General features: G+C 64.3%; 42 protein-coding genes and 5 pseudogenes (1 of these 47 running past the window's edge). 16 read left to right on the forward strand and 31 right to left on the reverse strand.

Features of this window, described 5'->3' with window-relative positions:
- A partial coding sequence (locus tag AC1DT6_RS23425) for a tyrosine-type recombinase/integrase (protein ID WP_477114939.1) occupies nucleotides 1-380 on the forward strand: 380 nt, incomplete at its 5' end.
- A gap of 215 nt (nucleotides 381-595) precedes the next feature.
- On the opposite strand, the gene AC1DT6_RS23430 is transcribed toward AC1DT6_RS23425, so the two are convergent.
- From AC1DT6_RS23430 to AC1DT6_RS23470, 9 genes are all read right to left on the reverse strand, one after another.
- Nucleotides 596-943 (reverse strand): hypothetical protein, encoded by a 348-nt coding sequence (locus AC1DT6_RS23430; RefSeq protein ID WP_441635781.1) that lies wholly within the window; start codon nucleotides 941-943, stop codon nucleotides 596-598.
- Nucleotides 940-1,101 (reverse strand): hypothetical protein, encoded by a 162-nt coding sequence (locus AC1DT6_RS23435; protein ID WP_441635783.1) that lies wholly within the window; start codon nucleotides 1,099-1,101, stop codon nucleotides 940-942. The genes AC1DT6_RS23430 and AC1DT6_RS23435 overlap by 4 nt, the downstream gene beginning before the upstream one ends.
- Before the next feature lie 162 nt (nucleotides 1,102-1,263).
- Entirely contained in the window at nucleotides 1,264-2,886 is a 1,623-nt protein-coding gene (locus tag AC1DT6_RS23440) for a putative bifunctional diguanylate cyclase/phosphodiesterase (RefSeq protein ID WP_441635763.1), read from the reverse strand.
- A gap of 418 nt (nucleotides 2,887-3,304) precedes the next feature.
- Nucleotides 3,305-4,654 carry an MFS transporter gene (locus tag AC1DT6_RS23445; RefSeq protein WP_441635764.1) on the reverse strand — a complete coding sequence of 450 codons (1,350 nt, stop codon included), beginning with the start codon at nucleotides 4,652-4,654 and terminating at the stop codon, nucleotides 3,305-3,307.
- A gap of 179 nt (nucleotides 4,655-4,833) precedes the next feature.
- Nucleotides 4,834-5,649, reverse strand: a complete 816-nt coding sequence (locus AC1DT6_RS23450) for an enoyl-CoA hydratase/isomerase family protein (protein ID WP_441635765.1) — start codon at nucleotides 5,647-5,649, stop codon at nucleotides 4,834-4,836.
- A gap of 3 nt (nucleotides 5,650-5,652) precedes the next feature.
- Nucleotides 5,653-7,251: an AMP-binding protein gene (locus AC1DT6_RS23455; RefSeq protein WP_477114940.1), complete on the reverse strand. Its 1,599-nt coding sequence runs from the start codon at nucleotides 7,249-7,251 to the stop codon at nucleotides 5,653-5,655.
- The gene (locus AC1DT6_RS23460; protein WP_441635769.1) at nucleotides 7,244-7,822 is read right to left on the reverse strand and encodes a (2Fe-2S)-binding protein; all 579 of its coding nucleotides are present in this window, start codon (nucleotides 7,820-7,822) and stop codon (nucleotides 7,244-7,246) included. The genes AC1DT6_RS23455 and AC1DT6_RS23460 overlap by 8 nt, the downstream gene beginning before the upstream one ends.
- Nucleotides 7,819-8,634, reverse strand: a complete 816-nt coding sequence (locus AC1DT6_RS23465; RefSeq protein ID WP_477114941.1) for an FAD binding domain-containing protein — start codon at nucleotides 8,632-8,634, stop codon at nucleotides 7,819-7,821. The genes AC1DT6_RS23460 and AC1DT6_RS23465 overlap by 4 nt, the downstream gene beginning before the upstream one ends.
- Nucleotides 8,631-11,678, reverse strand: coding sequence for a xanthine dehydrogenase family protein molybdopterin-binding subunit (locus tag AC1DT6_RS23470; protein WP_441635773.1), 3,048 nt, complete (start codon nucleotides 11,676-11,678; stop codon nucleotides 8,631-8,633). Before AC1DT6_RS23470 ends, AC1DT6_RS23465 begins: the two co-directional genes overlap by 4 nt.
- A 452-nt stretch (nucleotides 11,679-12,130) precedes the next feature.
- Between AC1DT6_RS23470 and AC1DT6_RS23475 the strand changes: the two genes are divergently transcribed.
- Nucleotides 12,131-13,036, forward strand: coding sequence for a LysR family transcriptional regulator (locus AC1DT6_RS23475; protein ID WP_441635775.1), 906 nt, complete (start codon nucleotides 12,131-12,133; stop codon nucleotides 13,034-13,036).
- Between the two features lie 367 nt (nucleotides 13,037-13,403).
- Here the strand turns inward: AC1DT6_RS23475 and AC1DT6_RS23480 are convergent.
- The 3 genes and pseudogenes from AC1DT6_RS23480 to AC1DT6_RS23490 all read right to left on the reverse strand — a co-directional run.
- A pseudogene (locus tag AC1DT6_RS23480) lies at nucleotides 13,404-13,799 on the reverse strand (aminotransferase class V-fold PLP-dependent enzyme); the annotation flags it as partial.
- 264 nt (nucleotides 13,800-14,063) lie between these two features.
- The gene (locus AC1DT6_RS23485) at nucleotides 14,064-15,920 is read right to left on the reverse strand and encodes a diguanylate cyclase domain-containing protein (protein WP_441635777.1); all 1,857 of its coding nucleotides are present in this window, start codon (nucleotides 15,918-15,920) and stop codon (nucleotides 14,064-14,066) included.
- Between the two features lie 393 nt (nucleotides 15,921-16,313).
- A complete protein-coding gene (locus tag AC1DT6_RS23490) occupies nucleotides 16,314-18,362 on the reverse strand; it encodes an ATP-binding protein (protein WP_477114942.1) in 2,049 nt (682 codons plus the stop codon).
- A gap of 680 nt (nucleotides 18,363-19,042) precedes the next feature.
- Between AC1DT6_RS23490 and AC1DT6_RS23495 the strand changes: the two are divergent.
- From AC1DT6_RS23495 to AC1DT6_RS23510, 4 genes and pseudogenes are all read left to right on the forward strand, one after another.
- Nucleotides 19,043-19,369, forward strand: a pseudogene (locus tag AC1DT6_RS23495) (LysR substrate-binding domain-containing protein); the annotation flags it as partial.
- Nucleotides 19,370-19,568: 199 nt separating this feature from the next.
- The gene (locus AC1DT6_RS23500; RefSeq protein ID WP_441631345.1) at nucleotides 19,569-22,271 is read left to right on the forward strand and encodes an excinuclease ABC subunit UvrA; all 2,703 of its coding nucleotides are present in this window, start codon (nucleotides 19,569-19,571) and stop codon (nucleotides 22,269-22,271) included.
- 185 nt (nucleotides 22,272-22,456) lie between these two features.
- Nucleotides 22,457-22,939 (forward strand): hypothetical protein, encoded by a 483-nt coding sequence (locus AC1DT6_RS23505; protein ID WP_441631343.1) that lies wholly within the window; start codon nucleotides 22,457-22,459, stop codon nucleotides 22,937-22,939.
- Nucleotides 22,940-23,145: 206 nt separating this feature from the next.
- Complete coding sequence (locus tag AC1DT6_RS23510; protein ID WP_441631341.1) at nucleotides 23,146-23,526, forward strand: hypothetical protein; 381 nt, start codon at nucleotides 23,146-23,148, stop codon at nucleotides 23,524-23,526.
- 5 nt (nucleotides 23,527-23,531) lie between these two features.
- Here AC1DT6_RS23510 and AC1DT6_RS23515 read toward each other — a convergent pair.
- The 3 genes and pseudogenes from AC1DT6_RS23515 to AC1DT6_RS23525 form a co-directional block, all read right to left on the reverse strand.
- Nucleotides 23,532-23,684, reverse strand: a pseudogene (locus AC1DT6_RS23515) (IS110 family transposase); the annotation flags it as partial.
- Nucleotides 23,685-24,178: 494 nt separating this feature from the next.
- Nucleotides 24,179-24,599, reverse strand: a pseudogene (locus AC1DT6_RS23520) (transposase); the annotation flags it as partial.
- 55 nt (nucleotides 24,600-24,654) lie between these two features.
- Nucleotides 24,655-25,221 carry a phosphate-starvation-inducible PsiE family protein gene (locus AC1DT6_RS23525; protein ID WP_267600556.1) on the reverse strand — a complete coding sequence of 189 codons (567 nt, stop codon included), beginning with the start codon at nucleotides 25,219-25,221 and terminating at the stop codon, nucleotides 24,655-24,657.
- A gap of 394 nt (nucleotides 25,222-25,615) precedes the next feature.
- On the opposite strand from AC1DT6_RS23525, the gene AC1DT6_RS23530 reads away from it, so the two are divergent.
- Complete coding sequence (locus tag AC1DT6_RS23530) at nucleotides 25,616-26,185, forward strand: hypothetical protein (RefSeq protein WP_441631339.1); 570 nt, start codon at nucleotides 25,616-25,618, stop codon at nucleotides 26,183-26,185.
- Nucleotides 26,186-26,288: 103 nt separating this feature from the next.
- On the opposite strand, the gene AC1DT6_RS23535 is transcribed toward AC1DT6_RS23530, so the two are convergent.
- Nucleotides 26,289-26,996, reverse strand: a complete 708-nt coding sequence (locus AC1DT6_RS23535; RefSeq protein WP_441631337.1) for a PAS domain-containing protein — start codon at nucleotides 26,994-26,996, stop codon at nucleotides 26,289-26,291.
- Between the two features lie 45 nt (nucleotides 26,997-27,041).
- Between AC1DT6_RS23535 and AC1DT6_RS23540 the strand changes: the two genes are divergently transcribed.
- Nucleotides 27,042-27,227: a helix-turn-helix domain-containing protein gene (locus AC1DT6_RS23540; protein WP_441631335.1), complete on the forward strand. Its 186-nt coding sequence runs from the start codon at nucleotides 27,042-27,044 to the stop codon at nucleotides 27,225-27,227.
- Here the strand turns inward: AC1DT6_RS23540 and AC1DT6_RS23545 are convergent.
- Nucleotides 27,147-27,374: a Clp protease/crotonase-like domain-containing protein gene (locus AC1DT6_RS23545; RefSeq protein WP_441631353.1), complete on the reverse strand. Its 228-nt coding sequence runs from the start codon at nucleotides 27,372-27,374 to the stop codon at nucleotides 27,147-27,149. The two genes, AC1DT6_RS23540 and AC1DT6_RS23545, sit on opposite strands and share 81 nt — an antisense overlap.
- Before the next feature lie 542 nt (nucleotides 27,375-27,916).
- Here AC1DT6_RS23545 and AC1DT6_RS23550 point away from each other — a divergent pair.
- A pseudogene (locus AC1DT6_RS23550) lies at nucleotides 27,917-28,633 on the forward strand (tyrosine-type recombinase/integrase); the annotation flags it as partial.
- Between the two features lie 243 nt (nucleotides 28,634-28,876).
- Here the strand turns inward: AC1DT6_RS23550 and AC1DT6_RS23555 are convergent.
- From AC1DT6_RS23555 to AC1DT6_RS23570, 4 genes are all read right to left on the reverse strand, one after another.
- Nucleotides 28,877-31,006 (reverse strand): TonB-dependent receptor family protein, encoded by a 2,130-nt coding sequence (locus AC1DT6_RS23555; protein WP_477114955.1) that lies wholly within the window; start codon nucleotides 31,004-31,006, stop codon nucleotides 28,877-28,879.
- A gap of 1,179 nt (nucleotides 31,007-32,185) precedes the next feature.
- Entirely contained in the window at nucleotides 32,186-33,013 is an 828-nt protein-coding gene (locus AC1DT6_RS23560) for a phosphate/phosphite/phosphonate ABC transporter substrate-binding protein (protein ID WP_441631333.1), read from the reverse strand.
- A gap of 17 nt (nucleotides 33,014-33,030) precedes the next feature.
- Nucleotides 33,031-34,053 (reverse strand): fatty acid desaturase, encoded by a 1,023-nt coding sequence (locus AC1DT6_RS23565; RefSeq protein ID WP_441631331.1) that lies wholly within the window; start codon nucleotides 34,051-34,053, stop codon nucleotides 33,031-33,033.
- 494 nt (nucleotides 34,054-34,547) lie between these two features.
- Complete coding sequence (locus tag AC1DT6_RS23570) at nucleotides 34,548-35,123, reverse strand: low affinity iron permease family protein (protein ID WP_441631329.1); 576 nt, start codon at nucleotides 35,121-35,123, stop codon at nucleotides 34,548-34,550.
- Nucleotides 35,124-35,462: 339 nt separating this feature from the next.
- On the opposite strand from AC1DT6_RS23570, the gene AC1DT6_RS23575 reads away from it, so the two are divergent.
- The 4 genes from AC1DT6_RS23575 to AC1DT6_RS23590 all read left to right on the forward strand — a co-directional run bounded on the left by AC1DT6_RS23575 (nucleotide 35,463) and on the right by AC1DT6_RS23590 (nucleotide 37,171).
- Nucleotides 35,463-35,915, forward strand: coding sequence for an Ohr family peroxiredoxin (locus tag AC1DT6_RS23575; RefSeq protein ID WP_441631327.1), 453 nt, complete (start codon nucleotides 35,463-35,465; stop codon nucleotides 35,913-35,915).
- Between the two features lie 86 nt (nucleotides 35,916-36,001).
- Entirely contained in the window at nucleotides 36,002-36,238 is a 237-nt protein-coding gene (locus AC1DT6_RS23580; RefSeq protein WP_441631325.1) for a hypothetical protein, read from the forward strand.
- A gap of 173 nt (nucleotides 36,239-36,411) precedes the next feature.
- The gene (locus AC1DT6_RS23585) at nucleotides 36,412-36,870 is read left to right on the forward strand and encodes a MarR family winged helix-turn-helix transcriptional regulator (protein ID WP_441631323.1); all 459 of its coding nucleotides are present in this window, start codon (nucleotides 36,412-36,414) and stop codon (nucleotides 36,868-36,870) included.
- 22 nt (nucleotides 36,871-36,892) lie between these two features.
- On the forward strand, nucleotides 36,893-37,171 hold the full coding sequence (locus tag AC1DT6_RS23590) for a hypothetical protein (protein ID WP_441631322.1): 279 nt from the start codon (nucleotides 36,893-36,895) through the stop codon (nucleotides 37,169-37,171).
- A 106-nt stretch (nucleotides 37,172-37,277) separates the two neighbouring features.
- Here the strand turns inward: AC1DT6_RS23590 and AC1DT6_RS23595 are convergent, their stop codons facing one another.
- The 4 genes from AC1DT6_RS23595 to AC1DT6_RS23610 form a co-directional block, all read right to left on the reverse strand.
- Nucleotides 37,278-38,300: a Bug family tripartite tricarboxylate transporter substrate binding protein gene (locus AC1DT6_RS23595; RefSeq protein ID WP_441631320.1), complete on the reverse strand. Its 1,023-nt coding sequence runs from the start codon at nucleotides 38,298-38,300 to the stop codon at nucleotides 37,278-37,280.
- Between the two features lie 47 nt (nucleotides 38,301-38,347).
- Complete coding sequence (locus AC1DT6_RS23600) at nucleotides 38,348-40,819, reverse strand: CaiB/BaiF CoA-transferase family protein (RefSeq protein WP_441631349.1); 2,472 nt, start codon at nucleotides 40,817-40,819, stop codon at nucleotides 38,348-38,350.
- Between the two features lie 26 nt (nucleotides 40,820-40,845).
- Nucleotides 40,846-44,163, reverse strand: coding sequence for an acetyl-CoA carboxylase family protein (locus AC1DT6_RS23605; RefSeq protein ID WP_477114943.1), 3,318 nt, complete (start codon nucleotides 44,161-44,163; stop codon nucleotides 40,846-40,848).
- A 233-nt stretch (nucleotides 44,164-44,396) separates the two neighbouring features.
- Nucleotides 44,397-45,944, reverse strand: coding sequence for an acyl-CoA carboxylase subunit beta (locus AC1DT6_RS23610; protein ID WP_441631316.1), 1,548 nt, complete (start codon nucleotides 45,942-45,944; stop codon nucleotides 44,397-44,399).
- A 178-nt stretch (nucleotides 45,945-46,122) separates the two neighbouring features.
- Between AC1DT6_RS23610 and AC1DT6_RS23615 the strand changes: the two genes are divergently transcribed.
- Entirely contained in the window at nucleotides 46,123-47,868 is a 1,746-nt protein-coding gene (locus AC1DT6_RS23615; protein ID WP_441631314.1) for a sigma-54 interaction domain-containing protein, read from the forward strand.
- 155 nt (nucleotides 47,869-48,023) lie between these two features.
- A complete protein-coding gene (locus AC1DT6_RS23620; protein WP_441631312.1) occupies nucleotides 48,024-49,442 on the forward strand; it encodes a pyridoxal phosphate-dependent decarboxylase family protein in 1,419 nt (472 codons plus the stop codon).
- A gap of 174 nt (nucleotides 49,443-49,616) precedes the next feature.
- Here AC1DT6_RS23620 and AC1DT6_RS23625 read toward each other — a convergent pair whose 3' ends face one another.
- The 4 genes from AC1DT6_RS23625 to AC1DT6_RS23640 all read right to left on the reverse strand — a co-directional run bounded on the left by AC1DT6_RS23625 (nucleotide 49,617) and on the right by AC1DT6_RS23640 (nucleotide 53,692).
- Nucleotides 49,617-49,892, reverse strand: a complete 276-nt coding sequence (locus AC1DT6_RS23625; RefSeq protein WP_441631310.1) for a hypothetical protein — start codon at nucleotides 49,890-49,892, stop codon at nucleotides 49,617-49,619.
- Between the two features lie 35 nt (nucleotides 49,893-49,927).
- Complete coding sequence (locus AC1DT6_RS23630; protein ID WP_441631308.1) at nucleotides 49,928-50,971, reverse strand: EamA family transporter; 1,044 nt, start codon at nucleotides 50,969-50,971, stop codon at nucleotides 49,928-49,930.
- Between the two features lie 349 nt (nucleotides 50,972-51,320).
- Nucleotides 51,321-51,965: a two-component system response regulator NarL gene (gene narL, locus AC1DT6_RS23635; protein ID WP_441631306.1), complete on the reverse strand. Its 645-nt coding sequence runs from the start codon at nucleotides 51,963-51,965 to the stop codon at nucleotides 51,321-51,323.
- A 179-nt stretch (nucleotides 51,966-52,144) separates the two neighbouring features.
- Nucleotides 52,145-53,692, reverse strand: a complete 1,548-nt coding sequence (locus tag AC1DT6_RS23640) for a histidine kinase (protein WP_441631304.1) — start codon at nucleotides 53,690-53,692, stop codon at nucleotides 52,145-52,147.
- A 214-nt stretch (nucleotides 53,693-53,906) separates the two neighbouring features.
- On the opposite strand from AC1DT6_RS23640, the gene AC1DT6_RS23645 reads away from it, so the two are divergent.
- Nucleotides 53,907-56,177, forward strand: a complete 2,271-nt coding sequence (locus AC1DT6_RS23645) for a PAS domain S-box protein (RefSeq protein WP_477114944.1) — start codon at nucleotides 53,907-53,909, stop codon at nucleotides 56,175-56,177.
- A gap of 31 nt (nucleotides 56,178-56,208) precedes the next feature.
- Here AC1DT6_RS23645 and AC1DT6_RS23650 read toward each other — a convergent pair whose 3' ends face one another.
- Entirely contained in the window at nucleotides 56,209-57,003 is a 795-nt protein-coding gene (locus tag AC1DT6_RS23650) for a TorF family putative porin (RefSeq protein ID WP_441631300.1), read from the reverse strand.
- A gap of 57 nt (nucleotides 57,004-57,060) precedes the next feature.
- Nucleotides 57,061-57,671 carry the 3' portion of an electron transfer flavoprotein subunit alpha/FixB family protein gene (locus AC1DT6_RS23655; RefSeq protein ID WP_441631298.1) on the reverse strand. Its footprint extends 352 nt past the window's final position, so only the last 611 of its 963 coding nucleotides appear in the window; its start codon lies beyond the right edge, outside the window; the stop codon is at nucleotides 57,061-57,063.

The following is a 57,671-nucleotide window of genomic DNA, read 5'->3' on the forward strand; positions in this document are numbered from 1 at the left end:
GCGAGGCGTACGGCCTGCCGCCGGCACCGCATCCTGGTGAGGCGCGCCCCATCGTGCTGCCGATCATCGGCAAGGAAAAACCCTTGTCACGCGGCGCGCTGCATCTGGTGCTGAAGGAGGTGTTCGGGATGGCCGCCGCGCGCCTGCGCGCGCGCGGCCCCGAGTGGGAAAGCCGGGCCGCGGTGCTCGCCAGCGCCTCGGCGCACTGGCTGCGCCATACCGCGGGGTCGCACATGACCGACCAGCAGGTGGACCTGCGTTTCGTGCGGGACAATTTCGGGCACGCTTCCATATCGACCACCAGCGCCTACCTGCACACCGAAGACGATGCGCGGCATGAGGCCACGCAGGAACGTCACCGGATTGGGTGGACGCGTTAGGGCTAGCTCCCCTGCTGGCCTTCCTCTTATTTCCGCCGGGGGCAAGAGCTTACGGAAAACACCCCGTTTCATGACGCGGAATTTCCAACGAGATTGTGAATTTTCCAACGGCGTACCGCTCAGGTGCGCCGTTTTGCCATGGGCGGCAGGAATGCGTTGAGGCAAGCGGAGACGGATTCCGAACACCTTCGCGCCGTTTCACATCCTGGCTCAATCTAGCGATGAGCGGCGCGCAATGCGCGAATGAGCTTCTGCACTAGCTGTTCATGTTGCTCCAGCGCCTCTTCAAGCGTGCAGGCTCCGTAGCTCTCGTTTTCTTCCGCCACCTTCCCAACAACACGAGTCACGAACAGCGGTGTGTCCTTAGGTGCTGGCTCTGACACCCCGCGGAAACGGGTAGTGACCACGACGCCGCAGTCTTCCATCAGCGTGCGGCGGAAGATCAGTTCGTTTTCAGCCATCCAGCGCGACCACTCGTCCTGGTCCAACACCTGGACAGGCCGGTTCTCCGCATCCAGGATATAGAAACGACTCCATCTGGGTAATACTGATCGGGATTTCATAGGAGGATGATCGGAGTGGGTTGCAGCCATTCAATGAAGCCCTCCGGCAGTTCGCCGAACGGTGCGCCATTGCGCAGCGCCCTTGGCTTGCGCTGCAGCACCGCCAGATAGTAGCGCTTCGTGCCTGCCGCGATCCTGGGCATGCAAAGGAAAGGCATGTTTTCCGAGATCCATGCCAATCAAGGTGACCTCGCACATGGCAGGCCCCTCCAAGAAGTGACGCCTCCAGCCAAGGTGAAGCGTCAGGGATCGGGCTGATCAATTCACGCTGGCGACTCTCACCGCGCCAACGGCCCGCAAACAATGTCCGTTTGGCGCTATCACACACGCAGCATGAATTCCGCAAAGGCCTCCGAGTCAAGCGGGCGGCTGACTAGATAGCCCTGAATGGCATCGCATCCGGCATCCTTCAACTCCGCCGCCTGGCGTTGGCACTCGACGCCTTCCGCGATTGTTTTCATTCCCAGCGAACGAGCGAGACCGACAATGCTTCGGATGATCGCCGACGCCTTCTCCGAATCGACCAGCGCTCGAACAAACGACTTGTCGATCTTCAGAGTATCGATGGGCAGTCGGACCAGATAGCCGAGACTGGAGTATCCAGAGCCGAAGTCGTCCAGCGATGTGGATATGCCGGCTAGCTTCAGCGCGGCAAGAACGGACGTTGCCTTTTCGATATCGCTCACCAGACTGTCCTCCGTGACTTCAATGTCGAGCATTGCGGGGGAGACGTCGTATGCCCTCGCGATACGGAGAATCATGTCTGTCAGTCCCCCACAGAGAAGTTGCCGAGCCGACAGATTGAGGCCGATCCGCGGTATGGACACACCCAGCCGTCGCCAGGTACCGATATGCCGGCAAACTGCATTGAGCAGCCATTCGACGAGGGCGCCTTCATATGGGGACTCAAGTAGCACATCCAGGAATGCGTATGGCATCAGCAATCCTCGTTCAGGATGACGCCAGCGAAGAAGCGCCTCAGCACCGATTGGGGAAGCATCCGCGAGTGCTATCTGAGGTTGGAAATGAAGCTCGAACTGGTTCGCGGCAAACGCCTCACGAAGATCCATGCGCAAGGCAAGGCGGTCACGCATGCCCCGGTCGAGTGCGCCATCGTACGCGCGCACCTGAAATCGGCCAGATGACTTCGCTGCGTACATGGCCGTGTCGGCACGACTCAGCAATGCCTCGGCTGATTCCGGCGCTTCTCTCAGTAGCGCGATGCCAATGCTAGCCGACAGGGAGACTGACCTTCCGCATGCCTCGAATGGCATTGCGAGCTCACTGAGCACCGCATGCGCGAACGCTTCTGCCGCCTTTTCGGTAGTATCGCGTAACAGCAGAACAAACTCGTCGCCCCCTACGCGCGCGGCGAAAAATTCAGGTGCGAGAATTGCGAGTAGCCTTTTCGCAAAGCCGCGCAGCAGATCATCGCCGACAGCATGACCGAACGCATCGTTGACTTCCTTGAAATGGTCCAGGTCAATAAACAGCACCGCCAGGGAAGCAGCATGCGTAAAATCTGATGAAGCAGCCTCGGCGACCGCGCCTGATAGCGCTTCCATGCACTTGCGCCGGTTGGGCAAACCAGTCAGATAGTCGTGACTAGCTTCAAACTCCAACAGCGCCGCGTGCTCGTGTTCGCGCGTGACGTCGCGGAAGAGTACCGTGATGCCATCGTCGTGGGCAAATGAGCGAGCCTCAAACCAGGTGCCGAGCGGTGCGTAATAGTCAGTATGCCGACCGGGGAGTCCAGTTGCCGCCGTCTGCTGATAGACGCGGTAGTAGCCGGAGTCCACCAAGTCCGGGTAACACTGCCATATGTCGCGTCCCAGCAGGTTTTGCCGCTCCTGCTGCAAGTATCGTTCAGCTGTATGGTTGAGATAGGTGAAGCGCCACGATCTGTCTATCGACATGAATCCGTCGCTCAGGCTATCAAGCATGTCACCAAGGTGAGGCGGTGCGGGCCGTCGGGCGCCGGCATCTTTCGGGCGGGGAGGACAAGAGTCAGTCTGTCGTTCCATTTTGTTTGGGGCCATCTGTTCGCTTCGGACCCAAAGGCATCGCACGTGCGCAAACCATGGGCTCATTGCATTCTAGCCGCGTTTGCCACCGCTACGAACATTGGGATGCGCTCGCGCCCCCCCTGGCTTTCATGGGGATGATGCTGCCCCCGCATGCAAGTCGGTCATTCATCGTGTGTTGCGCTTGTTATCAAGCGGACGACAAAACGCGACCACCTGCCCCCCAGAGTTAGTCCATACACAACATCGTCCGAGGCCTCCCCCAGCAAGCTCATCATTTTCGCCGTCCCCTTCAAGCACCTGTCGGAGATTTTATGCGACGGCCCGGGCTGGATCTCTACGCTCCATTGTCGCCAAGGCGCCCTGCCGTCTCCGGAACGATGAACGCACCCACCAGGTAGATGATGGTGACAACCGCCAGGAAGATGCCCAGCACCATGGGCAGTTCGGCCGGGGTGCTGGCGCACAGCGAAGCAAACGTCGGCATCATGCCACCGACGGCAAATCCGATATTCCATGACAGCCCGGTCCCCGTGGCACGGATGCTGGTGGGGAACCGTTCGTTCAGGAAAATGAGGATCGGGGCAAAGCCGCTGCAGCCCAGCATGGCCAGCACCACGGCATACAGGCCGAGCGTGGTGGTGTCCGGCGCCGCCGGCATCCACTGGTAGAGCAGCGGCAGCACCATCACGTTCAGCGCGCCGATCAACAGGAAGGCTCGCTTGCGGCCGATCATCGTACTGAGGTGGCCGGCAAGAATCGATGCCACGATCACACCCAAACTGCTAGCCATCAGGATGGCGGCAGCCTCGCCAGCCGGTGCCTTCACCACCACCTTGAGGAAGGTCGGCAGATAGCCGGAGGTCAGGTAGTAGGCGCTGCCACCGCCCACGGTGAGCAGGATGTTGACGAAGAGGACGCCACGGTACTGGCGGGAGAAGATCACGCGCAGCGGGTTCTCAACCGGCGCGGCATGCCCCTTGGCCGCCTGCAACTGCTTCCACAGCGGAGACTCCTCCAGCGAGTTGAAGATGAACAGGCCGAGCAACGAGCTGATGATGCCGGAGAAGAACATGCAGCGCCAACCCCAGGCATCGAACGCTTCCCCCGGAAACAGCGCGGTCATCGCCATGTAGGTAATGGAAGCCAGCAATGCCCCGATGCCCGCGCCACCGCCACCGACCAGCCCGGAGACGGCGCCGCGCCAGGATGGGGGCACCGATTCGGTACCGATGGTGTGGGTGGATGCCACCACGCCACCAACGAAGATACCCTGCACCAGCCGGAGCAGGATAAACAAGGCTGGCGCAAGCAGCCCAACCTGACCCACCGTGGGCAGCAGGCCGAACGCCGCCGTGGACAAGCCAACGCCAGTGACGGCAACTACCATCGCCCCCTTGCGGCCGTGGCGGTCGGCATAAGAGCCGAAGATCGCCGAGCCGAGCGGCCGCATCAGCAGCGTCACGGCAAACGACGCATACACCGCCGCCAGCGACAGCATGGCGTGCTCCGACGGAAAAAACAGCCTGCCGATCACGGGCGCCACGAACAGCAGGATGAACAGGTCGAACAGGTCCAGCGCCCATCCCATGCACGACGCCGCCACGGCACCAAACACCTGGCGATTGCTCGCCGCTGGCAGCGCCTCGCTGATCGTCGCTGCACTCTTCTTTGCTACGGCTTCCATTGTTGTCTCCTTTGATTTGGATCTCTGCTTGGATCATTACGGCAGGGTTGGCGCGCGGGCGGTGCCTTGCCGCCAGGCAAGCGCTCCCCCCGCGATGCTTGCCCCGTGGCAGCGGGCATCGTTATCCGGTCAGTTCGTCCGGGATGCGAGCGGCCTTGCCGGCGCGCCCGCGATTGCCATCAGCTGCCGCGGAACGCCGGCTTGCGCTTGCCGTGGAACGCTTCCACGCCTTCGCGGAAATCGTCCGAGCTGCGCAGGCGGCTATAGCAATGCCCTTCCAGCTCGATGGCGATCGACAGCGGCGCGTCCTCGGTGTCGTTGAGCAGCTTCTTGGCGGTGCGCTGCGCCAGCGGCGAGAAGCCGCGCAGTTCGTCGACCAGCGCATCGGTGGCGGCTTCCAGCTCGGCGTCTGCCACGCATTCCACGGCGATGCCCCACTCATAAGCCTGCTTGCCCGAGATGCGGCGCGAGCGCATCACGATGTCCTTGGTGCGGCCGATGCCCACCATCTTCTGCAGGCGCGCCGAGCCGCCCGAGCCGGGGATCTGGCCGAGCTTCTGCTCCGGCAGCGCGTACTGCGTGGTCTCGGTGGCGATGCGGAAGTCGCACGCCAGGGACAGCTCGAAGCCCACGCCAAAGCAGTAGCCGCGGTTGGCGGCAATCACCGGCTTGCTGCAGCGCGCCGGTGCCGCCACGTTCCAGGCCAGTTGCGAGACATGCTCGGGCGATGCCTCCAGGAAGCCCTTGATATCGCCGCCGCTGGAAAAATGCTCGCCTTGCGAACGCAGCACGATCACGCGCACGCGATGGTCGGCATCAAGCGCCTCAATGACGGCGCGCAACTGGTCGCGCGCTGCCATGGCGATCACGTTGTAGGGTGGACGGTGCAGGATGATGTCCGCACGCTCGCGCCCGGCATCGATCTCCACGGAGAAGCCGTCGAGTTGCTGGAGCCGCTGCTGGTCGGGATGGATCATCTCGGTTGCCTGGGTCATGTCTTACTCCTTGATGGTATCGACAGGCGCGGCGTCCGCTGCCTGGTTGGGGTTGGGATTAGGGTCGGGGCTCACGGAATGCGGGGCCAGCGCGTAGTCGCCGGCGGACAGCTTGCGGCGCAGGATCTTGCCAACCGGCGACTTGGGAATCTCCGCCACGAAGACGTAGTCGCGCGGGCGCTTGAAATTGACCAGGTCAGAGCCGCGGCAGTAGGTATCCAGGGCTTGCGCGTCGATGTTGCCGCGCGGCTTGACGAAAGCCACCACCTTCTGGCCCCAGCGCGGATCCGGCACTCCGGCCACCGCCACCTCATCTACCGCCGGATGCAGCGACAGCACCGACTCGATATCGACCGGGGAGATGTTCTCGCCGCCGCTGATGATCATGTCGTCCACCCGGCCGCTGACGAAGAGGTCGCCCTCGGCATCGAAGTAGCCGGTGTCGCCGGTGAAGTACCAGCCATCGCGCAGCGATTTTGCATTGGCGTCGGCGCGGTTCCAGTAGCCCTCGAAGGCCTCGTCGCCGCGCAGGTCGGCGATGATCTGGCCTTCCTCGCCGGTAGCCGCCAGATCGTCGGGTGAGCGGGCATCCAGGCGCACCACGCGCAGGCGCGTGTTGATACCGGCGCGCCCGGCGCTGCCGGGCTTGCGGGTGGCGCGCTGGTCCACGCTGAAGGTGTACACCTCCGACGAGCCGTAGTGGTTCACGAACAGCTCCGGCTCGAAGGCCTGCGCGAGGCGGCGCAGCAGGCCGTCGCTCATCGAGGCGCCGGCAAAGCCGAGCTTGGTCGCGCTGCGCACGACGGAGGCATCGAACCCCGGATCGGCCAGCAGGTCGTGGTATAGCGTCGGCACCAGGTACAGGCAGCTGATTCTGTGGGTGGCGATCTCCTTGAGCGCCTGCCCGGCGTTCCAGCGCCGCACGCAGACGAACAGGCCGTCCACCAGCGCCATTGCCAGCAGCGAGCGTACGCCCATGGTGTGGTAGAGCGGCATCACGCCAAGGGTGCGCTCACCATGGCGATACAGGTTCTGCGCCACGTGCGCCAGCGCCGCGGCACGCTCCTGCTGGTGGCGGCGCGGCACGCCCTTGGGCTTGCCGGTGGTGCCCGAGGTGTAGAGCATCAGCGAGACATCGCCCGCTTCTGCCACCGGGCCGCCATGCAGCGCAACGCTGTCCAGCAGCGAAGCGAAGGACATCGAGCCGCCAGCCGCGCAGTCCAGCGCTATGCAGGGCACGGCCTGCGCCGCCGGGCTGCCCAGCACCGCATCGGCGCTGACCGGCTCGAACACCAGCGCCTTGACGCCGGCATCCTGCACGCAGTAATCGRGCTCCTCCGGCTTGGCACGCCAGTTCAGCGGCACCATCACGATGCCGGCGAACTGGCAGGCCCAGTGCAGCGTCGCCATTTCCCAGCGGTTTTGCAGAACGGCCAGCAGGCGATCGCCCGGCGCCAGGCCGATCTCGCGCAGGCCGGACGCCACGCACCGGATGCGCTCGTACCATTGCGCATAGGTAAGCATCAGGTCGCCGTCGACAATGGCGGGCGCGTGCGGGCTGCGCTCCACGCTTTGCAGGAAGGTGCGGCCTAGATCAAGCATCGCAGGCCTCCTGGGTATCTACGCCGGCAGCAGCATAACGAGCCCGTGCACGGATCGCGGCTACGTCGAGCACGGCGGCCACGATGGGGGTGTAGCCCGTACAGCGGCACAGGTGGCCGGACAGCATGTCGCGCACCTGCGCTTCGCTGGGTTCCGGCACGCGCTCCAGGTAGTCCGCGCACGACATCAGAATGCCGGCCGTGCAGAAGCCGCACTGCAGCGCGTGGTGGCGGCGGAAGGCTTCTTGCAGATCGCCCAGTCCCTCGGCCGGCGCCAGCCCTTCGACGGTATCGATGGCCCGGTGCTCGGCCTGCACCGCCAGCATCAGGCACGAGCGCGCGGCAACGCCGTCGACGCGTACCGTGCATGCGCCGCAGACGCCGTGCTCGCAACCCACATGGGTGCCGGTGGCACCGAGCTCGTGGCGCAGGAAGTCCGACAACAGCTCGCGCGGCTCGCAATAGCCGCTGCGCTCGCGGCCGTTCAGGGTCAGGGTGATGCGGCGTTGCTCCTGGCGCTGCATCACCTCGGCGGGCTTGCCGGATACGGCGCCCTTGGTGGTCTTGCTCATTTTGCCTCCTCGATCACACGCATGCCCAGTTGCCGCACAAGGTGCCGGCGGTACTGCGCGCTGATATGGGCGTCGTCCTGCGCGCCCAGTTTCCAACTGAAATCGTTGATGGCCTCCTCCAGGTCCTTGCCCTGCAGGCGCGGCCAGGTTTCCAGCGCCGGCCGGTCCGCCACGCCGCCAACCGCCAGCGCGATGGCGTCATCGGTCACGGTGGCCGCGCAGGCCACCAGCGCAAAATCGCCATGGCGTGCGGAGAACTCGGCAAAGCCGTAGCGCGCGCCGGGGCGCCGCAGCGGAAAGCGCACCGCCTCCACCAGCTCGTCGGGCTCGCGCGCCGTCATCAACATGCCCTGGAAGAAACTGGCCGCAGGCAGCACGCGGCGGCGGCGGGCTGAACGCAACACCACCTCGCCGCCCAGCGCGGTCAGCACCAGGGGCAATTCCGCGCTCGGGTCGGCATGGGCGACCGAGCCGCACACGGTGCCGCGATTCCGGATCTGGAAATGCGAGATATGCGGAAAGGCCATGGCCAGCAGCGGCACCTCGTCGGCCAGCGTGGTGCGCCATTCGACGCTGCCCTGCGTGGCCGCGGCACCCACCACCAGGTGAGCGTCTTCCACCCGCACCGTGTTCAGCTCGGCGGTGCGCGAGATATCGATCAGCAGTTGCGGCGCCGCCAGGCGCATGTTGAGCACCGCCATCAGCGACTGGCCACCGGCCAGCACGCGCGCGCCCTCGGCGCCGCGGGCCAGCGCATCGAGCGCTTGCTGCGTGGTTTCGGCGCGCAGGTAATCGAAAGCGGATGGTTTCATCGACGGACTCCCAAACGGGCCAGCAGGCGGGCAAGCCAGCCTTGCGGCCGTACCGGCTTGCCGGCGGCCTGGCGGCCGAGCGATTCAAACAACTGGCGCAGCACCACCTTGGCGGCGCCTTCCAGCATGCGTCCGCCCACGGCAGCGACCTTGCCGGATACCTCGGCCTCGTAGTCGTAACTCAGGCGCGTGCCGCTGCCATGCGGGACCAGCTCCACCAGGCCGGCGCCGCGCGCACTGCCCAGCGAGGACATGCCTGCGCCTGCCAGCCGCAGCCGGCGCGGGGGATCGAGGTCCGACAGTGCGATCTCCGCCTCGAAGCGGGCCTTGATCATGCCAACCCCCACCGTCACGTCGGCGCGGTAGTGATTCTCGGCGGTGCGCTCCAGCGCGTGGCAGCCTGGCACCACCTTGGCCAGTGCCTGCGGGTCCACCAGCACGGCGAAGATGGCTTCGGGCGTGGCATCCAGATCCACTGAGCCGCGCGCGGTGAGCGCCTTGCCGCTGCCCTTGCGGGCCGCGGGCACGGCGGCCTCGCGCATCGCTTCGAGCAGCTCGGGGCGCGACGGCGGCGGATCGTCGAAGCCCACCATGGCCATCACCTTGGCCGGGGTCAGCGGCAGGCGGATGTCCTGCTCGCCGAGCGCGTCGGCCACCGCGTTGGCGATGCAGGGCGGCGTGCTCATGTTGTTGCCCTCGCCCAGGCCCTTGGCGCCGAGCGGCGTGAAGGGGCTTGGCGTTTCCAAGTGCACAATCACCGGGTCCGGCACCTCGCAGGTGGTCGGCATCAGGTAGTCGGCCAGCGTGCCGGACTGGAAGCTGCCGTCGGCGCCGTAGCGGAACTCTTCCATCAGCGCCGCGCCCAGCCCTTGGGCGAAGGCACCGCGGATCTGGCCATCGGCCAGCGCCGGGTTGAGCAGCGTGCCGGCGTCGTGCGCGGTCACGTAGCGGTCGATGCGCACGCGCCCCGTGGCGCGGTCGATCTCTACGCCGCACATGTCGAAGGCAAAGCCGTAGGCGGCCGAGGTGTTGATGCGGTCGTTCTCATCCGGCGCTTCCAGGTTGGGCGGCGACCAGAACACCGTCTCGCGCAGGCCCGGCTCCTCTCCGGCCGGCAACTGCTGCGGTGACCAGTGCGGCGCATTGCTGGCCACGCGCGTGAAGGGCAGGCCAGATTCGGGCGCGCCTTTGCGGGCAATGCGGCCGTCTTCGAACACCACCTCGGCGGGCGTGCAGCCGAACTGCGGTGCCACGATGCGCGCCAACTTGTCGCGCACCCGCTCGGCGGCCAGGTGCACTGTGCCGGCCACGGCGCCAGCGAAACGGCTGGAGTAGTTGCCGGCGGCGACCGACCATGCATCCTTGTGCGTATCGAACTCGACGTTCACGACCACGTCGGCCGGATTCACGCCGAGCACATCGGCCACCACCTGCGCGCACACTGTCATATGGCCCTGCCCGGCCGGCGTCGAGGCAATGGTGACCACCACGCCGCCGAGCAGGTCGACGCTGACCGTGGCGCTGGCGATGGCGCCGTTCTTCGGCCCCGCTTTCTTGCGCGCCTCGGCGGGCATGGCGGTGGTGATATAGCCCATGTTCGACACCGAGGGCTCGACGATGGCGGCAAAGCCAATGCCATAGAGCCGGCCCTCGGCGCGTGCGACATCGCGGCGGCACGTCAGCTCGTGGTAGCCGCCTTCTTCCAGCGCGCGCGCCAGCGCCAGCTGGTAGTTGCCGGAGTCCAGCAACGCGCCCGCCGCGGCGCGATAGGGAAAGGCATCGGCGGCGACAAAGTTGCGGCGATACACATCGAGTGGATCGAGCCCGAGTTGTGTCGCGATGCGATGCACCAGCCGCTCCAGCGCAAAATACACCTGCGGGCCGCCAAAGCCCCGCACCAGGCCGGTGGGCGTCTTGTTGGTCATCACCACGCGGTTGCGCACCAGCAGGTTGGGAATGTCATAGGCGCCAGTCAGGCAGCCATGCATGCGGTAGAAGGTAGCGGGCTCCGGCGCGCGCAGATAGCCTCCGCAGTCTTCGATCTGGTCATAGGCCAGTGCTTTGATGCGGCCGTCTGACTCCACCGCGGCTTCCAGCGTGGACAGCCGCGCGGTGGCGGAGGTGGCGGCGCTGAGATGCTCGAGCCGGTCCTCCACCCACTTCACCGGTGCGCCGGCCTTGCGGGACGCCAGGCACATCAGCACCGCGTAAGGAAACACCGCCTGCTTCACGCCAAAGCTGCCGCCGGAATCGCGCGGGGCCTTGTGGCGCAGCCGGTTGGCCGGCACCTTGAGCGCCATCGCCATCACCGCATGCAGCGAGAACGGCCCCATGAAATTGGAGGTGACGTCGTAGCCTTCGTCACCGGGCAGGAACTCGGCAATCACCACGCCGCATTCGATCGGCGTGCAGGTGTTGCGCGGATAGTGCGCGGTCAGCGTGACCCGGTGCGGAGCCGCGGCAAAGGCGGCTTCAGGCTCGCCGTAGCGGAAGTGGCGGTCGCTCACCACATTGGCGCCTACGCCGGGATGCAGGATGGGCGCATCGTCGGCCAGCGCGGCCTCGATCGATACCACCGGCGGCAACACGCGGTAATTCACCCGCACCAGGTCGAGCGCGTCTTCGGCCAGGGCACGGCTCTCGGCCATTACCACGGCCACCGGCTCGCCCACATAGCGCACGCGGTCCGTGGCCAGCGCCCATTGCTCCATCGGCGCCTTCACCCCCACCACGAAGGGGCGCGACCAGGCTGCCAGGTCGGCGCCGGTCAGCACCCCATGCACGCCCGGCGCGGCAAGTGCCGCGCTGGCATCGATGGTGCCAAGTTCGGCATGCGCATGCGGGGACCGCACGATAGCGGCGTGCAGGGTGCCCGGCTTCACGCCCAGGTCGTCGCCATAGCGGCCACGGCCGGTGAGGATCGCGGCGTCCTCGAGCCGCTCCATCGAGCGGCCGACGTGACGCTGGCGCGAGGCCGCGCCGGCCGCTGCGGATTCAAGGTGGATAGCCGCCGCTGCGGCGGGCAGGCTGCGCTTGTCGCTCATGACCGGCCCTCCCGCGTGGCGGAACTGGCACGGTCCATCTGGTTAGCGGGGATTGCGGGCCGGCACGGGGAGATGCCACGCGGCACGGGGCGAACGCCCGCTACCGCTGTCTCCAGTGTCGTGCCGGTCATGCCGCCAGCATCGTTCTGTCTCATTCCTGACTCCGTTCTGCGCGCCGGACCCGGTGGGCGAATCCGCCGGTTCATGCAACGTTGAACAGGAGCTTAGTGAGAATATGGTATTAGTTCTAATATTGTTTTTTGATTGTGCTAATCATTTTTAATGATGCCATGCAGGGCGGTCCTTAGTAGGCACATGTTGCCTCACAGCACGTCAAAGATAAGGGTTTCCCCCATATATCGACCAGGCTTTCCGAGACCTGCCGCAGCAAAAAAGCTGATACGCTCAGTCCCGTTACACAAATTCGTTGATACCGAATCGACCCACTTAGCATGGACCTCAGACAGATCCAGTACTTCATTGCGCTGTTCGAAGACGGCTCCGTCACGCGCGCGGCCAAGCGGCTGAATATCGTGCAACCGGCGCTCAGCATGCAGATCGCCAAGCTGGAAGAAGAGTTCGGACAGAAGCTGTTCGATCGCATCCCGCACGGGATGGTGCCGACAGCGGCCGGCCGCATGATGTACCGCCTGTGCCTGCCGATCACGCGGGACCTCGCCAACGCCCGGCAGCAACTGATGCAACGCGAGGAGCAGGTGGCCGGYAGCATCTCCATCGGTATGGTGGCTTCCGAAACGGAAAGCGTGCTGGTGGGGTCGCTGGTGCGCTTCAATGCGCGCTACCCGAATGTGGAGGTATCGGTGGCGGACGGATTCAGCGCCACGCTGATCGACCTGGTCTCCGCCGGCCAGCTCGACGCGGCCGTGGTGCATAAGCCCCGTGGCAAGCTCTCGCTCCATGTGCAATCCCTTCATGACGAGGAAATGGTGCTGGTTACCAGCGCCGAGCATGGCCCGGAACTGCCGGCAGCGGTGGAACTCACCAAGCTGCCCGGGCTGGAACTGGTGCTGCCCACCAAACGCCACGGCTTGCGCGGCGTGCTGGATGCGGCCACGCAACTGGAAGACGTGACCCTGCAGCCGAAGTTCGAGATCGACATCCTTGGCACCATCGTCCAGTTCGTCGAGGCCACGCGCTTTGCCACGGTGCTGCCGCGCATCGTGGTGCAACGCGCGGTGGACGAGGGCCGGCTGCGCATGTACCCCATCCTGGCGCCGCGCATCGTGCGCCACCTGGTGTGCGTGAGCCATCCGCAGCGCCCGCTCAGCACAGCAGCCGATGCGCTGATCGCGATCGTGGCCGAGGAGATCCGGAGGGTGTCAGGCACCGCCGCCTGATGCGGGTGCGGCGGCCCTGGCTACCCCTGCCCTTGCATCGGGCTGCGCACCGCGCGCGGCGCATCGCTGCCAGCCGGTCCATGTTGCCGAGGTGGCGCAGCCAGCTGCGCAGGGTCAGCGCCCCTTCGGGCAATGGCGCGGCTTACGGCGCGCTGTTCGTCGTTTCGGCGGGTTGCCTGGGCATGGCGTGACTCCTGGGTCGTCGGTGTGCGGCTCAGGCCAAACTGGTCCAGACTGGCCCCGTCGCACTCAATGTGAGGCAAGCCTAGTCAGGAAGGTGCATCAGGTCTAATACTGTTTATTGATCCGAAATATCATAGTTTCTGATAAACGTGTTTGACCCGATGACAGGCGAGAGGCGCTGAACGCTAATGCCGCGCTCGAACAGTGTCCTGCGGGCAGCGCCCTCGCCATCTGCCACCGTGCCAGATAGGCCGCCGAGCCAGCAAACGTAATCGACGATTTCAGAGACCACGGCGAACTGCCAGGGCGCGGAACTGCCCAGGTTCCAGAACCCAGGCGCCTTGCCGTTCAGTTTGTGGTGCGGCAGCAGCGAGGCGCGATCCGATAGCCAGGCAATGCCGGATCCCCGGCAGCCGAAGAACTTGTACGGCGCGATGTTGATCCCGTCGACGGGCGTCTTCTGCAGGTCGATCAGGCCGTGCGGCGCGTGCTGTACCGCGTCCACGATGATGTAGAGGCCGGGCTTGACCAGCCGCGCCCGCCGCACGATTTCCTCAATGTCCAGCTTCGCGCCGGAGATGTACCGTGGGGGCTTTGTCATGGCAGCAGGGATAGGCGCGAGGGTGACGGTCTTGAACGTGGTCGCAAGCGGCGCGCCGCTGGATCCCACCGTACGAGGCGAGCTTGCGATCAGACTCCTTACTCTACTGGATTTTCATGCGTAGGCGCTTGGGTCAGCGAAATGGCTCGCTGGTTATTTCGACCACGCTACCGTGAAGTTACTTAATCCTGCATCGCCTACGCGACGAGCATCATTTTCCGGAATCAGCGACGTTCCTCGTTCTCAACCGCGCATCCCGACCGGTGAATCGTTAAGCTCGTGCACGACAATACGCGCCTTGCCTGCGACTTTCGCACGATACATTGCGGCATCCGCGGCGCGTAACAGGGCTTCGCCACTCAATGAGGCTGCCTGGTCGTGCGGTAGCACGCCGATACTCGCCGATAATTGGACGACGTTCGCCCCGAACCTTATGGGCTGGCTCAGTGTCCGCAGGATTGCGCGTGCAATCTTCTCCAGTGCAGCACGATCGAACGCAGGGCCGGTCAGCAGCAACGTGAACTCATCCCCTGCATGCCGCGCAACCAGATCCCCGCCACGTACGCAGCGGCTGATCCGGCGCGCGGCTTCAACAAGTACTTCGTCGCCGCACTGATGCCCGTATGTATCGTTGACAGCCTTGAAGCCATCCAGGTCGATAAACATGATGGCAGCCACACCGTCGCCGCTTGCTGCGCATGCCGCATCCAGCCTCTCGAGGAACGAGCGTCTGTTAGGCAGGCCGGTCAGCGCGTCGTGGAACGCCTGATGCCGCAGGCGATCAAGCAATGCCGTTCGCTCAGTCACATCCTGCACCAGCAGGTAGTACCCATCAGCCGCCTGATCGTGGACCCGACGCGGCACCAGCACACCGCGCAGGACACGTCGACTCCCGTTAAGCGTCGCTCCAACCTCGTACTCGACCCTTTCGCCGTTGAGCACGCGTTGGACGTACGGCTCGATGGCAGCAGCATAGTCAGCGTCGAGAACTTCATGGGTGAGTCGTCCCACGATCTCCTCCGGGTCCAACCCCAGCCACTCGCGATAGGTTGAGTTGGCGAACCGAAAACGTCGCTCACTGTCGACGTAAGCGACCAGCACCGGCAAATTGTCAGCAATGGCGCGCAAATCTACCCGCGTGTCTCCCAATTGCCGCTCGGCGGTCGTCAGTTGCTCGCGCGCCCTGCGCAGAACCTCCGAGGCCTCATGCGCTCCCCGATGCAACGCAGCCTCCCGCGCATCGCGCGCGGCTTTTTCCCGTTGCTCCGCCTGGGTATCGTGAATGACAAACAGCCAGCCTCCGTCGCGGGTCGACGTCGTCTGCTTCGGTGCCACCTGCACTCGCGCTGGCCTACTTTGCTTGTTGCGCAACCGGAACGTTACGTCGAGCGTCCGGACCTCGACCCCGCGGCCACGATTAAGTGCCTGCACGGCCTGTTCAAGGTTGGTCCGGTCGCTCGCATCCAGCAGATCGAGGATGTTCGTTTTCGGCAGCGGAGCGCGCGAGTGCGCGAAGAATTTCACGCAGGCATCATTCATGTGCCGCCACTCCCAGTCCCTTCCGATATGCGCGATAGCGACCGGCGTTCGATGGAACGTCTCGACGTAAAGCGCATGCTGGGCTTGAAGTCGGTCGATCGCGTGAAGCACCTCCAAACGATCAGAGCTGTCCAGCTTGCGCAGGCCAACTTCGTGCTCGATCATTTGTCCCAAGTCTACTAGCATCTGACGTTGTTGGCGCCTGAAGCGCCGCGGCAACGCGTGCATCACACATAGCATACCGATGGGTCGGCCGCACGGTAGACGCAGCGCAATGCCTGCGAAAAAGCGGAACAGCAATTCGCTGGTTGCCAGTGGCCCTTGCGCAAGCTCCGCATCGGACAGCGCATCCCTGACGACGAACGGTTCCTCGCATTGGAGCGTCCGGCTATAGTACGTCTCCACATGGAATACGACGTCCCGTTCGCACCCGCTTGCGCCTATGACTTCTGGCTGGCCCAGTCTGTCGAGACATACGACGGATATTGGTAAATTCAGCGCGCGCGCGGCGACCCGGGTCACGCGCTCAAAGTACTGATCGTAGTCGCTTTCTGGTGGCATGGTGGCGCTGGCTGGTTATCGTTGTTGCTGCTGCGCATCCATGATGCATTCGTCTTTCACGCTCCATGCTCCGTTCCGGTCAGATTGTGAAACGCACTTATTGACGTCCTCGCCGATCACGTCACACGCAGGGAAGTCGGCGCGGCAATTCGCTGAGGCAGGCTCGTCTCTTTACTCGGCGGCTCACGCGCTCGCCTTGACCGTTAAGACGATATGCAAGGCACGGCGTAAGAATGATCCCGGCGACTTTGCGTGGGCTCACCTGATTGGCACGCCGCAATGGAGGATTTTGGCAGGCCGTTATAACGGCGCTTGACAACGGTGCCACGACCATGATTGTCGTCGGTGACGTGGCATCGCAGATCGCGCCGCGCGGCGTATGACACATTAAGGCTATTCCACCGCCGGAAGGTGCAGCGTAACGGTCGTGCCCTTGCCTACTTCGCTCTCAAGAGAAATATGGCCGCGATGTAGCAGCACAATCTCACGCACGAGGGCAAGGCCCAGACCATCGCCGGCCGACCCATGCTGCAGCTTGCCTCGGAAAAATTTGTCGAACACCAGCCCGAGTTCGTCAACTTTGATCCCCATGCCTCGATCGGTCACTTTCAGCATGGCGTTGCGGCGTTCGTCCGACGCGCTAGCGACCGAGATGTTGACCTCTCTCCCAAGCCCGTACTTCACGGCATTCTCCAGCAAATGGCGTATCACGCTGGCGAGGGAGGCGGAGTCACCCATCACACAGACAGGCTCTCTCGCGGACTCCAGCGTCACCCGGCTATCGTCCGTGAACCCTGCCTCAACAACGTCTCGCACGAGCCTTGCGAGATCCACCCGATGAAACGTCATCTCGGATGCTCCTAGTGTTTCCAGGCGCGTCAGTTGAAGATGATTCGAAACGAACTGGCTGATGCGCTGGGCTTGCGAACGAATCGTGCGATAGATGCCAAGGCGTTTTTCCGGGGGGATCAGATCGGCGGCGAGGAGGTCGGCATATCCGACGACGTTTGCGATGGGTATCTTGATTTCAGCTTCTGCGGTAGCAATGAAATGCGATTTGGCCCGTTCCTCGCGCCGCATTGCGCTTACGTCCCAGACAGCCACCACACAGCCAGCGCCGTCGCTGGTATGCACAACACGAATGGCGTAGCTGGATGAATCCGCTATATCGAACTCGATAACGCCGCTAAATTCGTGCGAGACTGCGGCACAGTCGATCTTCGCAAGTAGTTCGGACGGGGTGACTGAGTCCCGCGTGGGACGTCGGCCTCGATACAGAAGGTCAACGAACCGTTGTGGCGTGGCGCCGCGCAAGTCCCCGGGCGAAACGTCCAGGGCGTCGCACAGCCCGCCGTTGGCGTCTTCCACGTGGCGATCCTTATCGAAAATGGCAACGCCGTCCGGCAACGCAAAGAACAGCGCATGCAGGTGCTGGTTCCTTTCTCGTAGCCGGCGGCTGACCACTGCCTCGCGATCCGCTAGCTTCGCCATCCTCTTGATTGACTTGGCCTGGCGCATCTGGACGAGGATGATCAGCGCGGATACGAAGCTTGCGATGCAAGCGACGAGGAGCAGCCTGCTGCGGTACGTTGATAGTGCTTCATGGAGGTCGTAGCCGATCACGACCGCCAGGTTTCCTCTCGACAGCCGATGTACGCCATAAATGCGCTCGACGTCGTCCAGTGGGCTCTTCTCCACCACTTCGGCGTGGGCCGCGGCAGCTACGGCTCGCCGGGCCGCAGAGCTCGCCGGCAGCGGTTGCCCAGGGTCGGAAGCCGCCCCGCTCCAACGCACCCGGTAGATGAGATCATTGGTACCCAGCAGACCGATTGCACCCCGGCTGCCCAAATAGATGCTTTTGTAGATGCTCGTCAGGGAGAGTGGGTCAAGCGACACCACTACGACCCCCATGAAACGGCCGGTCGGCCCAACGATTCCCTTGGAAAGCAGAACTACCCAGCGACCTGAACTGCGCCCCCGCAGCGGCTTGCTGACAAACAATGTCGGCCTGGGATTGTCGGCGTGTATGCGCAAATGCTCGCTATCGCCTAGGTCAAGCACTTCGAATGTCGGATTGGTCGATGCCCTGAGGACGCCACTTTCGTCCAGAATCGCGGTTTGAAGGAAGGGTTCGACACCGAGATGACCGTTGCGGGTCCATTCGGCAAGCGGCAAATCCAGCCCCCGTTCGATGACGGCGCCGCCTAGCAGGGAGGTCAGTTGGTCCGCCTCCATCAATGTGCGCTCGACGTGCTGGCCGAGGGTATAGGCAAGCCGGTCGGCATCAGCCTGGATCCTGCGTAATTCGCTGCCTCTGTCCCATCCGGCCCAGAGCGCGAACCCCAGCCAGACCGACAATACGAGCATGAATGCCGAAATGCCCGGGGTGATGGTGCGCGCCGTGCCTTCGGCCGCTAGCGGCCTATATATCTCCAGACCCATGAATCCTAGCCACCCCAAAAAGATGAAATGAACGCGCTAGGAAACGGCGAGCGCCGTCCCCCGCCTCCGAACCCGGTGTGCGGTTTTCCCGCGACGGGCTCTCGAGTCAGTTGTTAGATCGCGGCGTCCTCGAGCCGCTCCATCGCGCGGCCCACGTGACGCTGGCGCCCGGCCGCAGTGGATTCAAGGTGGACGGCCGCTGCTGCTGCCGGCAGGCTGCGCATGTCGCTCATGACCGGTCCTCCCGCGTGGCGGGACCGGGGCGGTCGATCTGGCTAGCGGGGATTGCGGGCCGGCACGGGAAAGCGTGTCGCGGCGCGGGGCAAACGCCCGCTGCCGCTGTTTCCTGTGTCGTGCCGGTCATGCCGCCAGCATCGTTTGTTCTCATTCCTGACTCCGTTCTGCGCGCCGGACCCGGTGGGCGAATCCGCTGGTTCATGCAACATCGAGCAGGAGCTTAGTGAGAATATGGTATTAGTTATAATATTATTTTTTGATCGCATTCATCACTTCTAATGATGTCGAGCAGGGCGGTGCTTAGTGGGCACATACGGCCTCACCGCGCGCCACAGATAAGGGTTTTCCCCAGTTATCGGCCAGGCTTTCCGAGGCCTGCCGCAGCAAAAAAAATGATACGCTAAGTCACGTTACACAGATTCATTGATACCTAATCGACCCACTTAGCAGACGAGGAAATTGTGCTGGTCACCAGCGCCGAGCATGGCCCGGAACTGCCGGCGGCGGTGGAACTCACCAAGCTGCCCGGGCTGGAACTGGTGCTGCCCACCAAACGCCATGGCTTGCGCGGCGTGCTGGACGCCGCGACGCAGATCGAAGACCTCACGCTGCAGCCAAAATTCGAGATCGGCATCCTCGGCACCATCATGCAGTTCGTCGAGGCCACGCGTTTTGCCACGGTGCTGCCACGCATCGTGGTGCAGCGCGCGGTGGATGAGGGCCGGCGAATCTGGGCGCTTCCTGGCAAGCCACCTCAGGACGAAGACTGACATTCACAATCGCAGGAAGTAACTTCACGGTAGCGTGGTCGAAATAACCAGCGAACCATTTCGTGGCCCAAGAGCCTACGCATGAAAATCCAGTAGAGTAAGGAGTCTGATCGCAAGCTCGCCTCGTACGGTGGGACCCAGCGGCACGCCGCTTGCGACCACGTTTAAGGCCGTCACCCCCGCACCTATCCCTGCTGCCATGACCAAGCCCTCACGGTCCTCGACTGTCAAGCATTCTGTTGATCACCCTGAGTCGCCCACGCTCGCGCCACGCGGCTTCGTCCAGGTTCGCGGCGCACGGGAGCACAACCTGAAGAATGTCGACGTCGACATTCCCCGCGATGCGTTGGTGGTGTTTACCGGCGTGTCCGGTTCCGGCAAGTCGTCGCTCGCATTCGGCACGCTGTACGCGGAAGCGCAGCGGCGTTACTTCGAGTCGGTCGCGCCCTACGCGCGGCGGCTGATCGAGCAGGTCGGTGCGCCCGACGTCGATGCGATCGAAGGCCTGCCGCCGGCGGTCGCCTTGCAGCAGCAGCGTGGCACGCCGAGCGCGCGTTCGTCAGTGGGCAGCGTGACGACGCTGTCGAGCCTCGTCCGGATGATGTACTCGCGAACCGGCAGCTACCCGCCGAAGCAGCCAATGCTGTATGCGGAGGACTTCTCGCCGAATACGGTACAGGGCGCCTGCCCGACCTGCCATGGGCTCGGCCGCGTATATAGCGTGACCGAACGCTCGCTGGTGCCCGACGACTCGCTCACGATTCGCGAGCGCGCGATCGCGGCATGGCCGCCCGCTTGGCACGGTCAGAATCTGCGCGACATACTCGTCACGCTCGGTTACGACGTCGACACGCCGTGGCGCGATCTGCCGAAGAAAGACCGCGACTGGATTCTGTTCACCGACGAACAGCCAACGGTGCCGGTCTATGCCGGCTTCACGCCGAAGGAGACGCGCGCCGCCCTCAGGCGCAAGGCACAGCCCAGCTACCAGGGCACGTTCACCGGCGCGCGCCGGTACGTGTTACATACCTTCGCAAATACGCAGAGCGCGTTGATGAAGAAACGCGTGTCGCAGTTCATGATCGGCGGCGAATGTCCGTCGTGTCACGGTAAGCGTCTGAAGGCGGAAGCACTCTCGGTGACATTCGCCGGTATGGATATCGGCGAGCTGTCACAACTCCCCATCGCTCGGCTCGCTGCGTTGCTCGAACCCGTCTCGCGCGGCCAGTGGCCGTCTTCCAGCACATCTCCCGACGGCGCGATTCTCGACAGGAACAGCCGGCGCAAGGCGACCGCCAGACGTGTCGCGGCCGGCGGACAGGCTCACCAGGGGGCGCCTGACGTGCGCCGTACGCCTAACCTGTCCGACGAGAAGCGTGTGGCAGCGCAGCGGCTCGCGATCGAACTGCTCGAACGTCTGAAAACCTTGATCGACCTCGGTCTCGGCTATCTTGCGCTGGACCGTGCGACGCCAACGCTGTCCTCCGGAGAACTGCAACGGCTGCGGCTCGCGACGCAGTTGTCGTCACAACTATTCGGCGTTGTTTACGTGCTCGACGAGCCGTCTGCCGGACTGCATCCTGCGGACGGCGATGCGTTGCTCGAAGCGTTGCAGCGCCTGAAGGCTGCGGGCAATTCCCTGTTCGTGGTCGAGCACGACATTGGCGTGATGCGGCGCGCCGACTGGCTCGTCGACGTGGGCCCGGATGCCGGCGAGGCGGGCGGACGTGTGATCTACAGCGGACCACCCGCCGGCCTTGCAGATGTCGAAAACTCGCGCACACGCCGCTACCTGTTTGCGCAAGGCGAGTTAGAGGCGCAGGCGAGCGAGGCTGCGACCCGTCCGCGCCGCGAGTCCCGCGGCTGGCTGCGGCTCGAAGACGTGACGCGCAACAATCTGCACAATCTTGCTGCGGATTTTCCACTGGGTTGCCTGACCACGGTAACGGGCATCTCGGGCTCCGGCAAGTCCAGCCTCGTGAGCCAGGCGCTGACGGAGCTTGTGGCGGAACATCTCGGGCGCGCAGCCGATCTTGCCGAAGACGACGAAGTCGACCCGCTCTTTGCCACCCCGCCCGTCACGACCGACGGGCGGATCACAGCCGGCATGGACAAGATCAAACGTCTCGTGCGCGTCGACCAGAAGCCGATTGGCCGTACGCCGCGCTCGAATCTCGCGACCTATTGCGGGTTGTTCGACGCTGTGCGCAAGCTGTTCGCCGCGACTCCCGCTGCACGCAAGCATCGCTACAGCGCCGGCCGGTTCTCGTTCAACGTCGCGCAGGGGCGATGTCCGACGTGCGAGGGCGAAGGCTTCGTGATGGTCGAGCTGCTGTTTTTGCCCAGCGTCTACGCGCCCTGCTCGACCTGTCAGGGCAGCCGCTACAACCCGCAGACGCTCGAGATTCGCTGGCGCGAGCGCAATATTGCCGAGGTGCTGGCGATGACCGTGGACACGGCATGCGACTTCTTCGTCGACGAGGCGCAGGTGATGCGCTCACTGACTGTGCTCCGTGATATCGGCCTCGGCTATCTACGGCTTGGTCAGCCGGCCACCGAGCTCTCCGGAGGCGAAGCGCAACGCATCAAACTTGCGACCGAGTTGCAGCGTGCGCAACGCGGGGATACGCTCTACATCCTCGACGAGCCGACGACCGGTCTGCATCCAGCCGACACCGATCGCCTGATGGTGCATCTGCATGGGCTCATCGATGCCGGCAATACTGTGGTGCTGGTCGAGCACGACATGCGTGTCGCGGCGCAAAGCGACTGGATCCTCGACATCGGCCCGGGTGCGGGAGAAAGCGGCGGGAGGATCGTTGTGAGTGGCGTGCCGGAGACGGTGGCGCTCGCCGTGGACAGTCGTACCGCGAGCTATCTGCGGGCCGTGATATTTCGTTGATTTCGTTGATCTGGTGGGTCGGCGGGGCACGCCGAAAACCCTTTGATAGGACCGCGTTCGGCCACGAGCCGTCATTGGCTCACATCAACTATTCGACATCCGGGAGGCAGTTCGACTCCTGAAAGCGGTCGCCCAAGGGCGAACTTGGACGATTGCTCATTTTTGATGCGGAGAAGCTACTGCCCTTGACGCAGCGCATTAGCACCATCGCCGCGATCGGCGCCGCCCTCACCTTTTCCGCCTCGCCCGCGTCAGCGCTCGGCGTCCTCGCCTACGGCGACGAGCCGGTGGGTGATCCCGGCGGCGTCGTGCAGGATCTGATTTCGACTGAGTTCGAGCGCTTTTTTAGTGCTGCCGGGACGGTCCTGGTGATTCACTACGATACGGTACAGCTGGGAATGGACCGCGTGTGGCACGCCACCGTCGGCATCAGCGCGGCACCCGAGGCCGGAGCCACCGCACGGCTTCCCGCTTGGCGTTTCAACGCGACCCGCTTGATCCGGAACCATGGGAATGTTGACGTGGCTGGCAGACGTGAGTGCCTCACCAGCGCGATACACGAGGCCGCACGAAACATGATGCAGGTGCCAATCCCCGAGTTGGCAACGCGCAGCAAGGCCTCGCTTGTCGGGGCGCGCAACGCCAAGCGCGCCGGACGGGACATTTGACGGCTCCCGGCTGCCCGGCCTTGACTTCGAGCCTGCCCCTGTAGATTGGATGTATATCCCATCACCCCCGTGCTTCCGATGCAGGCCCACCCCACGCAACTCAGCCTCTTCGATGAAATCGCTCGCGCAACCGTCGCGCGGTCGCCGGCTCGCCCATTGGTGCTGATGGCCTGCTCGGCCACGAAGCTCAACCGCCCTGCCCCGCCATGGATCTGTATCGCGGCGTCATGTATGAAACGTTTCGCGCGCATGTGCGAGCTGATGCGCAGCCCCAGGTCATCATCCTATCCGCGCAGCATGGCTTTATCCGCCCACCGCTCCTCGGCCGCGCGTATCACCCGACGGTAGTGCATGCCACCGGCGAGGAAGACCGGGCCGACCCGGTCGGGCCACGCCGCACCGGCCATCGCCGTCGACAGGCCCGAGAGCATGATCTCCGCGCGATCCGCGGTCATACGGGCATCGTAGGGGGCAATCTCCGCATCCGGCTGGCGCATAAGGTTGGTGCTGGCAGTGCGCCGACGATCATGGAAACCAGCGGTGGCACCGGGATGCAGCGCTCCCACCTCGGCCAGTATCTGGCCTAACCAATGATGCCAACCAGACACGGCGGCATGTTGGCAAAAGAAGCGGCGACCCGGTCGCCCTTGAGTTGCTTCCTCAACACGGTCTTACCATGCTCGTTAACACCATGCACCTGAAATACAGTTTTCGCCAAGTCGATACCAACGGTCGCGATCTTCATGTCGAACGCTCCTCCTTCTTACAGTAGGTTACGCAACCCTTCCACTATCGCATCTCTGACGCGATTGGGTTGTGAGTTGGGGGCGTCCATACCAATGGATCCCGGCGTGCCCAATTCAGGCACCAAATGTGGTCCACCACATTTAGCAGAGGTTCCTTGGTTAGCGGTCGCGGCCGCTGCGTATGAACAGCCCCTGCGGAGAGCACGCGACCAGTAGCCAAAAAACCGTTTGTGCTAAACCGCTCCACGGGCGGTAGCGTCTATGGGCATTGAAAGGTCGCCGCGATGATCCGGCGCGATCCACACGCGTAAGCCGCCCACGGGACTGCGGTGAAGTGACGATGGCGATCGTGCGATGCCAGTGTAAGGGTGGACATCGCGAGATGAATCGGGCAGCTTTCAGACATTTCCATGCAGAAAGACCTGGATGGAGCAAGCCCGGGCGCGTTGCCCGCAGGAATAATGGACACGTGGTCGAGGGCAATGCCAACAGATCAGTGAACATGGTGAGGGGGCGGCGCACGCGGAAGTGCACCCGGCAGGAACGTTTCGATGCATACCATGTGACCCTTGGCGCAGATGGGGCAATCGTGTAGCGACCTGCCGGTGAGTCGCTGGTAACGTTCACGGTAGTCGTCCATGAGGCTGGAGGTGTCGTCCGCTGGGGCCACCCGGCGGCAGGCGGCAAGCTTGGCTGCTCGGTGGCGATTGGCCAGCAGGCCGTAACTGCGGATGTGCTTGAAGCCGTCGGGCAGGACGTGCAGCAGGAAGCGGCGGATGAAATTCGTCGGCCGCGAGCGACATGGTCCGGCTTGCGGGCCCATGTTTGTAGTCCTTCCACTGGAAGGTGACCGCCTCGTCGCCGTCGAAGCGCTGCAGCCGGTGGTTGCAGATGGCGACCGCGGATCGCTGGCGAAGGCTGACCAGAACCATGACGCGGGTGTCCGCTTTCGAGAAGGCCACGAGTCGCTCAGGCATTCGCATCCTGATCGTTGCCGTCCCGTTCGATGCCTCGTTGATGCGCCGCCTTCATGGGCGCAGATTTGCCTTGTTCAGCCATCGCGGCATCAACCGGGTCGTCGCGCTGGCGCATCAGCCAGTAAACGATGCCAAGCGCAACCAATGCAGCCGCAAGAGCGGCGATATGCGCGGGCGGCGTGGCCGGGTCGAGAATGATGAATTTGCGCGCTATCGCCAACAGGGCAATGAGGATGACGGTCTTGACTTGGACAATGTGGTCGCGCCGCACCATAACCCTGGTGATTGAATGCTTGAATTCCATTGCGATCAGCAGTGTCATGACCATGCCGAACACCGATTGAAACGTCCCATGATCCAGCGGGTTCAGTGCGCCCGACATAAGCAACATGGCGACCGCGCGTATCAGTTGCCAAAGCGATACGACAATGATCACTGAAACCACTGCGCTCAGGATGTGGGCAACGATCTGCTCGAAGCGCTCATAGAAGCTCAGAACGCGCCACTGCAGCCGATATGCATCGAGATCCTTGCGCAGGCCGCCTCTTTCATTCCTCATGGTTCACCCTTCCAGATAGTTAGACATCGACGGAGCGGATTGAGAGGGAAGCCGGGGGCATGAGCCTCTCCGGGCTGGGATGAGGGCTTCCTTAACATATTAGGGTGCGGAATCCGCAAAGTCATTTAAAATTCCATATCCGGCTTTTGATATCGGCACGCCGTGCACACGCTCGCCCATCCAGCGGCGCAAGGACGAATGCGCCATCGGCCGGCCGAAGAGAAGGCCCTGCGCAAGGCGTACTCCCCTGGCAATAAGCCTAGCCCGCTGGTCCTCGGTTTCCACGCTCTCGGCTATGTCTTGACCTTTTCGATGCGACTCGGCACTGCAACGCCGGGCTCCGCAACGCGCGAGGTCGTTGTAGACATCGATCCGCTAGCAGAGCATCCGCCGCATGACATTGAGAGGTACCACGTGCTCTCCGCGCCGAGTCGCGCTTGTTCCTCAGCGCACCACCGAAGGACTGGCGGAGGCGCTCGCCAATGGCACACAAACGCGTGCATTCGAGAAGCTTCTGGAACGCTTGGCGGAACATCAACTCGTCAAGCTCGCACATGCCATGAGCATTACCCTTGCGCCGTGCTCGACCATGTCGCCACTTGAGGCGCGAGCATCGATCGACAAGGTGCTCGACGGGCAGCCGCAGCAAATTTGGCGCATGGTCACGTTCGTGGTTCAGGGCTTGAAGGAAGCAATGATCAAGGGAAACTTGGAGGCCATTGTCCCGGTGCTTGACGGTCTGATTGCCCATGATGCTCAATCGGCGAGCGGCTTGTCGCGGCAGGCCGACGCGACTTTGGTCTTGGCCAAAGCCGCATTGGGCGCGCAGATAGAAGAAGACTGCGCGGCAGGATTGCTCACAGAGGTGCGGATCGCAGAACTCATGGGTAGAGGTCCGGGCCTCCACATCGTGGGCCATGCTGTGCTGGCTCCAGTGCTTGAAGGTCTTGGTGTGGCCGCGTAGGTGATTACAAGCCGTCAACACAACGCCCACATTACCGACTCACGGGAAGTTCTGTATCGCTGGCACCCCTGGTATGGTCGCAGGGCATGGATTTTCAACACGGTCACGAAGAATGGGGAGATCGTTCTGCGCTGTGCGCTGGACTCGCGCGAGCGGTCGCATCGGGGGAGGGACGGCGGCCCTGATACAGGTGGTTGATAAATTGCTGCGGTGTAGCGCCGCGCAATTCCCCGAGCGAGACGCCGAGCAAGCTGCAGAGCGCCGGATTGGCGTCATCGATCACGAGATTCCTGTCGAAGACACCAATGCCTTCGTCAACGGCAAGAAAGAGCGCATGGAGATGCTGCTTTCTCTCATTCAGGCTGCGGGTCACCACTGCTTCCCGGTCTGCCAGCAAGGCCAGATTTTTGATGGCCTTTGCCTGGCGGAACTGGAAGTAGACAATCAGAGCGGAAATGGCGCTCGCGAGCATGACAATCACCATCAGTCTGCTCCGATACGCCGCCAAGGCCTCATGCACGTTGTAGCCCACCACCACGGCGAGATCGCCCCGTGACAGCCGTTGGATGCCGAATATGCGCTCGATGCCGTCGATGGGGCTCTCATCAATGACTTGCGCGTCTCCGGGCCCGGAGAGGGCTTTTCGGACTTCGGAGCTTGCCGGCACGAACTGCCCAGGCATGGCGCTCGACCCGCTCAAGCGCGCCCGGAATATAAAGTCTTCAGTGCCGAGCACCCCGATCACGCCTTTGTTACCGAGGTAAATACTCTTGTAGACATTGGTTAGCGAGAGCGGATCGAGCGATACCACCACGACTCCGCGGAAAACGGACAGCCGCGCGAGCGGGCACTGACGGTGCTGGCACTATGCGGCGGCAATCGCCAGGAGGCGGCCCGTCGCCTCGGCGTCAGCCCGCCACGCTATGGCGCTGGCTGGGGGAAGCTGGCACAACGGCTGCGGCTATTCCCCCGTGAACGCTGCCGGCCGCCGCTGCTGAAAGTGTGCCACGCCTTCCTTGAAATCCGCGCTCTGGATGCTTAGGAACATTTCCTGGTTGGCATCCATAATCGCCTCGCCGAGGCTTTGATATGGGGTCTCCCACAGTTGCCGCTTCATCACGCGAATCGAGCGCATAGCTGTGCGCCTGGGCCAGGAGCGCATCGGGCGGTTCCGGTTGACCAGTCCCATGCGCAGCGCCTCTTCAGCCGTGACCTTGCGCGACGACAGCAGCAGATCCGCAGCATGTGTTGCAGATCGCTATTTCGGCTAATGGCGACCTCAAATTCCGCAAATGTGGGTGCCAGCCAGGATAGATGAAGGAAAAACGCTCTTCTCCTGCCGATGCTCGCGAGTGCTTTCAATGGAGATCTCCCCGGCGCGCAGGTCGTGGCGTGAACGCCGATCGCCAGAATACCCCTATTTTTCCGATCTTTCGCGAGGTCATACGCATGGCTCTACCGAACTATCACCCTCCCCGTCCGCCCTGCCCGGCCAGCAATAGAATTTCGCCGACACCGGCTCGGCGTAGCCCGTGTTAGCCGAATTAATGATCCGCCGCGCCGTATTAGCGGAATCGTTGGACATGGACGGAAAATGGCGTTGCTCTTGCACAACGGCAAAAATCGCCACTGAACGGCCGTTTCGCAATATAGATCAATGGTTTACAGCCATGCGATTGCTATCGGATATAGCGGTCACCGCTAGCGGGATTAACGATCCTCAACAGCAGCCGACGCGGCCAGTCCAAGCCCCGCATCACGCGCTACCTCAGCCACGCCATGTGGCAGACGGTCAAGGACACCATCGAGGCGATGCCGGGTACGAGCGACAGTGCGACCGAGCGCGAGCGCCTGCATGCGGCGCGCTGCCGCTGGCTCTTCGCGGTGCTGTATCTCGGCGGCCTGCGCGCGGCCAAAGTGGCCGAGACCCGGATGGGCGCGTTCTTTTGCCGGCGCGACCGGGAGGGCCTGGAGCGCTGGTGGCTGGAGGTGACCGGCAAAGGCAACAAGACGCGGCTGGTGCCGGCGACGGACGAACTGATCGTGGAACTGGCGCGCTATCGCGAGGCGTACGGCCTGCCACCGGCACCGCATCCCGGCGAGGCACGCCCCATCGTGCTGCCGATCATCGGCAAGGAAAAGCTCTTGTCACGCGGTGCCCTGCACCTGGTGTTGAAGGAAGTCTTCGGGATGGCCGCCCAGCGCCTGCGCTCACGCGGCCCCGAGTGGGAAAGCCGTGCCGCGGTGCTGGCCAGCGCGTCAGCGCACTGGCTGCGCCATACCGCGGGGTCGCACATGACCAACCAGCAGGTGGACCTGCGTTTCGTGCGGGACAATTTCGGGAACGCATCGATTTCTACCACCAGCGCCTACCTGCACACGGAGGACGATGCCCGCCATGCGGCCACGCAGGAACGCCACCGGATCGGCTGGACGCGCGAAGGGTGACAGGTGCTCGCCTTGGCCAGACGCGCAGTTGTATCACGCAAGGACAATGTCCGGAATCGCATTTCCTCCGTCGATCGCGCGGGTATGCTGGGGGAGTCCCAAGGCGACGGCTGCGAGGCCTACCCTACTGGCGAGGCAGCCGGCCTCCGGGCCGCAGCGCTCAATGCGCAGCTCAAGACTGGTGCCTGGTCGGGCCGGCCAAAAGCGGTCTGCCGATACCGCCTGGCCGCTCCTGAATCGGCCTCAGAAGCCGGCGCGTGCCTGGATGTAAACCATGCGCGGCGCACCGACCAGACGACCGGCATTGCTATCGGTGGTACGTGTGTAATAACGCTTGTCGAACACGTTGTTCAAGCCGATGGTGATGTCGGTACGCTTCCACTGCGGCACCTTGAACATGGCCTGAAGGTTCCAGGTACGGAAGCCCGGTATGCGCCCCACGCTACCATCCGCCGACTCGGCAACCGTATTGGCCAAGTCGGAGTACTGCGAGCTCTGATGCGTCGTGGAGACATTGAAGGTCCAGTTGCGCCAGTCGTAGCGAGCACCGATCGTATCCGTATTGCGCGAGTAGAACGGTACGTCCTGGCCGGCCGTAGCGCCCGACTTCTGAATCGCTCGCGTGTACGTGTAGTTGGCGTAAACATTCAGGCCCGCCAGCAGACCGGCGCGATCGAACGTGTAATCGATCGCGCTTTCCACGCCATCGTGATCGGTAGCGCCGATATTCTGGAACGTGGCGGGAAACAGGCCCGGCACCTGCAGGATCTGGTTGTCGAACTTGATCTTGAACGCGGTCAATTCGGCCTTGATCCGGTTGTCGGTCCAACGGGTACCCAGTTCGAACGTACGGGCCACTTCCGGCTGCAGCGGATTGTTCGGTGTCTRCGAATTGAGCTGGGTGTTTTGCACCGGTCCGAACGACGTGCTGTAGTCAGCGAACATGATCCATGCGTTGTTCACCAGATACGAAACGTTGATCGATGGCAGTGCCTTGTTATTCATGCTTTCGAACTGTGATGTCGCCCCCCGTTGTTGGCGCGTGGTGTCGATATGTTCAAAACGCACGCCCGGCACGATGCGCCAACTCCCGATGGCGATACGGTCGTCGATATAGACGGCGTGGGCATCGGTTGCGTTATCGAACGTGGTGGTCGGGCCTGCCACGCCGGTCACCAGGCTCTGGTTGTACGCGTTGTCATCGCCACGCTCGCGGATATAGCGGTATCCGACGGTGATGTCATGCAGGGTCGGGCCCAGCGCCACGCGCTGTGTGTAGCGTGGTTCAATACCGAACGTCGAGTAGTTGCGAGGCTGGTGCGCGATCTGGGTGGCGCTCTGCTGCAGCGTGCTCTGGCGATAGCTGTCGTTGAAGAAAGTGCGGATTTCGAACTCCTGGCTAGCGGAGATCGTGTTCACGTATCCCAGGTCGAAGCCCGTGCGATTGCCGCTCCAGTAGTCGTTCGGCCGCGTATTCTGAAACGGGTCCGCGTTGTACTGTGCCACCGTCAGCCCGCCGGGCGTGCGCGAGCGCACATCGTAGTAGGACATCTTGCCGTAGACCCGCGACCTGCCGGTGATGTCATACGAAAACTTCAAGGCGACGTCGTTAACATCGTCATCGCTGCCCTTGCGCCATTCGCGGCCTGCCATGCCCGAATACAGGAGGGCCAGTCCCAGACCGTTCTCGAGCGTGGTGCCGACAAATGCGCTGTATTGCGTATTGCTGCCGCCGCCTTCGGTGTAGATGTTCTCGCGAATCGAGGCATCGCCGGTGATTTCCGGCCCGTCGGGAATCGGCTTGGTATTGAAGTTGATAACGCCGCCAACGTTCTGCGGCCCATACCGCACCGCGCCACCGCTGCGCACCACATCAATCGACTCGATATTGCCTAGGCTGACCGGCGCGAAGGACAGCTGGGGCTGCCCGTAGGGCGCCACCGCCATCGGAATGCCGTCGAGCAGGACCGTAGAGCGCGGCGTGTACCGGCCGGTCAGGCCACGCACGCCGATATTGAGCGAGATAGCGCTGCCGGCGGTGCCGGAGTTATCGGTTGACTGCACCCCTGGAATCCGTCGCATGACGTCCCCGATGCTCGCTGCCCCACTTTGCTCGATCTGCTGTTCGTTGACGACGGTGCGCGCGCCCGCGAACGTCTTCACACTGTTCTCCAGTCCGGTGCCCAGCCAGTTACCGGTTACCTGTACGGTATCGAGCACATGTTCGGCATTGCTCTTTTGCGTCGACTGCTCATTGGTCTGTTGCGCGGACGTCAGTTGCGGCGCCAAGCACAGAATGGAGACGGCGAGCGCTGTCGCGCACAGCGAGGTCTGGGGTGCGGCGGGCAGCTTGCCGCAACGACTGGTGTTCATGGCTCTACTTCCTTGCAACAAGAAATTAACGAAAGCGCATGAATATAAATGATAATGATTATCAATTGAGATCCAGTCGACAAAAGAGCTGCCGGATGCGCACACCTCCAAGCAAATTGTTGCTGTGGCACGACGAATATCTACAACTTGCTGGTGCAACAATGCACAACGACCGTCCTGGCGCACATGCGGATCGCCCGTTGCGGGTGAGAGATCGTCAAATGCTGCCCTCTTGTTTGCGCCCTTTAATCCACTTTAATGCCGCGCGGTATCTTTGGATGCGACGGGCAGGCAGCGAGGATTACCAATCCGTGTCCCGTGAGGTGAGTTGAATAAACAGCCTAATGAGGCACTTCACGGATGAAGGTGCGGAAAGTGACGGATGGTGGTGGAGTCAAGGCGAGGGTGCGTGCGAGTGGCCTGTCGATGGCGCGGCACGTGATGCGAATGATGGCGACAATCAGCAGCAATTAGGGCGCATGCGATGCCTGCCGAGCAGCCGCGAGTTGGGGAGAATGACGATGCCCGCCATCGCCATCCACGCTTCCGTTTTTTGCCTGCCCCTAAGGACGCGTGCGCAGTGCAGCGCTTTTGTCGTTTGTCCTGCCCCCCCTGCTTCACTCGCGCCCAGGCACTGGCGAACGATCTTGGCATCTGCAGCAGTTGCGGATTTGGCGACTTTGCCAGGACATTCGTGACACGCGGCTTCCCGCGCCGGCGATGACGCGGGACATACCGGGTCTTTGGCATCGCACCGCGTCAATTGGTGGCGGTGGAATCTATGGACCGAGGGGTATTCAACGAGGCCAGCGCTTTTCTGAACGGTGTATCACCTAAGGGCACCGGCATTGCAGGTCGGATCGCCTGCGACCAAAGTGCGCCACGGCTGGCACCAGTCACGCAAATCGCGCAGTACTCAACGGCGATACTCCGATCCGTAGCAGCAGTCCTGCAAATACAAACCGGCCTGCGTCCCACGGCGCTCACCGGAAGCCATTACGATGGCTGGCAAGCACCCCCGCGCTGCCGGGCAAGTCATGGGAGGCACGGCGCGATCCCGCCGCGCGCGCACGCGCCGCGTTTGCGGGTATCCCGCTGTGCGAGTACAGCTTCCCGGTGCCCTTCACCCGCGACTGACGCCCTGCGCGCGCTGGCAGACGCGGCTGCGTTGCGCCACGATCAGACCAGCCGCGCGTAGCCGGCCGCCACCGCGGCGCGGGCCATCAGCGCTACCGGCTCGTAGTGGGCCAGTCCGGTCCGCGCAATGCCGCGCAAGCGCAAGCGGCGCGCCAGTGCCGGCTCGCCGGAAAGCACTTGCGCCAGCGCCGCGCCAACACGCGCGCTAAGCGCCGGAGCGGCGTGGCGCGAAGACACCAGCGGCAGTCCGGGAGCGGCCTCGGTGCTGCCAATCTGGCGCAGCGCAACAAGACGCTCGGGCAGGTGATCGCGCGCGAACGCCAGCGTGACGCAATCGATGGCGGCGACATCCGCCGCGCCGTTGGCCACGGCGTCGAGCGATGCCAGATGCGACCCGGTGCGCACCGTGCCGGAGAAGAAGCGGCCGTCCCGCGCCAGCTGTGCCACCGCGTAGCGCAGCGCGTTCATGCCGCTGTGCGAGCCCTCGTCGTTATAGGCCACGCGCAATCCGCGGCACGCGGCGAGCGTGGCGGGCCCGTCATTGGCGCGTACCACGATGGCGCTGGTATAGCTGGCGCCATCGCAGCCCGGCGCATCGAACCGTGGCGTGCCAATGATGCGCACATGGCGCCGCAGGCCCTGCACCAGCGGATAGCCGCAGGTTTGCGAGAGCAACAGGTCCGGCCGGCGCCAGAATTTGTGCAGCGCCTCCACCGTCCCGGCGGGCTCGACGACGCTCAGCCGGAGCGGGTCGCGTTGCCGCGCGAGCAGGTCGGCCACGCGCGCGATCAGCGCCAGCCAGTCCGTATGCAGCGCGGGTGTCAGGTTATACATGGGTAGCGCGGCCACCCAGTGCTTGCGTTCGGTCATCGGCCGGTCTTCCACGTTCACCCCGTCAGTTGCGCACGGGCATCGTTGCTGGCCTGCCCGCTTCCTGTTGCAACGGGCACCGCTTCACGTACAGAACCGCGAAACAGCGGATGTACCACGGGCGCGGCCGTACGCAGCGCGAAGCGCGCCAGCCATTCGCCGTAGCCGTGTACCACGAAACCGCCGCTGCGCCGCTGGTAGTCGGCCGCGCGGCGACGATAGATATGTCCCAGCGCGAACCAGGGCACCGCAGGCAAATCATGGTGGACAAGGTGATAGTTGTTGTTGAGAAAGAGCAAGCGCCATGGCCACGCGGCCTCGTTGATCACGCTGCGGCATGCCGGCAAGGCATGGGCACGGTGCTCCTGGAACGAGCGTACCGCCGACAGCGACAGCGCCGGATAGGCCACGCCGGCCAGCATCAGCCACGGCGCGATACCGCAAATGCTGTCGAGCCAGGCCAGCAACGCGGCCAGCGCCAGCAGGTGCGCAAGCCACATCGGCAGGTCGCGCAGATCGCCGTCGCGCACCTTGCGCCCCGCGCCGGCCGCGGTCTGCGCGATGGCAAAGGCCGGGCCGATCAGCACACGTCCCGCCAATGTATTGCGACAGCGCAGCAACACCCGCCCCAACGGACCGGCCGCTTGCCAGTCGCCGGAAAGCATGAAATAGCTCTCCGGATCGGCGCCCGGATGGGTGAGATCGTCGGCCTCGTGATGGCGCAGGTGCTCGCGGCGATACAGCCCGTAGGGAAACCATACCGCCAGCGGCGCCATGCCGAACAGCGCATTGAGCCAGGCCAGCCGGGTCGGGTGGCCATGCAGCAGCTCGTGCTGCAAAGACATATACCAGGCCGTGACGAGAGCCAGCAGCGCGACAGCCAGCGGCAGGCCGATGCGCGTGGCGTTGAACGCGATGCCAAACCACGCGCTATGGACCGCCGCGATCAGCAGCCAGGTAGGCACCTCCGTTCGCCATATCCAACGGCGGGAGGCGCGCGCGATATCGGCGCATTGGATGTCATCCAGGTAGATTGCCATGGCTTCGTCATCGTCGATCGGTGGCGGGCTGGTCGGCAATCGAGGCGACGCGAACACCCAGCGCATCCCGCGCCCGGCGCTCCGGCATGTGCATGGCTCCCGGCGCGAAGGATGTCACTCCAGCTTAACGGCGCCGGAAAATAAGGGAACGAAGGAATGCCGATAAGGATATGCGGGCGCGGGGCCGGGTACCCGTTGCTGCCTACGCTTCGCATGCGGGACGTCAGGTGCCACATCCGGCACAAGGTGCACGCCAATGCCAGACACCTGCGGTTGTGCCCCAGTCCGTTCAGGCGACGAAGAAACAACCTTGCTAGCCGTCAGCGAACAGTGCCAAGGCAGATGRCACGCCACGCAACATCGGGGCCCGGATTACGACGATGCCTGCAGCCATCAGTGCATGACGCCCGCGCAGGTCGCGCGCAAGGTCGCGCATCATGGCGTTGCTTGCCGATGTCTGGCACGACAGTCTCATTGCGGGTATGGACGCCGGTTCAATGCGCAGGGATCTCGATGCCGCCGGGAGAATCGTCGCCGCTGCGCGTGGGCTGCCCACCGGGCCGCGCCGCACGGGCCCTGTACTTGGCCACGTGGTTCTCACGGGCCTCGTCCAGCGAATGGCTGCACTTGAGCCCGCCTTCCCTGTCGGCAAGCTCCGCCAGCTGGCGATAGAAGGTGACCAACTGGCGCAACTCGTCCTCATCGAGTTCCTCGATCGAGACTAGCATGTTGCTCGCTTCCTTGTGCGAGGCAAGCAACTCGTTCAGCTTCAGGTGGACGGCCACGGCGTCCTTGTTCTGGCTCTGCTGGATCAGGAAGACCATCAGGAAGGTGATGATGGTGGTGCCGGTGTTGATCACGAGCTGCCACGTTTCGGAGTAGTGGAAGACCGGACCCGTCAAAGCCCACGCCACCACGACGCCGACCGCCAGCATGAATGCCGTAGGCGAGCCCGCCTGCCTCGTGGCTGCGCCGGCAAGGCGATCAAAGACATGAAGCACGGGAGACCGGTGCCCGTGCAGTGCGGGGGCACTATCGATCCGATGCAGTGAGAATACTGGCTTGCTCATCTTCGGCTCCTTGCTGTCGGCTGCCGCCGTCGGCAACGCGCTGCGTTCATTGTATGGAGCGCGCCGCCAATGGTTCAGCGGGCGCTGTCCTACAACGCCTCCATGACCGGCTGCCCCAGATCGATCAGGGCGTAATTGTGGAGAACAAGCGACTTGGGCAAGTGCTGGGGATCGGCAGCGCTGCGCAAGCGTCGGCCCGGGCGCTTTCCCCCGCTCCGCTGCGGGCATTCGATATTTTTCCTTGACAAGGCGCGACCCATGTTCCAGTATTGTTTATATCGTATGCGATTTAAACGGATGCGATTTACATAGAACCGACAACCACCGGAGATCCATTCCATGAGCAAGATCGAAAAAGTCCTCGCCACCGGCAAGACCCACACCACGCACAGCAGCGCCGGCGTTACCTCGCGCGGCCACAACGGCACGCTGGACATCGCGCTGTCGCCTGGCGACAGCGCCACCCCGGCGCACGTGTTCCCGGCCGTCCAGCCGCACCCGACCGCGGAACAGCTGTTCGCGGGCGCCTGGTCGGCGTGCTACATCGCCGCGGTCGGCCTGGTGGCCAAGGAAATGAAGCTGGAGCTGCCGTCCGACCTGGCTGTGGATATCGAAGTCGACCTGGGCCAGACCGGCGCGGAGTACTTCCTGCAGGCACGCCTCAATCTGCGCGTGCCGGGCCTGGCGCGGGATACGGCGACGGAACTGGCCCACGCCGCCGATGCAATCTGCCCCTACTCGAAGGCAACGCGCGGCAATATCGACGTGGCGCTGAACGTATTTACTTCGTAATTCCCTGCCCTTCTCATTGCCGCAAAATAGTCGTATGCGATTTAATCGCATACGTCAACAATTCACCTGAATCAAGGATGCATACCATGAGCACGATCACCACCATCGCCCGCTACGCCGTTGTCGCAGCCGCCCTGCTGACCGCTGCCGCCGCGCAAGCCGCCGGATCGGCGCGCGACCCCTTCACCGATGGCGCCCGCTCGGTCACCAGCGCAGCCGATCCGTACACAGACGGCACGCGATCGGTACACGGCACGCGCAGCCCTTACACCGACGGCGCCCGCGGCAAGGTCGACCCTTACCTCGACGGCGCGCGCGCCTGAGACCGCGCAGCCACTCGGAGGCCAGATGGTTCGCACGATTTGCCGCCGGTCGCGGGCGCCCTCCCCTTGGGCTCGCGTGACCGCCGCGGGAAGTCATCGCACCTACGATCCAATCGCATACGATCTATAATCGACGCCTGCAATCCATCCGTCTTTGGCCAACGAGGCAGCAAATGAAATCCACCGACAAGCCCGCCGCAGACCCGACGCTCTCGGACTTCCTGTGCTTCGCGGTCTATTCCGCGAACCTCGCCTTCGGCAAGGCCTACAAGCCGATCCTTGAGCAGCTGGGGCTGACCTATACGCAATACATCACCATCGTTGCGCTATGGGAGCAGGACGACCAGACCGTCGGCAGCCTGGGCGAGAAGCTGTTCCTGGAATCGAACACCCTGACACCGATCCTGAAGAAGCTGGAGGCGATGGGCTACGTGGTGCGGCAGCGCGACCCCGAAGACGAGCGCCAGGTACGCGTCAGCCTGACCAAGGCCGGCCGCAAGCTGCGCGAACTGCGCCTGGAATCCGGCCTCGCCGGCGCAACCGGCCTGGCCCCGGACGAGTTCGCACGGATGCAGAAGGCAGTTGCGTCGCTACGCAACAACCTGATCCAGTCGGTGAAAGACAGCGAATGAACAAGCACACAGGACCCACTGCATGACCAGCAAAGCCGCCCAGTACAGCCCGATCGCCTGCGAGTTCCACGACCGCCTGGAAGACCTCGCCACCGTGCGCAGGCCCGCGCAGATCCACTATCGCGACGCCGATGGCACGCCACGGCAACGTACCGCGACCATTACCGATGTGTACAGCCGCGGTGGCGCTGAATACCTGACGCTCAGGACTGGCGAAACGCTGCGCCTGGACCAGCTCGTGGAAGTCGACGGCGAGAAGCTGGCCGACTACCAGGAAACGCGGTCACGAAGTGACGCTTGACCCCCGCCGTTTCATCTTTTGGGATCGGGCGCGCCCGATGGGGAGACCGCGCCAAAGCAGGGCCTGGCCTTCGCGACGGTCCCTCGACCCGATCCGGTAATGCGGGTCAATCCAGCGTGATTCCTTCGCGCTGGATCACAGCCCCCCAATTGGCATCCTCTTTCTCAATGCGCTTCGCGAAGTTCGCGGAGTCGATCATCACCACGTCGCCCTGCTGACCCAACGCCGCCTTTGCCTTGCCGTCATCAAGCACCCCACGGGTGATCGTATGCAGCTTTTGCACAATCTGCGGCGGCGTGCCGGCCGGCGCGAGCATGCCGATCCAGAAGGTCACGTTGAAAGGCGCGATGCCGGCTTCCTCCAAGGTGGGCACTTCGGGCAACTGTGCCATGCGCTTTGACGAACTGACGGCGAGGGGTTTCAGCTTCCCTACCTTGATTTGAGGGAGGGCGCTCCAGGTGTCAAAGGCGGTCTCCAGTTCACCACTCATCACGGCCATCTCCGCCTGCGCAGAGGACTTGTAGGGAATATGCGTGGTCTTGATCTTTGCCCGGTTGTTCAACATGGCGAAGCTGAGATGCGCAATATTGCCCGGGCCCGCCGATCCATAGCTGATTTTCCCGGGATACTGCGTGGCGAATTGCAAAAGGTCCGCTACCGAGCCGACCGAATTCTTCTGCGACCACTCCGGGTTCGTGACCAGGATGAATGGCGCCTCGAGCACTAGCGTGACCGGCGTGAAGTCTTTCGGCTTGTAGTTGCTCTTCTTGTACACCTGATGGTTGATGGTGATGCTGCTGGAGTTCGTAAGCAGCAAGGTGTACCCGTCTGGCGCAGCCCTGGCAGCCTCTGCCACGCCAATCAACCCGTTCGCTCCCGCCTTGTTGTCCACGATCACGGGCTGCCCCAGGGATTTGCTGAGGTGCTCCGACACGACGCGCGCCACGGTATCGGTGAATGACCCGGCCGGGAATGGAACGATCATCCTGATCGGCTTGTTCGGCCAGCTGGCATGCTGGGCTGCGGCCGGACCGGAAATTGCGCCAGTCAGGACGACCAGCGCAGCGACAGCCATTCTGAATCGGCCTGCGACCCTCTGGCGGCGCGACGTAAATTTGAGTTCCTTCATTCTTGTCTCCTGTTCTTGGGTAGTAGTCTTCGAAACTTTTTCTGACCTTACGCCGCCCCTTTCGAGGACTTTGGCTTCGCGGTTTTTCCTGTGATGCCCATGCGTTCCAGGTCCGCGATCTGCCCTGCGCTCAGTCCAAGCACGCGAGTCAACACCTCCTCAGTGTGTTCTCCCAGGGTCGGGGCAGCGTTGCGGATCGGCACGGGCTCGCTTCCAGTGCGAAACCAGGCGGTGCTGGCCGTGTACATGCCACTGTGGGCACGTTCGACGCCACGCCAGAATCCCCGTGCGTGCAGGTGGGCGTCCTGCAGCACCTGTGACATGGGCCGAACCACGCCCGCGGCAATGCCCGCCCGTTGCAACAGGCGCATTGCCTCTTCCGGGTCCCGGGCCTTGCACCAGGACGTGATGGCCGCGTCGATCCTGTCGTGCTGCGCGCGACGCCCTGGCGCCTGGGCAAGCCGCGCATCCGCGGCAAGGTCCTCCCTCCCGATCACACGGCACAGGGCAGGCCATTGCGCGTCAGTGACAGTCAGAACGATCCACGCGTCATCGCCTGCGCAGCGGAAACTCCCATGCGGGACGTGCATGGGATGGCGGTTACCCAGGCGAGGCGAGACCGTTCCGGAGACCGATTGCTCCAGGATGAACGGCGCAGCCATTGGCAGCATGGCCTCGACCTGTGACAGGTTGACATGTCGGCCTTCACCGGTGGCTTGCTGCACGAACAGCGCCAGCAACATTGCGGCCCCTGCATTCAAGCCGCCTATCGGATCGCCATAGGCGTACGACGTCATGGCCGGCGGTCCCTCCGGATGGCCCGTATGAAGCGGCAGGCCGCTGGCCTGCTCCAGCGTGCCGCCGTATGCGCGGGTGTTGCTCCACGCGTTTCCAAGCCCGAATGCCGGCATCGACAGCATGACCAGACGCTCGTTCACGGCTCGCAGCGCTTCGTAGTCCAAGCCCAGCTTCGGCAAGACCTCGGCAGAGTAGTTTTCGATCACCGCATCCGCGCGCGCCGCCAACTGCAGCAGCAACTGCTTTCCCTCGGGGCGCGTCAAGTCCAGGGTGATGCCCAGCTTGTTGCGGTTCATCAGGTTGAAGTTTGAATTCTTCTCGTACAGCCTGTCCCGATAGAACGCTTCAGTGAAGTTGGCGCCGCGCCACCAGTCCGGGTAGCCGGTGCTTTCGACCTTGATGATTTCCGCGCCAAGATCGGCCAGGGTTCGCGACGCCAGGGGGCCCGCCCAGCCCATCGTCAGGTCGACAACACGAATGCCCCGCAGCGGCAGTTGCTCGGCAGACGTTCGCCGGAGCTGCAGACGGGGGTGGTGATCCAGGCCGGATGTCCGGTAGAGGGCGTTATGGGCGCCCTTCGCCGGAGCCGATCCGCCCGGCAACGGCCCGGCCGCATCGAGGCGTAGCGGCACAACGGGGCCTTCGAAGGAAACTCCCCCTACTTCGACCGGGACGAATGCGTTGCGCCGCCGATGCACTTCCTGGCTGAGCAACTCCGCCATGGTGGGGACGATGACAGTCGGATGCTTCTTGTCGCCAAGGATCTCGAACCACTCCCGGGCCGTCCGCGTGAGAAACGCGGGGATGAGCAGCGCGTCGATCTCGTCCGCCCGGGCCATGCGCTCCTGGCCGTTCGCGAAACGAGGGTCGCCGGCCAGCTCGGGGCGCCCGATCGCCTCGCACAGCGCCACCCACTGAGGCAGCGTGTGCGTGAAGATTCCGATCCACCCCTCCGAGGTCTGGTAGATGCCAGCCGGATGCGTGCCGCAGAACCGGTTGACGCCGAGGCGCCGAAGCGGGTGGCGCTTGTCCGGCACCATGCCCGCTTCCATTTCGACCACGCTGAAAATGGCCTCGTGCACACTTAGCACGTATCGGCGGCTGCCTTGCGCGCGTCCGATCAGGGCCGCGACAGCGGCCGAGAATGCGGCAAGCCCGACGACGACCGCGGTCTGCACGTCGTGCGGCATGTGGGGCGGCCCCTCCACCGGGCCGCTCCCATGCACGGCGCCAGCGAGGCCTCGGCACACAGCTTCCGCGCCCGCATACTGACTGTAGGGCCCGCTCTCACCGAACCAGGTGAGCGCCACCTCGATCGGCTCGTGCCCTTGCCGCTCGGCTGTATTGCCGGACCAGACAGGCCTGGCAAGGATGACCGGACCCTCGGTCAGCGCGCGGGCATCCAGGACCACATCGCAGGTTCGCGCGAGCTGGGCCAGCCAGGCACTGTCCTCGGCGCTTCCGGCATCCGCAGTGACGCTGCGCTTGCTGGTATTCAGCCAGGCAAAGAGCGCGCTTTCCGGCTGCGCGGCACCAGGAATGCAGACCATGGGCGGCATCTGCCGCCAGGCGTCGCCCGCCGGACTCTCCACCTTGATCACTTCGGCGCCGAAGTCAGAGAACAACTTGCCCGCGTACGCAAGCGCCGGACCGGTGCCGACCTCCAGTACGCGCAGCCCATTCAACGCCAGTTGCGCCGCGTCAGGACCATTCTTCATCATGGAACCCTCTTGTGTATGCATGGCGATCACCAGGCATCGATGAACGAGCGGCGCTCCCTGCGGCTTCGAACGCCGGCGGATGCGATACCCTGGACAATCCATTTCCGTGTCTGGGCAGGGTCAATCACGGCATCAATTTCCACGGCAGCGGCCGTGTTGATCGCGTGGCCACGCTCATAGGRCTGTGCAACCAGCTTTTCGAACAGCGCTTTACGCTCGGCCCCGTCCGGAACGGCTTCGAGCTCCTTCTTGAAGCCCAGCCTGACGGCGCCTTCCAGACCCATCGGACCGAACTCGCCGGTCGGCCACGAGATGGTGAAGCTCGCTGACCGGAAGCCACCACCCGCCATTGCCATGGCGCCCAGGCCATAGCCTTTGCGCAGCGTAACGGCCAGCAATGCGACGCGCAGCTTGGCCGCCGTGAGGAACATGCGCGACACATGCCGCACCTGGGCGTGTGCCTCGACGTCCGGCCCGACCATGAACCCGGGGGTGTCGATCAGCGAAATGATCGGCAGCCCGTGCGCATCGCACAGCTGCATGAAGCGCGCCGCCTTGTCGGCGGCATCCGCATCGATGGCGCCCCCGAGGTGATATGGGTTGTTGGCCATGATGCCCACGGGTTGCCCTTCCACGCGGGCAAGCGCCGTGTGGATGCCCGCACCGAAGCCGCTGCGCAGCATCAGCACACTGCCGATGTCCGCGATCCCCTCGATGGCTTTCCGGGTGTCGTACACGCGTAACCGGTTCTCGGGTACGACGTGACGCAAGTCCAGGGAATCCGGTGCGCTCCAGTGCGCCACGCGCCCCTGGAACATGGACAGGTAGTGCTTCGCCACCTGCACGGCTTCCGCCTCGTTCTCAACCAGGACATCGACCACGCCATTGGCAAATTGCACCGAAGCCGGACCAACGTCCTCGGGGCTGAAGACCCCGAGGCCGCCACCCTCGATCATCGCCGGTCCTGCCATGCCGATGTTCGCGGACCGGTCAGCAATGATGACGTCGCAACAGCCCAGGAAGGCCGCATTACCGGCAAAGCAGCGCCCCGAAACGATGCCGACTACCGGGACATTCCCGTTGAGATCGGCAAACGCGGCAAACGACGGCTGATACAGGCCGGACACCGAAGGAAAGTCCACGTCGCCGGGCCGCCCGCCACCGCCTTCGGCGAACAGCAAGAGAGGGAGTTCATCACGCAGCGCAACCTCGACGATGCGATCGGTCTTGATATGGTTGCGCTTGCCTTGCGTACCCGCCAGCACCGTGGCGTCATAGGCCATCACCGCACTGCGCGCCCGGTCGTGACCGACAAGTCCTCCGTTGATGTTGCCGATGCCGGTGATCAGTCCATCCGCGGGGGTGTTGGCAATGAGGTCCTGCTGGCTGCGCCGGGAGGCCTGCGCCGCAAGCGCCAGCGCGCCATACTCCACGAAGGTATCCGGGTCGCACAGGTCCGCGACATTCTCACGGGCCGTGCGCTGTCCGCGCGAACGGCGCTTCGCTACCGCGTCGGGACGCGCGGCGTCATCCAGGTACGCATGCCGGTCCAGCACGCGCTGGAGGTCCGCACGGATCGCATGGGGGTCGACCTTCTGGGCGGCATCCACGGATACGCCATCGGCCTCGACCTGCTCGAGCACGATCAGGATCTGGCCTTCGGCTGCCAGCGCTCCCTTCTCCAGTCGCAGGTCGACCACGCGGCCGCCACATTCCGCCGCGATCGCGTGCTCCATCTTCATGGCGTCGAGCACCGCGACCGTCTGCCCCGGCTTGACGATATCGTCCACCTGCACCGAGATCTCCACCACCCGGCCTGTCAGCGGAGCGCGGATCGCCACCAACCCTTCGTCCACCTCCTCCTCAATATCGGGGGACCGTGGCGCATGCGCAGCCGGCGGGCGGCCCGCGCCCGCGAAGAGCGCCTCCTGCGCACGCTCGGCATCCGCAATGGCCTCCGCCGAGGCCATCAGCTCCGGCAGTATCGCTTCGAAGTGCCGTGTGTGTACGTGTTGCGTGAGGAAGTCGTCGCGCTGCGCGAGGGCCCGCAGCAGGTTGAGGTTGGTCGGCACCCCCACGATCCGGAACTCCGCAAGACTACGCTGCAGACGCCGCACCGCGACCTCGAACCCGGGCGCCGCGCTGCTCACGATCAGCTTTGCCAGCAAGGTGTCGAAGTTGGGCGACGGCGCATAGCCGGTGTAGCCGTGGGAGTCGACGCGAACGTCAGGACCCGAAGGCGGGTCGAAGCGCTCCAGGCGACCGTGAGCCGGGCGTGCCAGGCCCTGCGCGTCGGTCATTTCCGCGTTGACGCGAACCTGGATGGCGTATCCCCTGGGTTGCGGCGGCGAAGCGGGATCCAGGCCAAGATCACTTAAGGACCGCCCCGCTGCCAGCCCGATCTGCAGCGCGACAAGATCGACCCCGGTGACTTGCTCGGTGATGGTGTGCTCGACCTGCAAGCGGGGATTGGCCTCGATGAAGACAAAGTCCTTCTGCTCGCCGGTCCCGGTTTCCTCGACCAGGAACTCGAAGGTGCCCAGGCTCTGGTAGTTGACGCGGCGTGCCAGCCTTAGCGCGGCCTTGATGATCTGCTCGCGCAGCTGCGGCCTGAGTACCGGGCTGGGGGCGATMTCCACCAGTTTCTGGAAGCGGCGCTGCAAGGTGCAGTCTCGCTCGCCGAGGGCGATCACCTGGGCTCCGTCGCCGGCAATCTGCACTTCGATATGGCGCGCCCGGCTGACCAGCCGCTCGGCGTACAGCGCGTCAACGCCAAACGCGGAGCTCGCCTCCGACCGGCAGCGCGCGTAGGCTTCCGCCAGGTCCTCGCGCCGCCGGACCACGCGCATGCCACGGCCGCCTCCGCCGCCGACGGCCTTGATGACCACGCCGGCATCGCCTTGCGCATCAAAGAAGCTGGTGATTTCCTCGAGAGATGCGCCGCCTCGCGTTGCGGGCATGACGGGAACGTCGCTCTCCGCCGCCAGCCGCAGCGCCCTCCCCTTGTCACCGAAGAGCGCAAGGTGCTCGACCGTCGGGCCGACGAACCGGATCCCGGCGTCAATACACGCCTGGGCGAAATCAGCCCGCTCGCTCAGGAAACCATAGCCGGGGTGGACGGCGTCGCAACCGGATTCCTTCGCTGCGGCGATGATCCCCGCAATGTTGATGTAGGCCGACGGGCCCGCCCCATCGAGGGGACGCGCCTCGTCAGCCAGCATGCGGTGCCGCGCGCTAAGGTCGTCTTGCGAATAGACCGCGACTGTGCCGATATCCAGGTCGCGCGCAGCGCGCAGGACGCGCAACGCAATCTCTCCTCGATTGGCGATCAACAGTTTTTTCAATTCAGTCTCCTCATTCAAACTTCGATGTCAGTGCCGAGCCAGCAGGCCGGTCATACCGCCGGCAGGAAGCGGCAAGATGATGGTCATTGGCTTGCGCGGCCAATTGCCCCGTGCTCGCGCCGCGATTGCGGCCACGGCGGCGGGTGTTGGGTTGCGAGCGAGCATGCRCGGGCGTTGCCGGCGCCTGGTCAGTCGTCTCCATTGTTGTGATCGAGAATCCGGAGAAGCGGCGCTCAAGGCCGGATGCCAAATCGGCTGATGCCGGCTTCGCGCAGCGGTGCCGCCAGATCGGCGAACTCGCACAGCAGCGTGCGGGTATCGCGCGGATCGATGATGTCTTCGATGACGAACGCCTCGGCGCTGCGGAACGGCGAGGTCAGGCTGCGCACGCGCTGCTCGATCTCGGCGCGCTTCTGCACGGGATCGTCGGCGCCTTCGATCTCGGCCTTGTAGGCGACTTCGAGTCCGCCTTCGATCGCCAGCGAGCCCCAGTTGGCCGATGGCCAGGCATAGCGGAAGTTGAACCGCCCCATGTGCTGGTGGCCGGCTGCCGGCACGCCGTACGCGCGGCGCAGGATGACCGAGCACCACGGCACGGTCGCCTGGTAGACCGCGGCCAGCGCGCGCACGCCGTAACGCATGGTCCCTGCCTTCTCGGTCTCCAGGCCGACCTGGAAGCCGGCGATATCGACCAGGTTGACCACGGGCAGGTGGAAGGCCTGCGCCATGTCGACAAAGCGGGTGAATTTCTCCGCGGTGTCGCTGTCCCAGCCGCCGCCATAGAAGCACGGATCGCTGGCGACGACGGCCACCGGCCACCCGGCCAGCCGGGCCAGGCCCGTGACGATGGCGCAGCCCCAGTGCCTGCCGAGCTCGAAAAAGGAATCGGCATCCACCAGCGCCTGCACGATCGGGCGTATCTTGTAGACGGCACGGCTGTCCCGCGGAATGGCTGACAGCAGCCATTCGTCGCGGCGCGCCGGATCGTCGGCCGACTCGGTCCGCGGCGGCAGTTCGTAGACCGAGGGCGGCAGGTAGGACAGGAAACGGCGTGCGCACTCGAAGGCCTCTTGCTCGGTGGCGACCTCATCGTCCACCACGCCGTTGCGGGTATGGATGTGGCTGCCGCCCAGCTCGTTCTTGGTCAGCTTCTGGCCGACGCGTGCCAGCACAGGCGGGCCTGCGTTGAACAGTTGCGCGGTTTCCCTGACCATCACCGAATAGTGGCTGGCGGCCACACGCGCCGCGCCCATGCCCGCCACCGATCCCAGTGCCAGGGACACCACCGGCACCACGGACATGTTCTCCACCACGTGCTCCCAGACCTTCATGGTGGGGATCAGGGTGTGGCCCTTGATCTCGATATTGCGCACCGAGCCGCCACCGCCGGTGCCGTCCACCAGCCGGACCATCGGCAGGCGCAGGTCGTGCGCCATCTTCTCGGCGTGGATCAGCTTGTCCCCCACTGCGCCATCGTTGGCGCCGCCGCGCACGGTGAAGTCGTCCCCCACCAGCACCACCGGGCGCCCGCCGATGCGCGCCCGGCCCATGACCAGGTTCGACGGGACCAGATCCACCAGCCGCCCGTTACTGTCATAGCGGCCACTGCCGCTCAGCCCGCCGACCTCGCGGAACGACCCCGGGTCGGCGATCCCGGTGATGCGCTCGCGCACGGAAAGCTTGCCGGCCGCCTTGTGGCGCTCTACTTTGTCTTCGCCACCCATGCGGGCGGCGAGCCGCCGCCGGTAGTCCAGTTCGTCGATTTCAGGCTGCCAGGTCACAGCTTGTCTCCCGTTGATGCCGGCGGAATATGTATTGGCGTTAGTAACGCACTATCCATGCCAACCTGAAGACACTTGCATGGCCCTTGATTTCATTGAAGAATTTCCCGGGCATGGCTATCATGTCCGCCACAACGACAGAATGTGTCCGCACTGAGGACACCCATGGAGACGGCCTGTGTCCTCAACAACAACACCACGGTCAGCAGCCGAAACCGTCGCGCTTGGTGCCCTGGTGCGTTTGCGCGATGGCGGCCGGGTGGCGGCGGTCGGCGCCTGTGCCGACCCCGCCATTGCGGACGCGGCGGAATCCGCCTGCGACCGTGCAACGGACCTGGCCGACGGGCGCAGGCTTTTTCCCGTTGAGGCCGGCGCTCACCGCTACATCGGGCTGTGCCTGGAAGACAGTCGCCATCAACTGATCCTTCTGCACCGCGCCGACACAAAGGCGGTGCTGCTTGACTTCCTTGGCACTGTCCCCTTTGCGGGTGCGATCCTCGACCACTTCCTGACTGGCCCATACCAAGCCATTACCGTGGTCGACCAGGATGGCCGGGTACGCTTTATCAGCCCCGTGCACGAGAGATTCCTGGGCCTGGACGCCGGCGCAGGCATTGGCCGCCCCGCGGCGAACGTCATCCCGAACTCACGGCTGCCGCAGGTGGTGGCGAGCGGGAAAGCCGAGATCGGGCAGTTGCAGCAGATGAACGGCATCGCCCGCGTGGTCAACCGCATCCCCATCCGCCAGGACGGCAAAGTGGTTGGGGCCATCGGCCAGATCATGTTCAAGGGGCCGGAAGCCATTGTGCGCATGCACAACGAGTTATCCGAGTTGCGCTCGCAGGTGGCGCGTTACCAGCGCGAGCTGGATGGCCTGCGGGAAGGCCCGTCGATCCCTGGCCTGATCGGTGAAAGCGCGCCGATGCAGCGCCTGCGCCGGGAGATCCAGACCGTGGCACGCCTTGATGTGCCGGTGCTGATCCTGGGCGAAAGCGGCACCGGCAAGGAACTGGTGGCCCGCGGCATTCACGTGACCGGGCGGGAGCCGGTCAACGAACGGCCGTTGGTCAGCCTCAACCTGGCGGCCCTGCCCGCCACGCTGATCGAGTCCGAACTGTTCGGCCATGCGCCCGGCGCCTTCACCGGAAGCCAGCGCCAGGGGCAGGCCGGCAAGCTCGAACTGGCGGCCGGTGGCACCGTTTTCCTCGACGAAGTGGCGGACATCCCGATGGAGATGCAGGTCAAGCTGCTGCGGGTGCTGGAGGACCACATGGTCGAACGCCTGGGCAGCCGCCGCGCGCAGCGGGTGGACTTCCGCCTGATCTCTGCCACCAATCGCGATATCCCCTCGCTCATCGACGCCGGGCGCTTCCGCCTTGACCTGTACTACCGGCTTAGCGGCGTGGTGCTGCGCATTCCGGCCCTGCGGCAGCGGCGCGAGGATATTCCCGCCCTGCTGCAGCATTTTGTTGGCGCTTTCTGCGAGCGCAACAACGTGCCCGTGCCCAGGATAGATCACGAGGTGGCGCGGCACCTTGCCGGCCAGCCCTGGCCTGGCAATGTGCGCCAGTTGCGCCAGCGCATCGAGGAGGCGCTGGTGTTCTGCGACGGCCGCACGCTGGGCGTCGCGGATTTTGCACGTGGGGAATCGGCGCGCGAGTCAGTGAGCATGGAAAGTCAGCTCGGCGTGCATCCGCTGGCGCAAGCGTATCCGCACGAGGATAGCGAAGCGGGCGGGCCGCCATCCCCCTCACCCACTGCCTGGTCATCCAGCGAGCCCACGGCGGGCATGAGCGAGCTCGCCTATGCCGCCGTGGTTGACGCCATCGCGCGCCACAACGGCAACAAGAAGCGCGCCGCCGAGCAATTGCGGATCTCCCGCTCCCACCTGTACAAGCTCCTGGAGCGTGGGCCGGGTGGCTAACCACTCCGGTTCGCGCACCCGCCCGGCGCACGCTGTTTGCGGTGCATGGCTGGCCTCGCATGACGCGGGTCAGTTGACAGTCCCGGATTCACGACGATTTCATGTAGCATCCTTTTACGAATTGGATCGGGATAACTTCGGGGGAGAAGGCTGGCATGTCGCACAGGCAAACCAAGGAACTCGACGTACTGAAGCGCGCCGCCGAGGCAGCCGAGCGATTCAGGGAAGCGGTCGCGACACAGCCTCCCGCCGCTTCGTACGCGGCATGCCGCCAGGCATGGGACAGCCCCACTCCCGAAGCCGGCACGCCTGCGGCGCAGACGATCGATGCCTTGCGCGCGCTGGCGGAGCCCGGGTTACAGCCCACCACAGGGCCGCGTTTTTTCGGCTGGGTGGTGGGTGCCTCGCATCCGGTCGGTGTGGCCGCCGACTGGCTCACCAGTGCCTGGGGCCAGAATTGCGCCAACCACCAAGGCTCGCCATCCGCCGCGGCGGCGGAAGACGTCGCTGCCAGGTGGCTGCTCGACATCCTGCGCTTGCCTGCCAGCGCTTCCGTCGGCTTTGTGACGGGCGCGACCATGGCGAACTTCACTTGTCTGGCCGCCGCGCGCACCCATGTCTTGCAAAAGGCCGGCTGGGATGTGGAGGCGCAGGGACTGTGCGGCGCCCCTGAAATCCACGTGCTGATCGGCGACGAAGCACATACCACCGTCTTTGCCGCGCTGCGGCTGCTAGGGTTCGGGCGGGATCGCATCAAGCGCGTGCCGAGCGGCCGCGACGGCGCCATGCTGGCGGAGCCCTTCCGTGCCGCGCTGGCAGCCTGCGAGGGCCCCGCCATCGTGATCGCGCAGGCCGGCCAGATCAATACCGGTGCGTTCGACCCGGTGCAGGAAATGCTGGCGGATATCCGCGCACGCGGTGCGTGGCTGCATGTGGATGGCGCCTTCGGCCTGTGGGCCAGGGCTTGCCCCGAGACGGCGGCGCTCGCCGCCGGTCTCGAAGCCGCGGACTCCTGGGCGACCGACGGGCACAAATGGCTGCAGACCCCGTATGACAGCGGCTATGCCATCGTCGCGCACCCGGACGCCCATCGGCGTGCGCTGACGGCCGCCGCCAGCTACCTGCCCCACGCGGCCGGCGATGAGCGCGACCCGTCGCAATACGTGCCGGAACTCTCCCGCCGCGCGCGCGGCTTCGCCACCTGGGCCATGCTCCGCCACCTTGGCCGCGCGGGCATCGCCGACATGGTGGCGCGCCATTGCAGGCTGGCGCGCCGCATGGCTGAGCGGCTGGAGGAGGAAGCGGGCATCACCGTGCTGAACCGGGTATCGCTCAACCAGGTTATCGTCAGCTTCGGTGCGGGACAGGACGATGCCACCGCCGATCGCCTGACCCGGCATGTGGTGGCTCGCGTGCAATCGGCAGGCGACTGCTATGTCGGCGGCGCCTGCTGGAAGGGCCGCGAAGTCATGCGCCTGTCGGTCATCTCCTGGCCTACCGGGGACGACGACATCGATCGCGCGGCGGACAGCATCGTCGAGGCCTGGCGGTATGTTGCCAGGCTCGATCCCTGACGATTCAGCGGTTCAGGGCACTAGATCTTGGTAACAAAGGTCCGCGCGTGATACAGCGCGGTCAGGCTGAGCGCCGTTATCACAACGATCGCGATCACGTCCGCGCCCGGATAGCCCCAAAAATCCGACATGGCAGTCTCCCAGTTGAGTTGTCGATGGTCCGCGGTGCGGGCCTTAAAGCAATCCGGTATCCAGCATCCGCTGGCGGCCGAAGTCGCTCAGCCGGAAGCGGAATCGCATCTTGTCGGCGTAAGCATCGAATTTCTCCTCGACGCTGGTCACCAGCCCGCCCGAGTACAGGTCCGTCAGGATAACGCGCACGGAGCCAATCCAGTATGGCCCTTGCTTGCCGTACTCCTCGCAGACCGACGCCGCGATATCGCTGTCCCACATGCCGTCGGTACCGGCGATCTGCTGCAGGATGAAGCCCTTGATATGCACTTTCGCCACTTGTCATCTCCGGTTCGGGGAAAATACCGCCTCGCTTACAGCGAGCGGACCACTTCGAGGACATCGCTCTTCTCCGTGTACATCAGGAAGGCGCCCGACACCACCATCGCGAGTCCCAGCAGGAAATTCCACGCCGGAAACTGCAGGGTGAAGGCAGCCAGGAATACCACCGCGAACGCGCCGTACAGCGCGGCAATGGCCTGCCCCCGGCCCACGCCGATGAGCGGGAAAGACTTGTACCAGGACACATAGCAGAAGCCGAAGGTGATGCCCGCCAGCAGCAGCCATGTGATGGCCTTGAGATTCCAGGTCTGGATGATCAGGTGGATGACATCGACATCGCCGAACAGCGCCAGCGCCGGCAGAACCAGGCACAGCCAGTAGATGGATTCCGCGGTGAAACGCACGGTGATGCCGCAATCCGGATCGGTGACATCGAGCGCGCGGCCCGCCAGCGCGCCCTCCACGCCCCAGCCGATCGCCGCCATCGCGCCGCCGAGGTAGCCCAACCATGACGTGTGCCGGGTTGACGCGCCGGAGAGTTCGCCCAGGATGCCCGGCGCATAGATAGCGATACCGCCGCCGACGATCACCAGGATGCCGAGCGCGGCACGCATCGTGATTTTCTCGTTGTACCAGATGCGTGCGATGCTGGCGCCGATGATCGGGTAAAGCAGTCCGGCGATGGCGGCGAACACCGCGCCCACATAGCCCATGGCAAGGAAGGAGCCGAAGATCGCCATCGGCCCGCCGAATATCGCGGCGGCGAAGTACCACTTGGAGATGCGCCGCACGCGCACCAGCGTGCGGCCGAAGTCCTGGAATTTGCCCAGCACGATCAGCCACAGGAACAGGAAGAGCAATACCGAGAAGGCGTTGAACGTGGTAATGACCGCCGCCGCGGTCAGGAACTGGCGGGGGTTCGCCATATCCATGGTGGCGAACGGCGCCTCCTTCCAGACCGCAGCGCCAGGTACATACCACGCGCCCCACAAGACCGCGCACCATAGCGCCCAGATAAAGCCCCAACGGATACTGCGGGCACGGAATGCCACCTTCGCTTGGCCGACGGTTGTCATGGATCCTCCTGTGGTAAGCGCGTCGGGATGCGCGCCTGTCTCCTGCTTTTTGTCTTCTTTGTCTTCAAGTCATCGGGAAGACATAGGCAGGATTATTGGAAGGCGGAGGCAGGACAGACAATAATCCAAAGGGGAGATACCTACAAAGAGGCATGAGGGCGGGGAGTTCCGGGGTGGAAATCTCGCCGAGGTGGGGTGGCATCTGGCGCCCTTGCGACCTTTGACCTTCTTGCCCACGTCGTATCCCTGGCCTGCCCCCCGGGGCGAGATACGGCGGTGCAACGCTGCCGCCAGCTGGGCCAACTACGTACAGCCGCGTCAGCCGCTAAAGCACGAAGACCCCGCCCACTCAATGCCGCTTCTGATGCTCATGACGCCAAACCACGGCCTCCAGCCGCGAATGCAAATTGAGCTTGGAAAGCACATGTTTAACATGCACCTTGACCGTCCCCACGCTAATCCCCAATTGYCGGGCAATCGTCTTGTTACACAATCCCTCGGCCAGAAAATCCAGCACCTCCGATTCCCGGGAAGTCAGGTCAGCCTGCGCGGCAGGAACCCGTTGATTCGTCGCCACCACCTGCATCAAACTACCAGTAACCGACTCACTCAACACCGAGGCTCCATTAGCAGCCCTGCGCAGGCAATCACACAAGTCCTCCGGCTCCATATCCTTGAGCAAATAGCCATGCGCTCCGGCCCGCAGCGCCGACACGACATCGCGATCGTTATCCGATACCGTCAGCATGATAAATCGCGCATCCACCTGCTTCTCCCGCAACGCGCCGATCGTCTCGATGCCGCTCATGCCCGGCATATTGAGGTCAATCAGAATCACATTGGGTTGCATGCGCACGGCCATCTCAACGCCCTCCGCGCCGGAGGCGGCCTCGCCGACCACGCGAAAATCCTTATCCATGCCGATGAGTTGCGCCAGGCCTTTGCGGAACAGGGCGTGATCGTCGATGAGCAGCACCGTATTGCTCGTCTCCATGGCCAGTTGTCTCCGTTTCATTTTTTTTCTGCGCGGCCACGGCGGTCTGTACTTCGTCCCGCCTCGGGCCGTATCGTCGCCTGTATCGGCGGCTGCTATTTGCAGGGGTAGCGGAAATGTTACACGGCATCCAGCAACGATGGCGCGTCGTTCAGGGTTTCCCCCATTGCACGCCGTTCCTACCAGTCGGGCTGCCCCACCGGGCGAAAGCGCACCGCAACGCAACATCCGCCGCCCGGCCGGGGTGTGATGGCCAGGGCACCGTCAAGGCTCAAGGCCCGCTCCCGCATGATGGCGGTGCCATACTGGTTGCGCGCATCCGCCGCAGGCTCGAAGCCAAGCCCGTCATCCTCGATGGTGATCGCCATCGCGCCATTCTCCGCGGGCAGCAACCGGACAGTAGCCTGCGAGGCCCCCGCGTGGCGCACGACATTGGAGAGGGCTTCGCGCACGATCTGCACGATATGGAATTCTTCGTTGGCGGTCAGCCGGCAGTGCTTTAGCCGGTTGTCCAGCGTCATGGCCACGCTGCTGCGGGCGCCGTACTCTTCCAGGGCCTCTTCCAGCGCGGCGGAAAGGCCTTGCGAATTGATCTGCGTGCGGAATGTCGTGATCAGTTCACGCAGCTTGCGGTAGGCGCCATTCAATCCGTCGCGCAGCTCTTCCGCCGTCGATACCAGTTCTTCGCGCCCGTCGCCCCGCTCCGACAGGGTCTGCAGCCGGCTGACCTGGATCTTCATATACGACAGCGATTGCGCCAGCGAGTCGTGCAACTCGCGTGCCATCGCCGCGCGCTCCTCGATCAGCGCCACCCGCCTCCCCTCCTGCATGCGCCGGAAACCGCCGATGGCCAGCGCCAGATGCCTGCCGACCGCTTCGCCGATCTGGCTGCCTTGCGACTGGCATTCCCGCACCGTCCCGAACACGAGGAACAGGTGGCCGTAGCGCACCTTGCCGTCGCTGATTGGCACCGCCATCCCTGCCTCGCCATCCTGCGCCGGTGCGCCATGCTCGGACATATCGAACAGCATATGCGGGCCGGCCACCACCAGCGTGCGCACGCGCTCCACCTGTGCCCAGCCGAGTTCGCCCACGTGCACCACGGCCGGCAGTTGCAGCGCTTCGCTGGTCTCGTCATCGAGGCAGATGCCGCATGCCCGCGCCGCCAGGCTATCGGCCACCGCGCCGCAGACATTGCGCAAGGCTTGCGGGCCAAGCGATTCGCCCGACAGCGCTGTCATGACCTGGTCGAGCAGGGTCAGCCAGCGGTCCTGCGGGTGGGCATCGGCCGCATTCGCCGCACCCATGCCGGCCCGCGCCTCGCCCGCATAGCGCCGCAGCCGCAGGCCAACCAGCAAGCCGCCGGCGGCAACGATCAGCAAGGCAATGCGCACCGCGATATCGACCCGCAGGTGGCGCTGCAGCGCCTCCGATACATCGACGGCAGCCTGCTCGAGCAGCGGCATGGCGCCCGTCACCGTCCCTGACGCGCCCGGCTGTTCCACCTCGGCGAGCGCGGAGCCGAACGGCGGGTCGGCCAGCAATGCCCGCGCTTCCACCAGCCATTGCCGTGCTTCGCCATTGGCTTCGTTGCCGCGCGCGAAACCGCTGCCGCGCTGCCGCAATTCGGCCGCCTTGGTCATGAACCGCACCGCCTCGCTGGACCACGCAGCCGTCAGCACGGGCTGCACCATCAGTGCCAGCGCGGCCAGCGCGGCGACCGTCATCACCACCATCCAGGGACGCGCGCGATGGTGTTGCTGAGCGAAAAAAAGCAAGTATGATGGCGAGGCGCGTCTGGCAGGCACGGGATTGCTATTCATCGGATCACCTTGGGTCGCAACGCGCATTCAGTCCCGGACCGATCGCATGCAAGTCAACAAGCGAACGCCGGGAAATAATAATAGGGAGACGAGAGGGATTAGCGTGAGGGGGAGCATCATGCTGGCCGTGTGGCTGTATCTGAGCGGCGCGGCCGCCGCCTGCGGCTATGCCATTGGCGCCACCATGGGCTGGCTGCCCAGCAGTACACCGCTTGCCGTGGGCTGTCTCGGCGCAGCGCTGGTGCTGGTATCGGTGGCAACCGCCACCAACCGGCGCCTGCCCGCCAGACTGGCCGACCCCGGCACGCATCGCCCGAGTGTCGGGCCGATTCCGCTGCATCACGACTATCGTGCCCTGGTCGACGGGATCGAGGACATCGTGTTCGAGACCGATGCCGATGCCACATTCCATTTCCTGAATCATGCGTGGAAGTCCGTCACCATGCTGGATGTGCACCTTTGCCTGCACACTCCCGTGTTTCGTTATGTCCATCCCGATGAGCAAGCGCTCAACCGCGAACAGTTTCTCACAATCCTCTCCCAGAACAGCGATGCGTGCCGCTACGAGACGCGCCTGATCTGCCACGACGGGCGGCCGCGCTGGATGGAGGTGCGGCTGCGGCCCCGCTTCGACGGCCACGGCCGGGTAACCGGCACCACCGGCATGATGACCGACATCCAGTCCCGCAAGCGCGCGGAGGATGTGCTGCGCGCGCGCGACCGCAGTCTGTCGACCCTGCTGGACCACCTGCCCGGAATGGCGTTCCGCTGCCGCAACGACCGGCGCTGGACCATGGAGTTCGTCAGCGATGGCTGCTTCGAACTGACCGGCATGGAGGCGGTGGACCTGCTCAACCACCCGTCCTACGACGAGCTGATCCATCCCGACGACCGCGCTTATGTGTGGGACTACGTGCAGAGCCAGCTGGCGCAGCACAGGGCATTCCACCTGCGCTACCGCATCCGCACCCACGCGGGGCAGGAGAAATGGGTCAGCGAGCGCAGCCGCGGCATCTTCGCCGGCAACGGCACGCTGCTGGCCATCGAAGGATTCATCTCCGACATCAGCAGCCAGAAACGCGACGAGGAGCGCGCCGAGCGCGAGCCGCTGCACGACCGGCTGACCGGCCTCAAGAGCCGCGCCCTGCTGCTCGACCGCATCGATCTCGCCCTGCGGTACGGCGCGCCCTTCATGCTGCTCTGCCTGGATGTGGACAACCTGAAACGGATCAACGAACGGCATGGCCGCGCCTTTGGCGACCAGTTGCTGGCCCGCCTGGGCGAGCGCCTGGCCACCTGTTGCGGCCCGGGCATCTCGGCGGGACGCAGTGGCGGCGACGAGTTTGCGATTCTCGTCTTGCAGGCGCCGGCCAGCGAGGGAAGCCCGGCTCTCGACCCTGCCCGCTTTGCGGGACGCACGCAGAACGAGCGCCGGCTCGCCGCGGTGATCTCCGCATTGACGCTGGTGGACACGATCGCCGCCATGCTGGACACGCCGTTCGAGATCGACGGCATCTCCGCCTCCATCAATGCCAGGCTCGGCATCGCGATCCGGATCGCCAACCAGCCCGATGCCCGTTCCCTGCTGCGCGACGCCTTGCGCGCCGTGTATTCGGCGCAATGGCAAAGCGCCAATGGCACGGTGCGCTACGCCTTCGCGGGGGAAACGGCCCGGCGCACGGCACAGGCCTGGCGCCGCTCCCTCGGCGAATTCGCGCGCGCGTTCAGCTCGCATGGGCTTCAGGTGAGCCTGGCGCAGGTCATACCGCTTGGCGACGGCCCGCGCTGGGCGGAGGGATCGGCATGCTGGCACAGCACGCGCTCCGGCGCCATCCCGGCCGCGCATCTGTTCCTGTATGCGGCCCAGGCCGGCACACTGGACCAGTTGGCAGAACGCTACCTGCTCGCCATCTTCGACCAGGCCTACCCGTTGCTCGAACCACAGCAACGGCTTTGCCTGTGCCTTGACGCGGTGCCGCTCGACGCCATGGTGCTGCGGGGCCTGCAGGGCGCATTGCGGGCCATCGGCGACAAAGCGACCCTCGCCCGTATCGACGTGCTCCTCCCGCAATTCGCGGATCGCGGCCTTGCCGAACTCGATGTCACCCTTGCCGGCTTGCGCCGCGATGGTGTCCGCGTGGGCGTCGACCTGACCCCGGCCACCGCGCACGATGGCCCGTCCTTGCCCGACTGGACGCTGCTTGCGGATTTCTGGCGCATCCGGATGGATGCCGGCGCCGCGGATACGAGCCGCCTGGCGCGCCTGCTGCGGATCGCCGCCAGGCACGGCATCCCGGTAGCGGCGGCGGGAGAACCCGATGGCGCCGGCGGCCAGGGCCGCTTCCAGCATCGGGTCGGGCTCGCGGAGCCCATCGGGGTGGAAGCTTAGGCGGCCACCGGCGCCAGTGCCAGGCATGGCATCAGAAGGTTTTCTTCAGGCCCAGGATCCAGTGCGCGGTGCCAATCTTCTTGCCGTCCACCACCCACAGCGCGCGGTCGGCATTGGTCCCCGTATAGGCAAACGAGACGATCCAGCCCTCGCCAAAGGTCTTGCTAAGCGCGGCGCGCCAGTCCGTATAGTTGAAATCGCCGTAGTTGCGCACCCATTGGCGGCCCACGTGCAGCCCCAGCGTGACGTCCCACGGCAGCGGCACGTCCGCGTTCAGCTCCAGGTAGCCGCTGCCATGCGAATTGCCTTTGCCCGTGCCCATCGACGCGCTGTCGTAGCCGAAGAAATTGGTCAGCGTGCGCGAGTACTTCAGCGTCAGGATTTTCCAGCCGACGGCGCCATACAGTTCCAGCGTGTTGTATTTTTCGTCCGAGTCCGGCAGCTTGGGGTTTTCCGGATAGTAGAACTGCAGCAGGCCGACATCGAAGCGCCAGTCGCCGAACGACCTGGCATAGCCTCCGTACAGATCCAGCTCCAGGCTGGCGCCGTTGATCGCCTTGCTGCTGACATTGGTGCCCCAGATGCCGGCATACAGGCCGCTCTCATGGGCATAGTCGAAGCCGCCCTGGAGCGCCGGACGGTCCTGCGTATACGTGATGCCGCGGAATACATAGTTGCTCATGAGCGCGACGTTCGCGCTCACGGTATGGGGACTGGCGGGCGGTTTCGGTTCTTCCTGCGCGAACGCGCAAGACACCGCGCCCGCCCCGCCCGCCAGAAAACAGCCCGAAGCTACCACCCTGGCCCAGGATTGCGACAATTTCATGGTTCACCTTCGACAAGGAAAAGGCGGCAATCGCGCGAGGGCGGTGCCGGAACGCGATCAGAAGTGGTTTTGCAGTTCCTTGCCGATATCGAAGATATCGCCCACGATGCCGTACTTGGCGATAGTGAAGATGGAGGCCTCCGGATCGGTATTGACCGCCACGATGGTGTCCACGTGCTTCATGCCGGCCATATGCTGGACCGAGCCCGAGATGCCCATCGCCACGTAGAGCTTGCAGTTGGCCGCGGTCTTGCCGGACTGGCCGACCTGGCGAGATTTCGGCAGCCAGCCCGAATCCGCGATGGGCCGGGAGCAGCCGAGCGTGGCGCCCACCGAGTCGGAGAGTTCCTTGAACTGCTCGACGTTGTCTTCCTCGCCCACGCCACGGCCGATGGAGAGGATGAAGTCGGCACCCGGGATATCCACGTCGTCGCCGCCCGCCGGCTCCTCAAACGCCAGATGCTGGCTGCGCGGCGTCACCTGCGGCGCGGGCAGGCTCGTTATGGCCGGCGTGCCGGCTGCCTCCACCGGCTTGAACGAGCCGGGCCGCACCGTCAGCACCACCGTGGCGTGCCCCGGGAACTCCATCTCCACGTTCACCTTCTGCCCGTAGCCCGAGCGGGTGGCCACCCAGCCGTCCCCGTCGCGCTCCACCTTGAACACGTCGG

The organism is Cupriavidus sp. 01L45 (assembly GCF_056399885.1).

Coding starts and splice junctions, on each gene's coding strand:
- AC1DT6_RS23430 (WP_441635781.1), bottom strand. CDS start 943: ATGAAATCCCGATCAGTATTACCCAGATGGAGTCGTTTCTATATCCTG.
- AC1DT6_RS23460 (WP_441635769.1), bottom strand. CDS start 7,822: ATGAGCAAGACCACCAAGGGCGCCGTATCCGGCAAGCCCGCCGAGGTG.
- AC1DT6_RS23595 (WP_441631320.1), bottom strand. CDS start 38,300: ATGAAGGAACTCAAATTTACGTCGCGCCGCCAGAGGGTCGCAGGCCGA.
- AC1DT6_RS23525 (WP_267600556.1), bottom strand. CDS start 25,221: ATGAGGAATGAAAGAGGCGGCCTGCGCAAGGATCTCGATGCATATCGG.
- AC1DT6_RS23630 (WP_441631308.1), bottom strand. CDS start 50,971: ATGACAACCGTCGGCCAAGCGAAGGTGGCATTCCGTGCCCGCAGTATC.
- AC1DT6_RS23575 (WP_441631327.1), top strand. CDS start 35,463: ATGAGCAAGATCGAAAAAGTCCTCGCCACCGGCAAGACCCACACCACG.
- AC1DT6_RS23465 (WP_477114941.1), bottom strand. CDS start 8,634: ATGAAACCATCCGCTTTCGATTACCTGCGCGCCGAAACCACGCAGCAA.
- AC1DT6_RS23560 (WP_441631333.1), bottom strand. CDS start 33,013: ATGACCGAACGCAAGCACTGGGTGGCCGCGCTACCCATGTATAACCTG.
- AC1DT6_RS23590 (WP_441631322.1), top strand. CDS start 36,893: ATGACCAGCAAAGCCGCCCAGTACAGCCCGATCGCCTGCGAGTTCCAC.
- AC1DT6_RS23570 (WP_441631329.1), bottom strand. CDS start 35,123: ATGAGCAAGCCAGTATTCTCACTGCATCGGATCGATAGTGCCCCCGCA.
- AC1DT6_RS23500 (WP_441631345.1), top strand. CDS start 19,569: ATGACCAAGCCCTCACGGTCCTCGACTGTCAAGCATTCTGTTGATCAC.
- AC1DT6_RS23650 (WP_441631300.1), bottom strand. CDS start 57,003: ATGAAATTGTCGCAATCCTGGGCCAGGGTGGTAGCTTCGGGCTGTTTT.
- AC1DT6_RS23530 (WP_441631339.1), top strand. CDS start 25,616: ATGACATTGAGAGGTACCACGTGCTCTCCGCGCCGAGTCGCGCTTGTT.
- AC1DT6_RS23485 (WP_441635777.1), bottom strand. CDS start 15,920: ATGCCACCAGAAAGCGACTACGATCAGTACTTTGAGCGCGTGACCCGG.
- AC1DT6_RS23445 (WP_441635764.1), bottom strand. CDS start 4,654: ATGGAAGCCGTAGCAAAGAAGAGTGCAGCGACGATCAGCGAGGCGCTG.
- AC1DT6_RS23620 (WP_441631312.1), top strand. CDS start 48,024: ATGTCGCACAGGCAAACCAAGGAACTCGACGTACTGAAGCGCGCCGCC.
- AC1DT6_RS23565 (WP_441631331.1), bottom strand. CDS start 34,053: ATGGCAATCTACCTGGATGACATCCAATGCGCCGATATCGCGCGCGCC.
- AC1DT6_RS23545 (WP_441631353.1), bottom strand. CDS start 27,374: ATGGGACTGGTCAACCGGAACCGCCCGATGCGCTCCTGGCCCAGGCGC.
- AC1DT6_RS23585 (WP_441631323.1), top strand. CDS start 36,412: ATGAAATCCACCGACAAGCCCGCCGCAGACCCGACGCTCTCGGACTTC.
- AC1DT6_RS23580 (WP_441631325.1), top strand. CDS start 36,002: ATGAGCACGATCACCACCATCGCCCGCTACGCCGTTGTCGCAGCCGCC.
- AC1DT6_RS23440 (WP_441635763.1), bottom strand. CDS start 2,886: ATGCTTGATAGCCTGAGCGACGGATTCATGTCGATAGACAGATCGTGG.
- AC1DT6_RS23450 (WP_441635765.1), bottom strand. CDS start 5,649: ATGACCCAGGCAACCGAGATGATCCATCCCGACCAGCAGCGGCTCCAG.
- AC1DT6_RS23490 (WP_477114942.1), bottom strand. CDS start 18,362: ATGGGTCTGGAGATATATAGGCCGCTAGCGGCCGAAGGCACGGCGCGC.
- AC1DT6_RS23645 (WP_477114944.1), top strand. CDS start 53,907: ATGCTGGCCGTGTGGCTGTATCTGAGCGGCGCGGCCGCCGCCTGCGGC.
- AC1DT6_RS23510 (WP_441631341.1), top strand. CDS start 23,146: ATGGATCTGTATCGCGGCGTCATGTATGAAACGTTTCGCGCGCATGTG.
- AC1DT6_RS23470 (WP_441635773.1), bottom strand. CDS start 11,678: ATGAGCGACAAGCGCAGCCTGCCCGCCGCAGCGGCGGCTATCCACCTT.
- AC1DT6_RS23640 (WP_441631304.1), bottom strand. CDS start 53,692: ATGACGGTCGCCGCGCTGGCCGCGCTGGCACTGATGGTGCAGCCCGTG.
- AC1DT6_RS23600 (WP_441631349.1), bottom strand. CDS start 40,819: ATGATGAAGAATGGTCCTGACGCGGCGCAACTGGCGTTGAATGGGCTG.
- AC1DT6_RS23435 (WP_441635783.1), bottom strand. CDS start 1,101: ATGCCTTTCCTTTGCATGCCCAGGATCGCGGCAGGCACGAAGCGCTAC.